Source organism: Vallitalea longa (assembly GCF_027923465.1).
Taxonomy (GTDB): Bacteria; Bacillota; Clostridia; order Lachnospirales; family Vallitaleaceae; genus Vallitalea; species Vallitalea longa.
Genome location: NZ_BRLB01000017.1, coordinates 57,672 through 105,509, shown reverse-complemented (window position 1 = coordinate 105,509; position 47,838 = coordinate 57,672). Strand labels below are relative to the sequence as shown.

The 47,838-nt window shown below is 31.5% G+C and carries 26 protein-coding genes and 1 pseudogene (1 of these 27 cut by a window edge); 25 read left to right on the top strand and 2 right to left on the bottom strand.

From position 1 onward, the window contains the following. The first annotated feature begins 248 nt into the window (after positions 1-248). Positions 249-2,498 (top strand): glycoside hydrolase family 3 N-terminal domain-containing protein, encoded by a 2,250-nt coding sequence (locus QMG30_RS20075; RefSeq protein ID WP_281818584.1) that lies wholly within the window; start codon positions 249-251, stop codon positions 2,496-2,498. Positions 2,499-2,682: 184 nt separating this feature from the next. Here the strand turns inward: QMG30_RS20075 and QMG30_RS20070 are convergent, their stop codons facing one another. After that, positions 2,683-4,011 (bottom strand): alpha-amylase family glycosyl hydrolase, encoded by a 1,329-nt coding sequence (locus QMG30_RS20070; protein ID WP_281818583.1) that lies wholly within the window; start codon positions 4,009-4,011, stop codon positions 2,683-2,685. Positions 4,012-4,257: 246 nt separating this feature from the next. Here QMG30_RS20070 and QMG30_RS20065 point away from each other — a divergent pair, with 246 nt between their 5' ends. From QMG30_RS20065 to QMG30_RS19955, 23 genes and pseudogenes are all read left to right on the top strand, one after another. Further along, positions 4,258-5,190 carry an extracellular solute-binding protein gene (locus QMG30_RS20065; protein WP_281818581.1) on the top strand — a complete coding sequence of 311 codons (933 nt, stop codon included), beginning with the start codon at positions 4,258-4,260 and terminating at the stop codon, positions 5,188-5,190. A 12-nt stretch (positions 5,191-5,202) separates the two neighbouring features. Then, positions 5,203-5,751 (top strand): annotated as a pseudogene (locus QMG30_RS20060) (sugar ABC transporter substrate-binding protein); the annotation flags it as partial. Between the two features lie 29 nt (positions 5,752-5,780). Continuing rightward, on the top strand, positions 5,781-7,151 hold the full coding sequence (locus QMG30_RS20055) for an ABC transporter permease subunit (RefSeq protein WP_281818580.1): 1,371 nt from the start codon (positions 5,781-5,783) through the stop codon (positions 7,149-7,151). A 4-nt stretch (positions 7,152-7,155) separates the two neighbouring features. After that, entirely contained in the window at positions 7,156-8,031 is an 876-nt protein-coding gene (locus tag QMG30_RS20050) for a sugar ABC transporter permease (RefSeq protein ID WP_281818579.1), read from the top strand. A gap of 173 nt (positions 8,032-8,204) precedes the next feature. After that, complete coding sequence (locus QMG30_RS20045; protein WP_281818578.1) at positions 8,205-9,239, top strand: LacI family DNA-binding transcriptional regulator; 1,035 nt, start codon at positions 8,205-8,207, stop codon at positions 9,237-9,239. 58 nt (positions 9,240-9,297) lie between these two features. Then, the gene (locus tag QMG30_RS20040; RefSeq protein ID WP_281818577.1) at positions 9,298-10,140 is read left to right on the top strand and encodes a P-loop NTPase family protein; all 843 of its coding nucleotides are present in this window, start codon (positions 9,298-9,300) and stop codon (positions 10,138-10,140) included. Between the two features lie 137 nt (positions 10,141-10,277). Next, positions 10,278-11,243 (top strand): helix-turn-helix transcriptional regulator, encoded by a 966-nt coding sequence (locus tag QMG30_RS25185; protein WP_281818576.1) that lies wholly within the window; start codon positions 10,278-10,280, stop codon positions 11,241-11,243. A 229-nt stretch (positions 11,244-11,472) separates the two neighbouring features. Next, on the top strand, positions 11,473-12,366 hold the full coding sequence (locus QMG30_RS20030; RefSeq protein WP_281818575.1) for an AraC family transcriptional regulator: 894 nt from the start codon (positions 11,473-11,475) through the stop codon (positions 12,364-12,366). Between the two features lie 232 nt (positions 12,367-12,598). Then, on the top strand, positions 12,599-15,208 hold the full coding sequence (locus QMG30_RS20025; protein ID WP_281818573.1) for an alpha-L-rhamnosidase: 2,610 nt from the start codon (positions 12,599-12,601) through the stop codon (positions 15,206-15,208). A gap of 9 nt (positions 15,209-15,217) precedes the next feature. Further along, complete coding sequence (locus QMG30_RS20020) at positions 15,218-17,791, top strand: glycosylhydrolase-like jelly roll fold domain-containing protein (RefSeq protein WP_281818571.1); 2,574 nt, start codon at positions 15,218-15,220, stop codon at positions 17,789-17,791. 83 nt (positions 17,792-17,874) lie between these two features. Beyond that, on the top strand, positions 17,875-20,049 hold the full coding sequence (locus tag QMG30_RS20015) for a family 78 glycoside hydrolase catalytic domain (RefSeq protein ID WP_281818570.1): 2,175 nt from the start codon (positions 17,875-17,877) through the stop codon (positions 20,047-20,049). Positions 20,050-20,173: 124 nt separating this feature from the next. Next, positions 20,174-22,795: a family 78 glycoside hydrolase catalytic domain gene (locus tag QMG30_RS20010; protein WP_281818568.1), complete on the top strand. Its 2,622-nt coding sequence runs from the start codon at positions 20,174-20,176 to the stop codon at positions 22,793-22,795. A gap of 125 nt (positions 22,796-22,920) precedes the next feature. Next, positions 22,921-25,218 (top strand): helix-turn-helix domain-containing protein, encoded by a 2,298-nt coding sequence (locus QMG30_RS20005; protein WP_281818567.1) that lies wholly within the window; start codon positions 22,921-22,923, stop codon positions 25,216-25,218. 110 nt (positions 25,219-25,328) lie between these two features. Next, positions 25,329-28,238 carry a glycoside hydrolase family 2 TIM barrel-domain containing protein gene (locus QMG30_RS20000; protein WP_281818565.1) on the top strand — a complete coding sequence of 970 codons (2,910 nt, stop codon included), beginning with the start codon at positions 25,329-25,331 and terminating at the stop codon, positions 28,236-28,238. A 219-nt stretch (positions 28,239-28,457) separates the two neighbouring features. Continuing rightward, complete coding sequence (locus QMG30_RS19995; RefSeq protein ID WP_281818562.1) at positions 28,458-29,735, top strand: alginate lyase family protein; 1,278 nt, start codon at positions 28,458-28,460, stop codon at positions 29,733-29,735. Positions 29,736-30,190: 455 nt separating this feature from the next. Then, the gene (locus QMG30_RS19990; RefSeq protein WP_281818560.1) at positions 30,191-34,525 is read left to right on the top strand and encodes a CBM96 family carbohydrate-binding protein; all 4,335 of its coding nucleotides are present in this window, start codon (positions 30,191-30,193) and stop codon (positions 34,523-34,525) included. A 396-nt stretch (positions 34,526-34,921) separates the two neighbouring features. Then, complete coding sequence (locus tag QMG30_RS19985; protein ID WP_281818557.1) at positions 34,922-36,547, top strand: extracellular solute-binding protein; 1,626 nt, start codon at positions 34,922-34,924, stop codon at positions 36,545-36,547. Positions 36,548-36,610: 63 nt separating this feature from the next. Then, positions 36,611-37,528 carry an ABC transporter permease gene (locus tag QMG30_RS19980; RefSeq protein ID WP_281818555.1) on the top strand — a complete coding sequence of 306 codons (918 nt, stop codon included), beginning with the start codon at positions 36,611-36,613 and terminating at the stop codon, positions 37,526-37,528. Further along, the gene (locus tag QMG30_RS19975) at positions 37,522-38,412 is read left to right on the top strand and encodes a carbohydrate ABC transporter permease (RefSeq protein ID WP_281818553.1); all 891 of its coding nucleotides are present in this window, start codon (positions 37,522-37,524) and stop codon (positions 38,410-38,412) included. The genes QMG30_RS19980 and QMG30_RS19975 overlap by 7 nt, the downstream gene beginning before the upstream one ends. 270 nt (positions 38,413-38,682) lie before the next feature. After that, on the top strand, positions 38,683-40,380 hold the full coding sequence (locus QMG30_RS19970; protein ID WP_281818551.1) for an extracellular solute-binding protein: 1,698 nt from the start codon (positions 38,683-38,685) through the stop codon (positions 40,378-40,380). A gap of 259 nt (positions 40,381-40,639) precedes the next feature. Beyond that, a complete protein-coding gene (locus QMG30_RS19965; protein WP_281818549.1) occupies positions 40,640-42,340 on the top strand; it encodes a glycoside hydrolase family 2 TIM barrel-domain containing protein in 1,701 nt (566 codons plus the stop codon). Positions 42,341-42,380: 40 nt separating this feature from the next. Beyond that, positions 42,381-43,889, top strand: a complete 1,509-nt coding sequence (locus tag QMG30_RS19960; protein ID WP_281818548.1) for a sulfatase family protein — start codon at positions 42,381-42,383, stop codon at positions 43,887-43,889. 86 nt (positions 43,890-43,975) lie between these two features. Further along, positions 43,976-45,457 (top strand): sulfatase-like hydrolase/transferase, encoded by a 1,482-nt coding sequence (locus tag QMG30_RS19955; RefSeq protein ID WP_281818547.1) that lies wholly within the window; start codon positions 43,976-43,978, stop codon positions 45,455-45,457. A gap of 94 nt (positions 45,458-45,551) precedes the next feature. On the opposite strand, the gene QMG30_RS19950 is transcribed toward QMG30_RS19955, so the two are convergent. Further along, positions 45,552-47,141, bottom strand: a complete 1,590-nt coding sequence (locus QMG30_RS19950) for a sulfatase family protein (RefSeq protein ID WP_281818546.1) — start codon at positions 47,139-47,141, stop codon at positions 45,552-45,554. 125 nt (positions 47,142-47,266) lie between these two features. Between QMG30_RS19950 and QMG30_RS19945 the strand changes: the two genes are divergently transcribed. Continuing rightward, positions 47,267-47,838 carry the 5' portion of an AraC family transcriptional regulator gene (locus tag QMG30_RS19945; RefSeq protein WP_281818544.1) on the top strand. 322 nt of this gene lie beyond the right edge of the window, so only the first 572 of its 894 coding nucleotides appear in the window; it begins with the start codon at positions 47,267-47,269; its stop codon lies off the right edge, out of view.

The window sequence follows — 47,838 nt, the reverse complement described above, 5'->3', positions numbered from 1 at the left end:
AGTGTGGCAATTCAATAGATAGAGACCTAAATGCAAGTATAAACATTAAAAATCAAGGTAAATTGTTGTTGCAATATTAAAATATTACAGGGTAGGGCTTACCCGTAGAGCTTGGTAATAATAGTAATCATTAGGTTACTACGTCCCAAGAAGCCCCCTCAAAACCGTTTTATAGGTTTAGTGGGGGAGCATGTCACATAATGTTGAAAACGTCAGAATTTATTGTTTATGAAAATGGAGGAATGATAATGGATTATATGAATAGAGAATTGCCAGTAGAAAAAAGAATTGTGGACTTATTATCACGTATGACATTAGAAGAAAAAGCAGCACAACTTGATATGATGCGTGGGGTGGAATTTGCTACAAAGCCTTCAACTATACATAATTGTAGTGTTGATAATGATACGGAATTTAATTTTGATAGAATTAGAAAAGAATTTGGTGACAGAGGTATTGGTTTTGTGCATGATACTTATTCAATACCCGCAGTGATGAATAAACTTCAACGATATTTCATTGAAGAAACAAGGTTGGGTATACCATGTATATTTACTGCAGAAGCGTTACATGGTGTGAGTGGAACAAGAGGAACAGTATTTCCAGTACCTCTTAATTTAGGAGCTACATTTGATGTGGATTTAGTTAAAAAAGTGGGAGAGGCAATAGGTAGAGAAACTCGTGCTTTAGGTATGCATGAAATATTAGCCCCAAACTTAGATATCGCAAGAGAACCACGTTGGGGAAGAGTTGAAGAAACTTTTGGGGAAGATACTTATCTTTCTTCAAGAATGGGAGTTGCTATGATTACAGGTGAGCAAAAAGGCGATGTAAGCCGAGATGATGCTGTAGTTTCGGAGCCAAAACATTATTGCGTACATGGTATCCCAGAAGGTGGTACTAACTGTTCACCAGCAAGAGTTGGACATAGAGAAGTACATAGTGTATATCTTCCAGTATTTGAAGCTGGTATTAAAGAAGGTGGAGCATATAATGTAATGGCAAGTTATAATTCCATTGATGGTGATGTAATGATGTGTTCAAAATATTATTTGAATGATATATTAAAAGAACAACTAGAAATAAAAGGATACTCTCGTTCGGATTGGGCAGGAATCGGTGAAATAAAAAATAGGCATCACTTAGTTAAAGATGACAAAGATGCTATAAAGATGGCAATAGCAAATGGGTTAGACGTTCAAGGTTGTGATTATCCAAATGAATTTTTTGAAACAACTTTAGTAGAATTAGTAAATGAAGGAAAACTGGATATTGAAAGAATTAATGATGCAGTGAAACGTGTTTTAAGAGTAAAATTTGATTTAGGTTTATTTGAGAATCCTTACACAAATGAGGAACGATACAAAGAAATAATACGTTGTGATGAGCATAGAGATATTTCTTTAAATGTAGCTCGTGAATCAATAACATTACTTAAAAATGATGGAGTATTACCTATTGGCAAAGAATGTAAATCAATTGCATTAATAGGTCCATCTTCTGCATCACAAAAAATAGGAGGTTATTCTTCTCTTCCTACTGGTTATAAGGTTTTATCAGTATATGATGAACTTAAAAAAGCAGTTGGAGAAGATGTTATAGTTCGTCAATGTGATGGGTGTGCTATAACTAAAGGAAAGAAAACTCAGCGAATTGTTGATGGTCAACCTCATTTATATTCTGAAGGAGAAGATGAAATAATTGATACAGTTGAAGAAGCAATAGAAATCGCTAGTAAATGTGATTTCATAATAATGGTAGGTGGAGATAATACAATAACCAGTGGTGAGGGCCGTGACCGTTGCGAGTTGACTTTACATGGTAGACAAAGAGAGTTAATTCAAAAGCTTTCAGAATTAGGTAAACCTCTAGTGTTAATATTAGAAAATGGTAAACCTGTTGATCTATCTATAGAAAAAGATATTTGTAACGCAATTATGGTAACATGGTTTGGTGGAGAGCTTGGTGCACAAGCAATTGTGGAAGCTGTATTGGGTAAAATAAATCCAGCAGGTAGATTGCCTATATCTTTTCCACAAAGCACAAGTCGTATACCTTGTTATTATTCTATGCTTCCAGGTGGAGCGACTGTATTTTTAGAAGGAGATAAATCAGCCTTATATCCTTTTGGTTTTGGATTGTCGTATACAACATTTAATTATTCAGATATGACTGTTAGTAATATTGATAAAAAAGAATGTACAGCAACTATTTCAGTTAAAGTTAAAAATACTGGTAATATGAAAGGTGATGAAGTTGTTCAGCTTTATATTGATGATGTTGAGAGTACTGTTGTAACGCCGCCAATGTTATTGAAAGGATTTAAACGAATTTCATTAGATGTTGGTGAATCAAAGAAAGTTTCATTTAAATTGAATTATGATTCATTTAAGTTGATGAACCTAAAATATGAATGGGTAGTTGAATCAGGTGATTTCCGTATTTTAATAGGTTCTGCATCAAATGATATTCTTTGTGAAACTACAATAACTTTATAAATTAATTTAAGAGGTAATATAAATTAAATTGATTGAAAATGATTAAAGGTTATGATGATAGTAAATAAAGGAATATAGTATAAAAAATAGTTTCCTAGATATTTTGTTTATTCTAGGGAACTATTTTTATATATTTTATAGAGCCTTTTTTACATTCTTTTTGCAAGATATAAGCTATACCAGTCTAACATTTAACTTTAAAAATAAAAGCTTCTTCCCTTAATAAAATCTTCTGATTTTCTATTCTTATATAATCATCAGTAACAAGGTTTTTATAATCTCCGTCCTTAATAGCAGGGATAGGCAAATAATTATTATCATTAATTGATAAGTCCAGTATACCTGTTTTACTTTCAACATTAAATATTCCATAAAGAACTTCAGTTGAAGTAGCATAAGTAGCAAAAATAACTCCTTCAACGTTTGGTTTATGAATCATATATCTGCCTGCAGCGAAGATAGCTTCTTTTTTTAGCTGTGATAGGCGTTGTATAAGAGATATAAAAGGCTTATCTACTTTAGACCAATTGATAGGGTCTTTATCAAATAATGAGGGTTGTTTAGTTGCTTTAACTTCTTGACCAGAATATAATAGAGCAGCACCTTTTTCAAAAAACATGAATGAAGTCCAAGTAGCTAGTAATGAATCATTTGGTATCAATTTCTTTGCTCTAGGAATATCATGATTTTCAAGATATCTTAGTTTCACATAATTATCAGGATAAATTGCTTCTTGTAATCTTTTTCGTGCCAAAAAGTAATCTAGAGTGCATTTGCCACGTAGATAGTTTGACATTTCTCCGTATGTGTCATAGTCATAACAGATATCAAAGACTTGATAGGTTTCAGAATCTGAAGCCATAGGAATACCCGCATTTCTAACACTTTCTAAAAAGTGAGGTTCAACAGTTTCTGCAAGGAGTATTATATCGGGATTAATCTCTTCTAATTGCATACGTGCTTCAGCCCAAAATTCCATAGGTACAATAGGTGCAACATCACATCTGAATCCATCGACACCTAATGAAGCCCATTTTTTTAAAGCATCAATTTGTGATTGCCAAAGATCATGATTATTATAATCCAAATCAATAATATCTGACCAATCAGCAATCTTGTTACCATAATTACCTTCTTTTGTTTTATAGTAATAATCTGGATGTTCCATTTTATAGACGTTATCATGAGATGTATGGTTATATACAACATCAATCATAACATCCATTTCCATAGTATGTATAGTTTCTATAAGGTTTTTGAAGTCTTCTTCTGTTCCATATTCAGAATTTATCTTGGTATAGTCACTGATTGAGTAAGGACAACCTAGAGTTCCTTTTTTATTTAATCGACCAATAGGATGTATTGGCATAAACCAGATTATATCTACTCCCAAATTTTTAATACGTAGTAAATCACTAATAATGCCTTTAAAAGTACCAGATTTAGTGTGATTTCTTACATATACTTCGTAAATAGTTTTATTTTTTAGAGTTGCAGGACTATTTTTAGCCATAATAAACCTCCTAACAAGTAATTGGATAAATTTTATTAAATATTTTGGTTAATCGATTAATTTGGATATTTATATTAAAACATAAAACATATAAAAAGTAAATATTTAATTAAAGTTAACCGATTATATTTTTTATTGACTTTTTTAATATTGTGGTGTTAAACTATAAATGATGTTATAACTGAAAGTTTTTTGCGATATATAATCAAACTTTCTGATTATAATAAATATCAAGGAGGGTTTTTGATGAGAAAATTATTTTGTATTATTATGGTTTTAACGTTGATGATGTCATTGGTAGGGTGTAAAAAGGTTGTTACTGCAAAGTTTGAAGATGACCTGAAGTGGGATGAGAAATCTCAATCATATGCTATGGAAAAAGATGCGAAGTTGATGTTGTGGACGGATAATGATGAATTTGCTGAACAAGTTATTAAATTATGGAATGAAAAATATCCAGACGTTACATTAGAATATGAGAATGTAGATTCAAATGATGGTGCAAAAAAAATGAAACTTGATGGTCCAGCAGGTCTTGGAGCTGATGTTTTTTATATGCCGCACAACAGTGTGGTTGATGCTAGAGAATCGGGTATATTATATAAATTCCCTGAGCGTGTAAAACAATGGGTTATGAATAATATACAGGAATCAGCATATGAAGTAACCATGTATGAAGATGATATGTATGCCATCCCATCATCAATAGAAAATATAGCATTAGTATATAATAAACAATTATTGAAAGCACTTCCTGCTTTGCCAACAACGATTGAAACCAGTGCTTCCAATTTATTGGAGCAGGTTGAGAATGAAGAGATTTATATTGAAGAACTATTGGAAGGTGTTGCTTCATGGGGAAACAATTATTCAGGAGCTGGAATAGAAGTTCCATTTAAGCAAGATCGTTTCTATAAAGGAGATGGTGAAGAAATAAGTGATTCAGAGGATATACATACTATTCTGGCATGGCAGCTCTATGATGCGTATCATAACTATCCATTTCTAACTCGTGATGGATATCGTGTATTCGGTAGTGATAATAATAATCCAGACATGTTTGACATAGATAAACCAGAGGTCAGATCTTCCATTGAAGCTGTAACTGGTGATTGGTATGGAAATAAGGATGAATCGAAACTATTTCCAGGACTGGCTACATTAGAAGATATGGGATGAGACCAAGCTCCTTCACGATTCCAGAAAGGTCAAGTGGCAATGACGATAACAGGTCCTTGGGTGATGCAAGATATTATAAAGAATTGGGACCTGTGGATACAAGAAGGGAAATTTGGTCTTACTGCTGATAGTAAACCTTCAGATATCTTTGGAGCAATAGCCCTACCAAAGTTCAGCAATGGCAATAACCCTATAACTTTTTCAGGTGTTCAAGTTACAGGTATGAATATATATACTGACTATCCTAATGCAGCAATTAACTTAATCAACTTTTTGGCAAGCGATGATGTCATGAAAGTAGTTTACGGGACATTAGGTAAAATCCCAGCTGTAAAAGACTCTTCTAAGATACCTGGACTCAGTGAAGATTCCATTTCTAATGGTTTCCTGGAACAAGCGGTTTATTCCCATGCTATGCCTGTCATCCAAGAAGGTAACTATATGTGGGATCCTCTTCGTGATGTTTGGACAAATATTTTTGTAGAAAAAATGTCAATTGAAGAAGCTCAGGCTAAGTCTTTGAGTGATTATCAACGTATACTTGAGGATGCTGGTAAATAGATGATCTTGCTTGTTGATAGGAGGTAAATATGAAAACAGATACAAATAACTTGGATAAAAAAAGTTACTCCATATGGCAAAAGTTATTTGGTAAAAGAATGACTAAATCGGGAATGCTGTCTATATTTATTATGGGTGCAGGGCAGCTTAGAAATAAACAAAAAGGGAAAGCTCTATGCTTCTTTCTGATACAGCTAGTCTATGTTTTAATTGAAATTTTAACAAGTTCTTTGGTTAGTGGTGGATTGCCTAATCAACCTAAAGCTTGGGGGTATGGATTTTTTAGAAAAGGTTTGTGGGGATTCTTTACACTAGGAGAGACAACTGGTGGCAGATTTAGAGATAACTCTCCTGTATTGATGATTGAAGGTTTGATTGTGATTTTACTATTAGGTATATTGATATTCTTTTGGATAATCAATATCAGAGATGCAAATCAAATAGCCATCGAATATGAAAAATCGGGACAAATAAAATCTTCGAAAGAATATTTTAAACATGTGTTCGAGACAAGTTTCGCATATGTAGTTAGTGCTCCATCATTAGTGCTGTTGCTTTTGATTTCTATCATGCCTATTTTATTTGCTTTCTTTACAGCATTCACTAACTATGATGCTTATCACAATCCGCCAGCGGATTTGATAGATTGGGTTGGATTTGGTAATTTCATGAAGGTAATACAGCTTCCAGGATGGAGGACTACCTTTATAGGAGTTGCCGTATGGACATTGGTATGGGCTGTAATCGCAACATTTACAACGTTTTTTGGAGGATTATTTCTTGCATTGGTTGTTAATAATCATAGGGTACGTTTTAAAAAGATATGGAGGACTATTTTAATATTGCCATGGGCGATTCCTGGTATGGTATCTTTACTTGTTTTTAAAAATTTCTTTAACCAGACTTATGGTCCTCTAAATAGAATGCTGGGCATGAATATTCCTTGGCTCAATAATCCAACTCTTGCAAAGTTTACACTTATAGCAGTTAACTTTTGGCTGGGGGTACCTTATTTTATGATGCTGATGACAGGGATACTAACAAGTTTTGATAAAACTATTTATGAGGCGGCTAGAGTTGATGGAGCCAATAAAAATCAAATATTCTGGCATGTCACATTTCCGATTCTCTTAAGTCAGGTTATGCCATTGCTTATTATGTCATTCGCTGGTAATTTCAATAATTTCGGAGCAGTGTTCTTCTTGACAAATGGCAGTCCAAGAAATATAGCTTATGAATATGCGGGGCATACAGATATATTGATTACATGGATATATAAAATGACAAAAGATTTCAAGATGTACAATATGGCATCCATCATGTCTATTCTTATATTTCTATTAATCGGGGGTATATCAACTTGGAACTTCATGCATACAGATGCTTTTAAGGAGGATTGAGTAGATGACTGTATTAACCAATAGAAAAAAGAATAATAAGACATTTGTTGATTATGTAAAAGAGGTTTTAGCATATATAGGCATATATTCTGTGTTGCTGATTTTTGCATTTGTTATACTTTATCCAGTTATCTGGATTGTAGGATCTTCATTTACTAAAGGTTCATCACTTGCAACTGCTAGTGCAATTCCAAGAAATCCTTCCTTAAGTAATTATATTAGATTATTTGAAGAAACAAAGTACAAACAATGGTATCTCAATACGCTAACAATTGCAGTAATAAATATGGCTGTATCAGTTGTGCTTACTGGGACAATGGGATATGTGTTCGCCAGATTGAAATTTGCAGGCAAGAAATTTGGGCTGTTATCAATACTTATTCTGCAGATGTTTCCATCTTTCATGGGGATGATAGCAATATATGTACTATTTTTGAATTTTGGATTGTTAGACCAACCATTGGCACTTGTTCTCATATATGCCACTGGTCAGATACCTTATAATACATGGCTTGTTAAAGGTTATTTGAAGAATGTACCTATATCTCTTGACGAAGCAGCATATATTGATGGGGCAACCAAATATCAGACATTCAAGAGAATCATACTGCCATTAATGTCTCCTATATTAACTTTCGTTGCGGTAACTCAATTCATGGCACCTTGGTTTGATTTTATTTTACCTAGCTTTTTGATATCTTCAGATGAAAAGAAAACCTTGGCAGTGGGATTATACGAACTTATTAATGGTCAGGCAAACAATAATTTTACCATGTTTGCTGCAGGTTCAGTTATTGTGGCAGCACCAGTAGCATTATTATATTTATTCTTACAGAAATATCTTGTTGAGGGACTATCAGCAGGAGCTAACAAGGGTTAAAAACAACAGCTGTTGTATGCAATTAACGATTGTATACAGCAACTTATTATATATAGAGATAGATTATCAAGTATTCATATATTAAGATGGCATAGGTATACCGATTAACTATTGCTATAGAGTATGTAAAACGTTATAATAAGAAATATCTAAGATAAAGGTGATGAATGGCAATGGCAAAGATAACAATGAGAGATGTGGCAAAGTATGCAGGTGTTTCTGTAGCAACAGTCTCCAATGTATTGAACCACAATGATCATAAAACAACAGAAGCAACGAGAAATAAAGTATTTTCAGCTGTCAATAAACTGAATTATAAAATGGATATGACAGCAAGAACTTTGTCAAAAGGGAAATCTAATCTTATTGGGATTTTTATGCCTCAAGTTTACGAGAATAATATGCCTGGCACTATATTAAAAGAGAATCCCTATTATAGTGAAATTATCAGTGGGATAGAATATAGTGCTCGAATGTTGGGTTATGATATTTTGATTGCATGTATTGGTTCTGCGGAACAAGCCATTGAATTAACCGATAAAAGAATGCTAGATGGTATTGCTATACTGGGTGGTTATGAAGAGGTTTTCTGGGATAAAGTCTATACTCTTGAAGTTCCTATTGTAACTATAGACTCTTATAATCATGAAAGGAAAGGGGTAATAAATGTAGGTATCGATGATGAATTTGGGGCATATCTTGCTACAAAACATTTATTATCTCTTGGTCATACTAATATTGCAATAGGTACAGCAATACTTGATTATTCTCCAGTTAATCAACAACGATATAAAGGGTTTATCAGTGCTATAACACAAGAAGGGATAGATATTAAAGACTGTCTTGTCATTGAAGAAGAGGTATCTATTAAAGGTGGAATCAATGTTGGATATCGTCTTATAAAAGACCATAAAGATGTTACAGCCATATTTATTGTAGCAGATATCATGGCTTATGGTTTAATGAAGACTTTACACCAATTCGGTAAGAATGTACCTGATGATATTTCTATTATTGGATTTGATGATTTAAGTTTTTCTAATTATACAATTCCCGCATTGACTACAGTTAGACAAGATATATATACTAAAGGGATAGAAATATCCAAGTTGCTGATAGGACGTATTGAGGGGAATATGGAATTGTCAGATTCAATAGTTATGCCGGTTTCTGTAGTAATTAGGGAAACTACTAAGCAAAAAAAGTAAAGAAATAGAATAATGATTTTATGAATCAACAACATTGGTGGAACAAGGGAGATAAAAAATGACAACTAAATTAATTATTATAGAGGGCTTACCAGGGGCGGGAAAATCGACTACAGCTCAAGTGGTATACGACATTCTTAAAGACAAAGGATTTAATGTAGAGATTTATTGTGAAGGGAATTATAATCATCCAGCAGATTTTGATGGAGTAGCTTATTTTGATAATGAGAACTTTAATATATTGCAACAAGTTCATTCAGGAAGCATAGATATATTGAATAAGATAAAAATCAAATATCATAATGGTTACCTGATTCCATATAGAAAGGCTATTGAAGAACAAAAAATAACATATGAAGACGAAATAATTAATGATATTATTAAGAATGATATATATGAATTGCCTATAGATGTTCATACAGAATTGATATTAAGTAAATGGAATGATTTTGTCAATAATTATGGTAAGAATGATAAGGTCGTTATATTTGAGTGTTGTTTCATTCAGAATCCAGTAACAGTTAGTATGATTAGAAATAATACTCCTAAAGATGTTACTATGAATTATATCAATAGTTTAGCTGAGAAAATTACTCCATTAAATCCTATGTTAATATATGTAGAACAGAAGGATATTAAAACATCTTTTAATAGAGTTGTAAATGAAAGGTCAAAAGAATGGTTTGAAGGATTTTTGAATTATTATACAAACCAAGGCTATGGTTTAGCTAACAATTTAAAGGAGTTAGATGGAGTTATACAAGTTCTTGAAGCAAGAAGTAGACTTGAAAGAGATGTTTATGATTCACTTGAACTGATTAAGTATAAAATTGATAATTCTGAATTTAACAATAATTTACTCAAAGAAAGAATTAATTCAATTATAGAATCTGAATTATAATTTATAACTTTCAATATAAAAATCATCAGTAATTTCTGCTATGACATGAGATAGATAAATAGCAAGTAGAATCAAGCAGTAATCTTTCTGTTTCTTTATAATAAATGTAGGGCGATTGAAATGAGGTGAATAGACGAATGTACGAGTGGCAGAAACAAATTCAAATAATCGTTGATGAAATTGACAGATGTATAAAAAATTATAATGGCCATGCCTTGACACTACAATTTCTTTCTCGCAGGCTGGGTTATTCAGAATTTTATACAACAAGAAAATTCAAAGAAATATCGGGTATGCAATTTAGGGATTATCTACGGAATAGAAAATTAGCCTTTGCTCTAAAAGAAGTTCGGGATAGTGAAAAAAGTCTTTTGGATATTGCTTTTGATTATGGTTATTCATCACATGAAGCTTTTACTAGAGCTTTTAAGGGAACATATGGTGTAACTCCAAGTGAATACCGAAAAAAACCTAGGCCTGTCGTTCTTCGTACAAAAATAAACCCTTTTGACCGCTACTTTTTAGGATTGGGAGAGATTGGGATGATGAAATCTACAGAAGATGTTAAAATTTATTTTGTAACTATACCCGCACACAAATTTTTGCACATTAAAAACTATGAGAGTAATGGGTATTGGGATTTTTGGCAAAAGCAAAGTCTTATACCAGGACAGGACTGCGAAACGATTTGCGGTTTACTCGATAGTATCAAGGGCAAATTGGATGACGATGGTGGAAGCGAATCTAACTGCGGCGGCGGTCAGATTATGGCGTATATTAATGATCCAGACGGTAGACTCTGCGATTGGGGTATTCCACGTATAGAGTGTTATGGTGTACGACTTCCTTTTGATTATAAAGGAGAAGTACCACCACAAATGCTTATGATTGATGTTCCCAAAGCTGAGTATATTGTTTTTGAACATGGACCATTCGATTATGAGCAGGAAAATCGTAGTGTGGAGGAAAAGATTGAAAAGGCAATGGCAACTTTTGATTTTACAGGCACTGATTACTGCTTTGATACTTCCCCAGGTAGAATAATTTATTTTTATTTTGATTCAGAACGATATTTTAAGTATATAAGACCAGTGAGGAAGTAGATGGGAATCTTATTGGTAAATAGATGAATAAAAACTGTAAAAAAGAACTGTTACATTAGTAAATCTAATTGCTAATGTAACAGTTTCTTTTAAATAATTTATATGGGTCGATTTAATTTATTTTAAGAAGTGATTATCTATATTATCAAAAATAACGAAATTGACAAAAAATGCTTTATAGACTAGGATAAAATGGATATAAAAGTGTTCTATATAGGAGGTTCCTGTTGTGAAAAATAATTATTCGGAACAAAAAATTAAAAAAGTTCATTTTAGAAAAGGACAAAATTTCTATATTAATCGCAATTTAGAATCAGTAAAATCCCATTATCATTTACATGATGGCATTGAAATTGCTTATGTAGTAGAAGGAACAGGTTTCCACAGAATAAATGATCAACTAATTGAAGTGACTAAAGGAGACTTGTTTATTATTAATAGTCATACACCTCATGAATTTTGTTATAACAAAAAGGTAAAATATAGTCCACTAATTATATATAACTGTCTCTTTAAAGATAACTTTATTGATGATAAATTAAATGGTAAAAACAATTTAAGTTATTTTAGGAATAATTATCTATTAAAAGAGCTTTTTCCAGATAATCACCCTAATGAAATTATTAGAGTGGCAGAAGATGGTAATTCAAATATTGAAGAAATATTTGATAAAATGTTAAGAGAATATTTAACAGGTGAACCGGGGTATGTACAAATGCTAAGGGTTTATATTGTTGAATTGTTAGTTATAATATTTCGTTTATATAAATATAAAGAGGAACCTAAAAATTATGTTGATGAGAAAAATAAAAATATAATTTCAAGAGTTATTAACTATATTGAAATTAATTATAGTTGCCATATTACATTAACCAATATGGCTAAAACCTATGGTTATACTCCTGATTATTTTTCAAAATTATTCAAGAAAACGGTTGGTATATCTTTGATAAACTATGTTCAAAAAATAAGAATAAAGGAGGCTTGTAAATTATTAAAAAGTCCAAATGATTATAAAGTAATTGAAATAGCCAATAAAGTAGGCTATAAAGATATTAAATTTTTTAATTATATATTTAAAAAAATAGTTGGTATGACGCCAAGTAAATATAGAAAAAAATAAAAAAACTGTAACAAACAAAAATATTTTATCTGGAAAATTTAAAACTTGATAAAATGTTTTTCTTTTTTTAAACAGTCTTTTAATAATATCGCATAAACTATACAAATTGTATTTGATATATAAATACCCCCCTAAAAATAGCTGAATCAACCTAGAAAAAAATTGGAAATAATACTAAAATAACTAAATATGCTAGTGGAACAAAATAAGAAGCACAAATAGGAGAAAAAATATGAAATGTATAGATCTTAAATGTGAATACCAAAGAAATCCAATTGGAATTGATGTGAAGAAGCCACGTTTTTCATGGGAGATAGTATCGAAAAAAAAGAATGTTATTCAAAGAGCTTATCAAATACAATGTTCTAATAATGAAAATTTTGAAGAAAGATATTTGATATGGGACACAGGTCTAGTTAGTTCAAATCAATCAAATCAAATTGTTTATAAAGGAGTAGAATTATCAGCTTTTGATCGAGTATATTGGCGTGTAATGGTTGAAACTAATGAGGGTGCATCAGCATTTAGTGATGTAGCATATTTTGAAATGGGATTTTTAGATACCCAGTGGTTGGGTAAATGGATAACATCAGATGTGAAATTTCATGCAAATGAACAATGCCCAATTTTAAAAAAGAATATTGTTCTAACTGATACACCAACGTCAGCAAGAATGTATATAACTTCTTTGGGAATGTATCAATCAGCAATTAATAATAATAAAGTTAACCAAGATCTTTTAGCGCCTGGTTGGACATCATATAACCATCACTTACAATATCAAACATATGATATTAAAGATATGCTTGTAAAAGGTGAAAATGAGATTGCCATTACTCTAGGTAGTGGGTGGTATATGGGAAGAATAGGATTTAAAAAAGATGGAAGACCGGAGAATCGATATGGTGACACAGTTGCTATGTTAGCACAGATTGAAGTAAAGTATGCAGATGGACAGTCACAGATTATTGCTACAGATGCATCATGGAAAAGTGATCAAAGCGCTATTCTTTTCTCAGGAATATACGATGGCGAGTATTATGATGCTAGAAAAGAGAGTACTAAAAACTATGATGAATTATCATGGGTAAGAGTATATAAACCTGAAAATCAATTTGATATAGTAGGGCAAGTAACTCCAGGGGTTCGAGTAATTGATGAAATTTCCCCAATAGAGCTTATTACAACACCTAATGGGGACAAAGTCCTTGATTTTGGTCAAAATATGGTAGGAGGGGTTAAAGTAAGTGCCCAAGGTAATAAAGGAGATAGAATTTACTTAAAGCATGGGGAAATAATGCTCAATAATGAGTTCTATAATATTAATATGCGTAGTGCGAAAACAGAAGTACTATATACATTAAAGGGTGAAGGTGTTGAAACATTTGAACCTCATTTTACTTTTTTTGGCTTTAGATATGTAAAAATAGAAGAATATCCTGGTGATATTGATATTAATCAATTTAAAGGTATAGTTATTAGTTCAGATATTGAATATAATGGCATGTTTTCCTGTTCTAATGACAAGGTAAATAAGTTATATGAAAATATTGTATGGGGACAAAAGGGTAACTTTGTTGATGTTCCAACTGACTGTCCTCAACGAGATGAAAGACTGGGATGGACAGCAGATACTCAGGTATTTGCAGCTACAGCTTGTTATAATGCTATGTCAGTCACATTCTATGATAAGTGGTTAAAAGATGTGATATTTGATCAATTACCCAATGGAGCTGTTCCTTTTGTTGTTCCGGATGTTATGAGAAATTCAGGAACTTGTAGTGCATGGGGAGATGCTGCAACTATAGTTCCTTATACTCTGTATCGTTTTTACAAAGATCAAACAATATTAGAACGACAGTACGATAGCATGAAAAAATGGGTTGAGTACATTAGGGCTCAGGGTGAAACAGAAACCTTATGGAATACAGGGTTCCAATTTAATGATTGGTTAGCAAAAGATGGTTATGGTTTGTCTACCAGACATGGTGCAACACCAAAAGATTTGATTGCGACTGCGATGTTTTATTATTCAACAACTATATTGGTAAAATCAGCTCAGATATTAGGATATTCTGATGATATTGAAGAATATACTGATTTAGCAGAGCGGATTAAACAAACATTTAATTATGAATTTGTCACAGAGTCAGGTAGAGTTTCGGGGGAAACACAAACAGCTTATACTTTGGCGTTACATTTTCATTTGTTAGATGAAAAAAATGTTAAAATAGCAGCAAAGCATTTAGTAGAGTTAGTTAGAAGAGAAGAACACCGTATAACAACAGGATTTGTAGGAACACCTTACATAGCTCATGTATTAAGTAAGAATGGTTATAATGAAGATGCCTATCGTATGTTACTTAATGAAGAATGTCCAGGGTGGCTGTATCAAATAAATATGGGAGCAACTACAATATGGGAAAGATGGGATAGTTTGTTGCCAGATGGATCTATTAATCCTGGTACAATGAACTCATTTAATCATTATGCATATGGTTCTATTGCTCAATGGCTATTTGAAGTTGTTCTAGGTATTACGCCAAACAGTGGATTTCAAACATTTAATATTGCACCAAAACCTAATAGATTATTAAGTTTTGCCAAAGGTGGCATTAATACATTATATGGTCGTATAGAATCAATGTGGGAAATTAATGAAGAAACTATAACTGTGTCATTAGCCATACCATGTAACACAACTGCAAAAGTTTATCTACCAGGAATTTGTGAGCAGGATTTGGATGAGACTGTTAAATATGAAATTGAAAATAATGAGTTAGTGATTACTTTAGGTTCGGGTAATTACGTTTTTACTTATTCAAGTAATGGACTAGAGTAGGAGAAAATTATGAATGATATTAATAATATAAGTAAGAATCATATATTTCCATTCTTATGGGTTCATGGTGAAGATGAACCTACTCTAAGAAATAGAATGGAGAAGATTATAGAATCAGGAATTAAAGGTGTTTGCGTGGAATCACGCATCCATCCTGATTTTATGGCAGAAAAATGGTGGAAAGATATGGATATTATCATGGAGATTGCTCGTGAAAATTCCATTAAGGTATGGGTTCTTGATGACATAAGATTTCCTACTGGAAGACTTGCAGGAAAATTATTAAGTGATTTTCCACAACATAGAAAGTGGTTTATAAGAAAAGAAATTATATCTGCTGTTGGAGAACAAAAGGGTGCATCATTTTTAGTAGGGGACTTACTAAAGGACGATGAAGATGAGATAGTAGCAGTGGTTGCAGCAAAAAGAGAGAACAAAGCATTTGAAGTGAGTGATTGTATTGAAGTTACCAGTAATATTGTAGATGGTATTCTATATTGGGATGTACCACAAGGTTATTGGTATGTGTTTGTATTTGTAATGACAAGAGAAAATGGTGAAGAACAAACACATATGAATATGATTTCAAAAGAAGCTACAAGAGCTCTTATAGATATTGTTTATGAACCACATTATAAGCACTATAAAGAAGATTTTGGAACGACATTTGCTGGCTTTTTTTCTGATGAACCTCAGTTTAGAAATGTTTTGGATGGTGATGGTAGTATTGGTAGATTTGATGTTGCATTGCCGTGGGATGTAGGACTTCTTGATGAATTATCAACGGAAGCAGGAGAATCTTTTGCAGTTTTACTTCCTGGTTTGTGGGTAGATGCTGGTAACAATACTGCGAAAGCACGTTATCACTATATGAATCACGTTTCATCATTATATGGCAATAACTTTGCAATGCAGATTGGTCAGTGGTGTAGAGAAAGAGGCATTGATTATGTTGGACATGTAATTGAGGATAACGATATACATACACAGCTTGGTCGTGGGACAGGACATTTTTTTCGAGCATTATGGGGACAGGATATGTCAGGTATTGATGTTGTTTTACAACAAATTATACCAGGATATCAAGAGTTTAATTACTATATCGGATTTAAAGGAAATCTTTCAGGAGAGAAAGATGGAACATTTTATCATTACGCACTAGGTAAACTAGGTGCTTCTCTTGCGCATATTGATGAAAAGAAAAAAGGACGTGCAATGTGTGAAGTCTATGGTGCATATGGTTGGAGTGAGGGTATAAAGCTCATGAAGTGGATTACAGATCATATGCTTGTTAGGGGAATTAATTATTTTGTTCCTCATGCATTTACAGCAAAAGGATTTCCAGATAGAGATTGTCCGCCTCATTTTTATGCAGAAGGTAAAAATCCACAATATCGTTACTTTCATATCTTAATGACATACATGAATCAGGTTTCAGAACTATTAAGTGATGGGACACATATTGCTTCTGCTGCCATTATTTATCATGCAGAATCCAGCTGGAGTGGAGATGCAATGAAGTTTACAGATCCTTTAAGAGCTTTAATGGAAAATCAGATTGATGCAGATATTGTTCCAATTGATTTGTTTGAAAAAGGAGAGTTTAAAGTCCAAGCTAATGAACTAATAATAAATAAAGAAGCTTATAAATGTCTTATTATTCCATATGCTAAGTTTATGCCCGAACAGATGGTTACAAGTATTTGTCAGTTAGCTTGTAAAGGACTTCCAATTATATTTATCTCAGATTTTCCAGAAGAAACTTGTCAAGGTGAAAAGATTAATGCAAATATGTTCGAGCAGTACGATAATATTATAGTGATACCATTAGAACAGTTAGTAGACTTTATGTATAATAATGATTATTATGATTTAAAGTTACAAAAACCATATAAGTTTTTACGTAGCTATCATTATAAAAAGAATAATAAAAACATCTATATGTTTTTTAATGAAAGTATTCATGAAACAGTTAAAACACAAGTGGATATTGGAATGGATGTTTACATGTATAATTATAGATATAGACCATTGGAATATCAAAACTATTATGAGGAAAATGGGCATATCTTGCAGGTGGAACTTAAGCCTTATGAATCCGCTATTTTCATTAATAGCAAAGAAAATACAGAGAGCCTTTTAGTACGTCATGAGCCCGGTGATTGTAAGCGAATAATCAGTGGGAATTGGAAGGTATCACTATCTAGTGTAGATAGATATCCTAAGTTTACCTATTTTAAAGAAATATCAAAATTAACAAGCTTAAGTGCTCCCGATTTATTACCACATTTTGTTGGTACAGTTAGATATATAATTGAGTTTGATTATAAACAAGAACAAAAAGTACATTTTATTGATTTGGGTGAGGTGTATGAAACAGCACAGGTTTGGTTAAATGATATTGACCTTGGGATTAGTATCTGCCCACCATATCAATTCCAGCTTAAAGGTGCTTTGAAGAAAGGGAAAAATATACTTTGTGTTGAAGTAACAAATACACTTGCAAAGCAAATACATGATAGGTTCTCAATATATGCAATGCAAGAACCAACAGGACTTTTGGGAGATGTAGTTTTAGAGTAAAAAAGGACTTAATGGGTGTAAAGATAGTAGAGTCCTAAATAATAGTAGTTATGAGAAATTATAATAAATTTAGGAGAAAATTCATGAATAACTTAAAAAATGCAAAGTGGATAATGGATAAAAATTTCTTCGGTATTAAACCAATAGACTATCCTGATAGAAATTATGAAATGAAAAATAAGAATATCCCAACTGGTGATGAAAATTTTTTAAATCATCACATGTTAGTAAGAAAGAAATTTATTATTAATGAAACTAATGTAAAAAATACAGTAATAAATATCACAGCTGATGATTACTATAAGTTATATATTAATGGTTTTTTTGTAACCCAAGGACCAGCACCAGCATATCATTTCCATTATAACTACAATACAATACCAATAGGCGATTATCTTGTAGATGGAGAAAATGTAATAGCTGTGCATGTTTATTATCAAGGTCTTTTTAATCGGGTATGGAATAGTGGGGATTATAGACAGGGACTAATAGCTAATATCGTATTGGATGATAAAATTATTCTAGAAACAGATAGTAGTTGGAAGATTAACATATGTAAAGCATGGGGTTATCATAATATTATTGGTTATAGAACCCAATTTATGGAGAATATTGATGCACGTTTATTACCTGCTCTTTGGAAGAATATAGACTATGATGATAATGATTGGGACAATGCTTTTGTAAACATTTATGATGATCATATATTATACCCACAGAAGACACCTAATCTTTCGGTATATACAATTAAACCTAAAACTATTGAAGAGATTGAACCAGGACATCTTTTTATTGATGTGGGGCAAGAAATAGTTGGACAAGTTAAATTAATGGCACAAGGTGAGAGCGGTGGCAGGATAGAAGTTCGCTGTGGAGAGGAATTGCTAGAGGAAAAAGTTGTGCGATACAAGATGAGATGTAATTGTGATTATCAGCAGTATTGGACTTTGTCAGGAAATATAGATAATGTAGAATTTTATGATTATATAGCTTTTAGATATTTTGAGATAATAGCACCTAATAATTCAGTAGATGTTAATAGTATAAAAGTTGAAATCAGGCATGCACCTATGGATGATGAAAATTATACAGTTAAGTCATCAAATGTTGTATTAGATGGGGTATTTGACATATGTAAAAATGGTGTAAAATATGGATCACAAGAGGGATATTTGGATTGTCCATCAAGAGAAAAAGGTCAATATCTAGGTGATGCAACCATAACAGCACATTCTCAAATGTTATTATCGGGTGATAGCAAAATGTATAAAAAGATGTTGTACAATTTTGCATATTCTACAAGAGGGTGCAAAGGGATGTTGTGTGTAGCACCTTCAAGTAGAATATGTGAGTGTGCTGATTATTCTTGTCAATATCCTGAACAAATCTTAACTTATTATCAATATACAGGGGATATTGAAACAGTAAAAGAATTATTCCCTATAGTTGTGGGTATAGAGAAATGGTTTGACAAACATGCAGGGGATGACGGTCTTGTTAATAATATTTATGAAAAATCTAATTTAGTGGATTGGCCTAAAAATCTACGTGATGATTATGATTTTGACGAAAATTCACCAATAGGTGACTGTGTACACTCTGTAATGAACGCATTTTATTATGGAATGAAAAGAGATATTAATAGAATTAGAGAAATACTAGCAATTCCAATAAAAAATAATTTGAAAAGTCTGAGAGAAAGTTTTATTAAGGCATTCTATAACCCTGAAACAAAGCTGTTTGTTGATTCTGTAAATTCATCTCATTCATCTCTACATGCTAATGTATTGCCTTTATATTATGGTATTACACCAGAAGAGAGCATTAGTGAAACAGTACAATTGATTAGAGAAAAAAGACTTTCTTGTGGAGTTTATATGGCATATTTTGTATTAAAAGCACTTTCGAGAGTTGGTGAATACAAATTAATGTATAATTTATTAGTATCTGAAGATGAGCACTCTTGGGGTAATATGATTAAAGAAGGGGCAACTACATGCTTTGAAGTATGGGGATTAGAACAAAAGTGGAATACCAGCTTGTGCCATGCATGGGCAAGTACTCCTATAATAGTGTTGCTAGAAGATTTGGCTGGTGTTAAACCAGCAGTTCCAGGCTGGAAAGATGTAAAATTTGAACCACATTTTCCAGAAGAGCTTAAGGATTTTGAGCTTAAAATAAAAGTGCCAACAGGTCATATAAAGGTTATATTAAATAATGGTAAAGGTATAATAAACATAGAATTAAATAATAAATAAAATGTATAAATAAAGTGCATAAATAAAAGGTATAGAGATGACTGGTAAAATTAACTTGGAAGCTTGGGATGTTGTAATAGGCAAATATATAGATGTAGAAAAATAATAATAGGAGTAAACGATTTTGAAAAATAATTTATTTGTTATTAATGAATTAAGATGCGAAAATTTACAAGAATTCATAGGTATTGATTGTATAAAACCAAGATTAAGCTGGAAAATACAATCGCAACTACATGAAGTTAAGCAAAAAGATTACAAAATAATGGTATCTTCAACTAAGAAAAAATTGATAGAAGAAGATTATGATCTCTGGGATAGTGGAAAGATAACTGATGATCGTTCGGTAAATGTTGAATATAAGGGAGAAACACTTAATTCTCGTGAAACATGTTATTGGAAGGTAAAGGTATGGATTTCGGACTATGTTTATAAAGAATCAGAAATAGCTTACTGGGAAATGGGACTTCTTAATAAAGAAGATTGGCAAGGTCAATGGATTGGTATGGGAAAGCGTTATAAACAATCTTGGTCTCCTCTTTTTAGAAAAGAATTTTTTGTCTCAAAAGAGGTAAAGAAAGCTAGAATTTATTTAACAGGTCTTGGATATTATGAAGCTAGTATGAATGGTACTAAAATAGGTGATCATGTACTTGAACCTGCACAAACAGATTATGATGTTAGAGTTTTTTATACTACATATGATATTGCATCATATTTGAAGAAGGGTAATAATGCTATTGGAATTATGCTCGGTGACGGGTGGTATAATCAAACCCGTATGTGGAAGCACAAAGTAATGTATGGAAATCCTAGATTATTATGTCAAATAGAGATTGAGTATGAAGATGGAGCAAAAGAGGTTATTTTTAGTAATACAAGTTGGAAGTGTAGTTTGGGTCCCATTGTGCTAAATCATGTATATAATGGAGAAACTTATGATTCTAGAATGGTTCAATCAGGATGGAATTTTCCAGGTTTCAATGATGAAGAATGGTTTATGACCCAAATAGAATCAAAACCTGGTGGTGCACTAGCATCTCAAATGATGCCACCTATAAAAACCATGGAATTTATTGACCCAGTTAATATTAGTGAACCACAAAATCATGTTTTTGTTTTTGATTTTGGGCATAACCTAGCTGGGTGGACTAAGCTTACAGTAGAAGGGGTAGCAGGTGCTGAAATTACTATAAGGTATGCTGAATCATTATCAGAAAATGGTATGATTAATACCAATTCATGTAGTTTGAAGAATTTATTTATACCACAGACACATCGTTATATTATCAAAGGTGAGGGTAAAGAAATATATGAAGCAAGATTTAATTATAGTGGTTTTCGTTATGCAGAAGTAACAGGTCTTACATGTAAACCTGATATTAGCGTTCTTAAGGCCATTGCAGTGTATACTGATTTAGAGGAATCGGGTGAATTTGAATCAAGTAATGGTGATATCAATAAAATACATCAAATGGCTAGACATACAATAACAAGCAATCTTCAAGGTAATATTACAGATTGTCCTATTAGGGAAAAATGCGGTTGGTTAGGAGATGCTATGATTGTTTCTGATTCTATTATGTATAATTGGAATTCTGTTCATTTTTGGGAGAAATTTGTAAAAGATATTGAATCCTCACGGAAAGTTAATGGACAATGGACAATGGTGGTGCCAGGTAAAAGAACCTGTGGTGAGGCTGCTCCAGCATGGGGAACAGCTCAGGTGACTATTCCGTTGCTTTTATATATCTTTTATGAGGATAAGTGGATATTAAAAGATCAATATCAAGCAATAAAGGATTGGACAGATCATCTTCGTAGCCGTTGTGAAGCATATCTTATTTCATTTGGTATTGGTGACTGGTGGTATCCTGGAGGAAGAGAAAATCTAGATGTACCCCATGACCTTATATCAACAGCATACTTTTTTCAAAGTGCAACTCAAACAGCAGAGATCGCTAAGATTCTTGGATTTGAAGAGGATTATCAAAAATATACTATATTATCTCATAAAATAAAAAAAGCTTTTAACAAAAGGTACTTTAATAAAGGGAAAAATAGTTATGGGTCTCAAACAGCAGATAGTTTTGCATTAAAGATAAAATTAGTTGAAGAATCATATGTACAAAAGGTTGTGAAAGCTTTAGTTAAAAGCATAAGAGATGAAGGATTCCACTTAACAACAGGACATATTGGAACAAAGTATGTTTTCGAAGTGTTAACTGATTTTGGGTATAAAGAAGAAGCATATAAAACTTTAGTACAAAGTGGTTATCCTGGTTTTGTTTACTTAATAAATAAGGGTTATACAACACTTCCTGAGAGATGGGAAGGGGATCAGGATTATGGTGTGCCCAGAAATACAGGTTCACTAAACCATCCTTTTAAATGTGGATTTGATGCATGGCTGTTTTCGCATTTAGCAGGGATTAGACCTTTAAAACCTGGTTTTAAAGAAATAATGATTAAGCCAACACCTATGGGGGATATAAAATGGATAAAAGGAAGTTTTGATTCTATTTATGGTAAAATTAGATCTCATTGGAGAATGGATAAAGGTATATTTGAAATAGATGCAACTATTCCAGCTAATACCACAGCTAAGATAGTGCTGCCATTTGATTCAGATGTAGCCATAATGTGTGGAGAAAACATTAGTTGTGTAAAAAAAGAAACATATACAAAAAATGGTGGTTACATAGATGTTGGCTCAGGGGTGTATAGCTTTAAGCAAAAATTATAATATAGTAACTAAAGTATAATAACAAAAGGGTTAGCCAAGTATTCAGATGTATTTACAGAAGTTATTGAAAACCGATTCTTGAGCCAGGAATTAATATTTTACTTTTTTTGAAGGGGATTCATATGATGAAAAATAAAAAAAAGTTTAGTAAAATAATTCGTATTTGGTTTATAACATATATCATCATGTTGGTTCTACCACTTCTTATTAATTTTTTCTTGTTTAGGTATTCAAGTGTTATTATTGAGGAGGAAATAAGCAAAACACGAAGCGCAGGACTAATGCAACTGCAGTCAAGTATTGATGAAAAATTAGTATCTTTAAGAAGAACTGCGGTTATGTTAGCAAACGATGCTAAGGTTCTTGGTTTACTCAAAGAAAATAGAAATAATGAACTTGAATCCCATCGATATGAAATATTAGAACTAATAAAGTATAAGGAAATACTAAAAGTAAGCAATTCAGATATTGATAACATTCTTATATATTTTAATTCAAACAAGCGGCTGATGTATGATGGTGCTTATTTGAGTGACCAATATGTTTATGATTATTATGTAGATAAGGAAACATATACTAGTCATGACCAGTGGATTGATTATATGAAACAACAATATAAAAGCGAATATATAACACAGTCGTTGCTTAAAGATAATATTGCTTTTGCAATGTCTTTACCTTTTAATTCAAATAAGATAGATAATGATAACCTGTTTGTTAGTATAGAAAGTGAGAAAATAGTCTCAAACTTGAAAGACTATGAGTTGTCAGATAAGGCGGTTATATATATTTTGGCTAATAATAATGAAGTAATAGCATCTTCTAATAATTTTACTCCGATAAAAGCATTCAATTATGATGTCTTAAGTGATAACGGAGATTATGTTTATAGTGAATATGAAAACAAACAAATGGTAGCCTTTTCAGTAAAATCAAATATCAATGATTGGAAATATGTTGTGTTAACAGATGTTACAGATTTTCAAGCAAAAAAAAATAATTATACACATATGGTTATTCTTGCTACCCTATTAAATTTGATTTTAGGGACAATACTTGCTTACAAATTTTCTAAAAGAAATTATAAGCCTGTAAAAAAAATAATTAACATGGTTTCAGAAAAGTATCAACAAACAGATGAAAACAATGGAGAAGAATATACATACTTACAGTCAGCTTTTGAAAAAACATTTTTCAAATTAGATTCACTTGAAGATAAAGTTAAAGAACAAAAAAATATACTTAGAAAAAACTTTATTAATAGATTACTTAATGGTGACTTGAATGATTTGAAAATAATTAAAGATAGAATTGGACAATTTGACATAAAGCTAGAATATGATTTGTTTACGGTAATAATTATACAGGTAAATACACTTGAACGGGAAAAGTCAAGACATGATCTAGTTCCATTTGTTAAAATAGGTGAGTATTTTCAGGAAATATTAAAAAAATGTTCTAATATCTTTTATAGTATTAGAAATAACAAGATTATTCTTGTGGCAAACAGCAATAAAAATACATGGAATAGAATGCATACACAAATTTATGATTGGGTTGATCAATTAAAACAGGAACTTGATAAAGTCATATTGATTCAGCTCAATGTTGCTGTCAGTAATTGCTATAAATCCCTTCTTGATGTTCCAGAAGCTTACCAAGAAAGTCTAAGTTGTTTAGACTATATTCAAAAATATGAATCGGATTCAGTTATGTTTTATGAGGAAATCCAAAACAATGAACCTTATTATTATCCATTAAGCGAAGAACAAATACTGACAAATTATATAAAAAATGGTGATGTTGATAAAGCAAAAGATTTGTTAAAAGTATTATATCGAAAGAATTTTGATGTCAATAACATAGGTATTAATGTTGGCAAAAATCTGATATTTGATATAACCGCTACAGTTCTTAAATCCATGGGAAAATTAAATCAAAAAAACATAATAGACCAGGACAAAGAGCTTATGAAAATAATTGGAGCAAAAAGTTTATTGGATATGAAAAAAAAATTGAATGTCCTGATGGAGAAAGTTTGTCAGCTGTATACTGAATATATAAAGGCTGAACAATCGGTGCTTCTTAGTGAAAAAATTAATGCTTATATTGAAAATAATTTTATGAATAGTGAAATTAATGTTTCAAAATTGGCAGATTATTTTCAGCTAACACCATCGTATTTAACAAAATTATATAAAGGTGAAAAAAATATTAGTATTCTAAAAAAAATAAATCAAGTCCGTATTAATCATGCAAAAGAATTACTTTTAAATACCAATCTGAGTATAAATGAAATAGCAAATAAGATAGGTATATTATATGATACAAGTTTTATCCGTATATTTAAAAGCATTGAGTATATTACTCCCGGTCAATATAGACGACAAAATATAGAAAATGCTAAGAATATGCATAAATGATAAGACTCAAATCTTTGTTTTAAAAGCTTTTTTCGTTTTTGTAAATAGACAATTAGTACAAATATATACATAATGATCTTGTCAGATAAATTAAAATACGAGGTGAAATCATGAAAAAAATAAATTTTAATGACAATTGGGAATATACAAATATAGATGTGGAAACAAATAAAGATTTAGTCCAAAGTATGACGGTTTTTAAACCAGTAGAGTTACCACATGATTATACCATTGAAAATGTTTTTGATAAATCTAATTTAAGCTCACACCAAGGTGGATATGTTAGAACAGGTACGCTTTGGTATAGAAAATATATGAAACTTGAAAAAGTTCCTGATAATCAAACTTTTTTATTATTTGAGGGTGTGTACAGCAATTCCACAATATACGTAAATGGTGAAAAGGTTTATAGCCGTGAATATGGATATAGCTCACTTTGTGTAAACATTAGTGATTATTTAAAACAAGGAGTAAATCTTATTGCAGTTTATCTAGATGGATCAAAAGAACCATCTACAAGATGGTTTAATGGACAAGGTATTACACGAAATGTTTGGATAATGTCTGGGGATAATATATATATTAAAAATGATGGCGTATTTATAAAACCAAAATATGTAGAAGATGGAAAATCGGTTATACCTGTATTAACAACAGTTGTGAGCTTGCAAGAAGAAAAAAATGTTAGTTTAGAAATTGATATACAAGATATAGATGGTAATCTAGTAGAGAGATTTGAAACAAAAGTTGATTTAAACATTGGCGAGAATAATTTTAATAATATTTTAGATATAAAGGATACTAAATTATGGTCATGCAATTCACCATATCTATATAAATGCATAGTTTCAGTAGAAACAGATAATCAATCACATAAGGATTCTGTTGAAATTAATTTTGGAGTTCGCTCTTTAGAATTTAAACCAAACCAAGGATTTTTCCTTAATGGTATTCATACATATTTTAAAGGTGTATGTTTACACCATGATGGAGGCTGTGTTGGTGCTGCAGTACCAAAATCATTATGGAAAAAAAGAATTTTAATGCTAAAAGAAATGGGCTGTAATTCAATTCGTACTTCACATAATCCATTTAACCCTGAATTTTATGATTTATGTGATGAACTAGGCATGATGGTTGTGGACGAAGCATTTGATGGTTGGGAAATTCCAAAAGTTAAATATGGTTATGGTACAATTTGGGATAAATGCCATGTTCAAGATTTATCAGATTTAATAATTAGAGATAGAAATCATCCTAGTGTGGTAATGTGGAGTATAGGAAACGAAGTTCTTCAAATGAGCACAGAAATCACAAAAGAGTTAATGGCTATAATTAGAAATTTAGATGATACTAGAAAAATCACTGCAGGAGTACAACAAACTAGTAAAGCGTCTGACGATAATCGTGCGTTGTTGGATGTTGCTGGATATAACGATGGTGGAGGAGCTTGCTTTATTTATGAACAAGACCACGAAAAAAGACCTGATCAACTTTTTGTAGCAACAGAAGCACCACATTCATTCCAAACAAGAGGATTTTATAGAACAAAAACATGGTGGAGAGATAAAAATCAACCAAGAATGGAAATAGAAAATCTTACAGAAGAAGAAATTTTCTTTGACCAAAATTTTCATTATAATTCATCATATGATAATGCTGGTGTTAGAACTTGTGCTAGAGATTCATGGGCATTGGTTGAAAAATTACCATATTTATGTGGTGAATTTAGATGGACAGGTTTTGATTATGTAGGAGAGGCATTCCCGCATGCTTGGCCATCAAAAAGTCATAATTTTGGTGTAATAGATACTGCAAATTTCCCTAAAGACCATTTTTATCTATATCAAAGTATGTGGAAAGAAGAAAAGATATTACATATACTTCCGCATTGGACACATAGATACTTGGAAAAAAGCACAAAAGTACCAGTTTGGGTATATACTAACCTTGAAGAAGTTGAGTTATTCTTAAATGATAATAGTTTAGGTAAAAAAACAAAAGGTACATTAAAAAATTTGGAGTGGCTAGTTCCATATGAAGAAGGGACTATTTTAGCAAAAGGTTACGAAAATGGAAATTTAGTTATTGAAGAAAAATTTAATACTGCATATACACCAAATAACATACAATTAACAGCAGAAATTTTACCTGAAGACACAAAAATTAACGTGGCGCAACTTACTTTTGAAGTTAAAGACAAATCTGGTAATTTTGTATCATATGCAAATAATATTACAGGATTATATTTATCCCCAAATATAAAATTACTTGGTTCGGATAATGGGGCAATAGATGATATGAGTCCATTTAAGTCAATGCACAGACGAGCTTTTAACGGGCTTGGCATGTATTTAATTAAGTTCAATGAAGACGAAGTAAATTTTGCAACAGTTGTATCTATTTTAGGTGATAATTATTTTGATGAAGTAACGTCAATTTCTATTGATGTAAAATCAGTATATTTAACAGGCAATGTTAAAAATGAATATGAAATTTTTTATACAACTGATTGTACTATACCTAACAGAAAAAGTAATAAATACACTTCACAATTTTCAATAAATGAAACTACAGAAGTGAAAATTGCAGTATATAAAGATAATGTTGAAATTATGACATTATCAGATATATTTATAAAGGGCAGACCAGAGCCTGTAGTAGATTTAATTCATTTAAATCATGAAGTTGAAATGGAAATACCAGCTGGTCCATTTTCTGATAAAATTATAGGTGAATGGGAAAATGTTGGTAGTAAATATATTTTCCACAAGGATGGAAAAGTTGTAAGAAAACTTGGAATTATAGATACCTGTATAGGTTATTGGTGGTATGATTTTCCTACTGATTTCCTAGAAACTCCTGATTATGCGGGCATAGGTGAGATTTGGCTTAGCTCAGGAAACAAGGTTAATATTAAATTAGAAGATCAAAAGGCTAAAAAGTTGATTATTGATAACTCACAAAATGCAATGGGTAACATAGTTGTTAATATTAAAGAAATAGTATTAACAAGATAATATAAATACATAGATTTGTTCATTGTATTTTTAATTAACGAATGTATTCTAATTTAGAAAATATACTTTCAAATGAGAATAACTATAAAATTAATAAACTACCAGTTTTTCTATAGATATAAGGTAGTTTTATTTTGAGCATGGGATATTGAAAATGCTAATACATCTGCTCCAAAGATGTTTAGTTTTTAATATATAATGGAGGGAGTTTTTTTATAAATGAATAGAGCTAATAATGATCTACATATTTTTGTTGACCAAATGCGTTTTGATACTATTGGAGCATTAAACAATCCCATAATTAAGATGCCTGTAGCACTAACAAATTCAAGCATAAAACTTATTTATTACAATGAGGACAATTTACTGAAGTCAAAAGGGGAGATATCAAAGGGAAACAATTATTTTATAGATGCATATAACAAGCTTATCTCCAAAGCAAATAAAGAACTCGATAAAAAAGCCGATCCAGTAACGAATAAAACAATAATGCCGCAAAGTGGAGATATACATGATTATTTAAGCATTGCACCATACTTTTGGCCGGACCCAAGCAAAAAAGATGGTATTCCATGGATTCCTAAAGATGGACAGGTAAATCCTAAGACAAGAGGGCCACATACAGATCAAGTGCGTTTAAGCAAGATGTTTGATTCATTAGAAATACTGTCAATGGCATACTATTTTTCTGGAGATAAAAAATATGCAGATAAAGCAAAAGAAATTATAAAGATTTGGTTTATTGATGAGGAGACTAAAGTTAATCCTAGTGTAAAGTATGGACAAGGCGTTCCCGGAGGAACTCCAGGCAGACAACTTGGAATAATCGAGTGGACTAGTATTAGTAATCTTATAATAGCTGTGCAATTGCTTGACCGAGACAAATTTTTATCTGAAAGTGATTCATTGAAAATTAAAACATGGTTAACCGACTATTTAACATGGCTTAGAACAAGCAATTTCGGAAAAAAGGAAGACGATATGGAACAAAACCATGGTACTAACTATGATACACAGGTTGTAGGTATAATGATTTATCTTGATAAAAAGGATGATGCAGAAAAAAAATTAGAAGAAGCAAAAATAAAGCGGATAGCAAGCCAGATTCTGTCCAATGGCAGTCAACCCTTGGAACTGAGACGAACAAAATCAGTAAACTACAGCACTATGAACCTATGGACCATGTCAAGAATAGCTGATATTGGACGTCGTTTCACAAGGGTTGATTTATGGCAATATGAATCCAGTGACGGCAGAAGTATGAGAAAGGCGTTTGAATTTTTAAAACAATATATATTTAAACAAAAACAATGGGAATGGAAGCAAATTACCGGTGGAGGTGCCGAAAGTCAATTGCAAAACATGACTAAACCAATGTTAAATAGAGCAGGCACTCTTTTTAATGAGACACTCATTCCATCTAATATAAATGCATATAGTGAATATTCATACATGGATATATTGCAATATCCACCTAAAGAGAAATTGGAGAATTAGAAGTATATAATATAATTTCAGTAGAGGATATAAGAAAGACACTTAATAGAACAGTAGTAGATATAAGAAATGTTTGCATAAGTATCAAAGCTGATAGAATTGATGAAAGCGTAAACTTTTGATACCTTCCTAAATCAGCATAGTATTTATTTGAAATAGATTCATGAATCAAGGCATTAATATTATAATTATTGCTAAGAAGATTGAGAAACCCTACGGGATGCTTTTTACAGAGATTATTAACTTCAGATACTTGCTCAAAAATATTAAATTATTTAAGTTTACTAATACAAAATAAGGTATTCTCCTCCTCTGTGGATAACATTTTGTTTGATAACAATTTATTTTTTCACAGTGGAGGAAAATATAAAAACCTAACGGCTTAAAAGTTAGGCTAATCAACGGTTGAGGAATTCTGCAACCGACTAATAAACTAATTTAACGGAGGGTATTTTATGAAAACATTTAAGAAAAAAGCAAAAAACATCATTTCTATTGTATTACTGCTTTGTTTTTTTACATCTTTTATCCCTAATAATGTAAAAGCAGTGGATTTTACTAGTGCAGAAAACATTAGCTTTAAAAAATTATCACCGAAAAATTGTTTTTATTATGGAGAGGAAGCGGAGGTAATAATTAAAGCTACCAACAAGTCTTTGAAAACTAAGAATGTTAATTTAATGTTAGGGTTATTTGATAAGAAAAATAACAGGATATTAAACATAGCAATAGACTCAAAAAAATTGGCAGCAGGTAATTCAGATGAATTAAGAACATCATTAACAATACCTATCACAGGAGAATACACTATGTATTATTTTTTATGGGACAATCTACAAAGGTCTATTAGTGCTGCAGTAGAAATACCGATACTTAAGGATGAACAAGAATCTGTAGAGAGAGATAAAAGTGCACTTAGTTTAAGAAATAGTGCAGATGTTGATTTGTTGCTTATAAGAACAGGGCCTTATGGAAGTGATATTAGTTGGAAAAGTAATAATACAGCTGTTATAACAGATAATGGAGAGGTAAAACCTGCTACTACTAATAGTGATGTAACATTAACAGCAACTATAACAGCTGGAAATATTTCAGATACAAAGGAATTTGTAGTTACGGTTCCAGCTTATAATGCAAAACCACTCCAAAGAGAAAGAAATATGACAGATGAAGAATTCTTAGGAATATGGCACGAAAAAACAGGAGAGTGGATACTAAAGCCAAGAATTAACTATGATTATAAGAACAATCCAATATTAAAAGCTGCAGAGGTAAGTGTTAAAGATGGTAATTATGAGGAAGCAAAAAAACTAGTACAACAGTATTATATTTCTAAAAATAGAATTATTGAGAATCCAGATGTTAGACGTAACAATTACAGTTGTATAGAAGATTTATTGGATGATGTTTATAATAAAGTAAGTGTAATTGCAAGAGGTACTGTTACTCCAGAACCAAGTTATAATAAATTTGATGTAACAAAGAATATTGCAAGCAAAATAGTAAAAAATCAAACTTCTTTTGATTGGGTTATAATAAATGATGATAAAAATGAAGAGGTTGTATTTGATAGTAGAGAAGGGGCTAAGCCACCTGTTCTTACCGTTGTAGCTGACGATGTTACCTATGAAATTAAACCTGATGCGGATTCGTATATAAGAGGCGGGAAAAATGGAGCGATAAATTATGGAACTCAAAAATATATTAAAACATTAGATAGTGGTATGCCTGTGGATGATAATTCAAAAAGAATTTATATTAGGTTTAATATGCCAAAAGGTATTACAAATGTTTCCAATATTCAAAGTGCAGAACTTTCACTTTATGGATTTGCAAGGAAACATGATCCTGAAAAACCAAATGAAAGTAATGTGTATGATTCATCAGTTAAGCTAGATAAAGAAGCTAAGATTTTTGTTGGTGTGTCAGAAGAGTTAGCTTTTAAAGAGACTAAAATAAATTGGAACGCTCCTGAAAGAATAAGATATTATTCCTTTGAAGGAAATACAGAAAAATATGGTGGAATGGATTTCTTACATAAAAATAAACCAGGTATAGACAGACAGTTTATAAATACATATGCAAGATTTTGGTATCAAGAAGGTTTGGTAGGTAAATATGAAGAAACACATGATGAAACATATGCAGCACGATATATTAGAGAACTACTTTGCTATTTTACAAAGGTTGGAGGAGGAGACGAACTTCTTGATGTTCCAACTAGACATAGTAATTTACCACTTAATGCGGGTTTTAGGGAGCAATTAGTTACAGATTCTTACTATGCTCTTGTGAAATCTAAGTCAATGACACCAAATAATAATTTACAAATACTAAAGTTTATATATGATGATGCAGAAGCTTTAGTAAGACCAACATATTGGCTTGGAGCAGCAAAGGATAATAACTGGGGTATGGAAATGGTTACAGCTTCTAAAGCTATTGTTGAATCTTTCCCTGAATTTACCACAACAGATAAAAACTTAGGCATTATCGCAAACAGAATTGAATATCAGTTAAGTAATTTAATTAGAACTGATGGATCATATATAGAAGCAACAAACGGATATCCAGTACATGTATTTGAAAATATATATGATTATAAAAGATTAATGATAGAATTAGGATATAAGGTTCCAGATAGTCTAGAAAGTCAAATAAAACGTTTTGCTACTTTTTTCATGAATTGTTTAGAGCCAAATGGATATGTTGCAGAGTATGGTGATGACCATTATGATAAAAAGCTTGAACTATACAAACAAATAGCGAAAATTGCAAAAAATGAAGGCGACGATGAAATGCTGTATGTTACCACATATAGAAATGAAGGCTCAGAACCATGTCATGAAAGTGCATTTTATCCTGATGGAAGATGGGCAACTATAAGAGATGGTTGGGATAAAAACAGTTTATTTGCCTTCACTAATTGGACACCAATAAATGTACATGCTCATAATGACGTTTTATCATTAACATTAACAGCGTACGGTAGAAGACTTTTAGCTGATACAAGCGATAAAAGCTATAATAATGAGCCTATTTCTAATTGGCAGAGAGTTAGTAGATTTTCACATAGCGTAGTTGCTATTGATGATACATCTGCTTATCAATTATACAATGCTAATTGGGGTAATCCTAATATGTCAACATCAGGCTACGCAAACTTTAGCGATACTCATGATATTTTAACAGCTCAGCTTGTTGAAAAAATGGTAAAAACAGATAAAAAACCTGATCTTATTGAAGGTAATTATATTAGTAACCGTAAAATAACCTTCTTCAAACCACTTAAATTTTTCATTGTATCTGATTATTTAGATGCAGTTGCAGGTGAGCGTAAATATACTCAAACTTGGATATTTGATGTTAATGCAGTGCCTTCTATTGATGCTGAAACAGGAGTAACAAAAACTAATTACACAGAGGGTGCAAATATTTTAGTTGTTCCTAGTTCTAAGGAAGATATGGTACAGTCTATTGAAGAGGGATATCAACAAATTACACCCATTAAGTATGCTACATTTGTTAAAAATTCTGGTTCAGTAGAAAATTTTGATACAGTGCTTTATCCAATAATGGAGGGATCTCAGACACAAGTTACAACAAAAAAAATAGCTATGGGTGATAATAAATTAGTTAGTGCTATGAATATTGAAGTTAAAAAAGAAGAAGGTAATATTGAAAAAGGTTCATACTATATAACTCATGAAAAAACACCTGTATATAGAGCATTTGGTGAAAATGGAACAGATGCTGTTATGGCATATGTAAATTATGATCGTGATTATATAGTAAATTATGTAGTTATTCAAAATGGTACTGTTTTAAAAGCAGGTGAAAAAGAGGTTATAAAAAGTAATTTACCATTAAGTGATGTTTCCGTTGAATATACAAAAGAAGAAATTAACATATCTTCATCTGAAAAAGTGTTAGCAAACTTAGGAAACTTACAAATTTTAGCCGCTACGGATGCGAAGATTGTTAAATTCAATGGTCAGTGCGTTGCATACATTAAGCAGTTAGATAAGATTTATTTAAATAAAGATGTAATTACAGAAACAGAGGGAGTTTTATCTCAATTTGCAAAATATATGCCAATTAATGTGAATGGTAAGGTAGAATATATTGAAGTTGGCAACACGCAAGATAAGCAAATGCCTTCATCAGTCGCTATGACCATAGCAAGAGATAAACAAAATCTTGCTCTTGGAAAAACTATTGCAGGTGCAGGAACAGAGATAGTTGACGGAAATCCAAGTACTGTATGGAAACAATCAGTTCTAGAATATCCTAGTACAATAACCATTGACTTAGGAAGAGAAGAGAATGTAAGTGATGTAGAAGTGCTTTGGGGTCTGAGTGAGACTAAAAATGGTCTTTATAAGTATAAATTTCAAACAAGTTTAGATGGAATAACTTTTGTAGATGTAAAGGAAGATAAAGGTTATGAAAGAAGCTTAATTGATGTGTATAATAAGGCACGTTACATTAGGATAGTGATTAAAAACAATACATTCTATGATCCTATTCAAATTAGGGAGATTTATGTTGGTAAAGCTAAGTCAATAGAAGGATCTCTAAAAAATGAGATTATAACAATAGGACAGACAGGAGAAATCTTTGCTTCTCCTATGCGAATAGAGTTTACTGCTATTTTAAATGCTAAAGTAGTAAAGCTTGACGAAAATGGAGGATTTACAACTGTTACTACTGAAGACGAAACAACATCAGCTAAAGACTTACTAATCAATGAAGGTGGCAGTTATGCAATATTGTATGGTGAAAAATAATAAAAATGCATAAGAATACCAATAAATTATTTAAATCAAATAAGCGCCTGATATATGATGGCGCTTATTTGAGTGTGAATATATAATACAGTCGTTGCTTAAAGATAAGTTAGTGTTATTCCAAGTGATGACCAAGTTTTATTATCAATAATAATTAAGAAATTATATGCATCATGTTAAAGGTTAAAGATTAATAAAGTTATTACTGTAGACGATAGAATATAGAAAATGCTAAGAATATGCATAAATGATAAGGCTCAAGTCTTTGTTTTAAAAGTTTTTTCCGTTTTTGTAAATAGACATTTGGCACAAATATATACATAATGATTTTGTCAAATGAATAAATTTCTTGACGGTAATCATTTTAATTAATGAAAAATTGGGAGGAATGAAAACATGAAAAAAGCAAATGTCAAATGTATATCATTATTACTAATTATGATAATGATGCTTAGCCTACTTGCAGGTTGTGGTAAAACAGAAAATAAAGTCTCAAATGAATCAGAAGTAATGAATCAAGTAGAAACGAAAAATAATGAGGAAGTAGAAACAGAAGTATCTGAAGTATATCCTTTAGAGGGTGACCACAAATTAACATATTGGGTTAACTTTTTTTCTCATCCAGAATATGCAACTCAAGGAGAAACTCCCTTGTATAAAGAAGTAACAAAAAGAACTGGTGTACAAACGGAATGGATTGTACAATCAGCACCGGAAGCATTTAGCTTGCTGGCGGCATCAGGAGAATTACCAGATCTAGTACTATATAACTTTATCACAAGTTATCCGGGAGGGCCTCAAGCCGCACTCGATCAAGGGCTAATATTACCTTTAAATGATTATATGCAATATGCGCCAAACCTTATGAAATATTTAGAAGAAAATCCGGAAGTTGACAAACAAATCAAAACAGATGATGGAATTTATTACTGTTTTCCTAGAATTCGAGGTGGAGAATTGTTACAAACATTTGCTGGTCCAATGGTTAGAAAGGACTTGCTTGAACAAAATGGTCTTGATACACCTGTAACGATTGATGATTGGCATAAAACCTTAACCGTATTTAAAGATTTAGGTATTCAATCTCCCTTAACATCAGAGATGGGTATTATTAAATCAACTAATGCATTTGTAGGTGCGTATAATACTTCTTTTGATATGCATCTTGAAAATGGAAAAATTGTCTATGGTCCAATACAACCAGGATTTAAAGAATTTCTAAAAACATTTTCAAAATGGTATCAAGAAGGATTGATTGACAAAGATATCGCTAGTCTTGATAAAGCACAAGTGGCGGCTAAAATGACTTCAGGACAGGCGGTAGCGGCTGTTGGACATACAGGTAGTCGTATGGGAGCATGGCTAACAGCTATGGCAGATGATTCTAATTATGGATTGATTCCTACACAATATCCTGTTCTTATTGCAGGCGATTATCCCGAATTTGGACAGAGTGATCTTACTTTTAGTGGAATTGGAACTAGTATTAGTACTAAATGTGAAGATATTGAAGCAGCCATGCGACTTTTAGATTATGGTTATAGCGAAGAGGGTCATATGCTTTATAATTTTGGTATCGAAGGTGAAAGTTATGAGATGATTGATGGTTATCCGACCTATACCGAATATATTATGAACAATCCAGATGGTAAAAATGTTGGAGAGATGTTGATGGCATATACACATTCTGCCTACTTTGGACCAATGATCCAAGATATACGTTACATGGAACAATATTCTCAGTATCAAGAACAAAAAGATGCAATTAATATTTGGAAAGATACAAACGTTAAAAATAGACAATTACCTCTAGTGACACTTTCAAAAGAAGAAGTAGATAATGTTGCTTCGATTCAAAGTGAAATTACAGCTTATGCGGACGAATTCTTCTATAAAGTATTATTCGGTACATTAGATGTTGAAGCAGAATGGGACAATTATGTCGAAACAATTAATAAAATGGGGCTCAATGAAATGCTGTCAGCATATGAAACAGCACTTGAAAGATATAATAATCGTTAATTAGTTCTGTTATATTTTGAATTTCCATGCAAATTGCTTGGGGATTCGTCATTGGAGGAAAAAATGAAGAAAAACTATATTCATATCATAAAATCAGATTTTAAAAGGAATAAAGTTCTCTATCTTATAATTTTACCTGTGCTCATTTACTTTATATTATTTAGATATTTGCCTATGTATGGTGCAACTATAGCATTTAAAGATTTCACACCCATGAAAGGAATTGCAGGTAGTGAATTTGTAGGATTTAAACACTTTTTAAAGTTTTTTAAAAGTTTCTATTTTTTTAGAGTATTGAAAAATACCTTTACATTAAGTTTTCTACAAATTCTTTTTGGATTTCCCATACCAATAATTTTTGCTATTTTACTTAATGAAGTTTCAAATAAATATTTTAAAAAAGTGGTTCAAACAGTCACCTATTTACCGCACTTTATTTCCTTAGTTGTTATTGCAGGAATGATTACCCAATTTAGCTCTCAAAATGGCATATTTAATGATTTACTTGTTTACTTTGGAGGAACAAGAGAATCTTTGCTGCAAAATCCTGACAATTTTAGATTTATTTATATTGCCTCGGATATTTGGCAAAAAGCAGGGTGGGAATCTATTATATATTTAGCTGCATTAATGGGAATTGATTCAAGTCTTTATGAAGCAGCAGGAATTGATGGAGCTAATCGCTTCAAAAAAATACTTCATGTTACTCTACCTGGATTGACGCCAACAATAATCATTATGCTAATAATACGTATTGGAAGAGTGATGGAAGTAGGGTTTGAAAAAATTATTCTTTTGTACAATCCCGCGACTTATGAAGTTGCAGATGTTATCTCCTCATATGTCTATAGAGTTGGACTCATTGACTTAAACTGGAGCTATAGTTCAGCTGTTGGAATATTTAATGCAATCATTAATCTTAGCTTTTTGTTTATGGCGAATAAGATTAGTAGAAGATATACAGGTGGTGGATTATGGTAGATTTGAAAAGAAAAAATAAAATTAAAGTTACACTATCAGGATTTATATTTGATCGTATAAATAATTTGGTTCTGTTTGTGATTGTACTTATAACACTTTATCCGATGATTTATATTCTAATGGCCTCAATCAGTAATGGAAATGAGCTTATCAAACATACAGGGATTTTATTATGGCCAAAGGGAAAGGCAACATTGGCTGCCTATGAAATGGTTTTGGGAAATCCGTCAATTATAAGAGGATTTGCTATTTCTGTATTTATCGTAGTTGCTGGTACAAGTATATCTCTGATATTGACAAGTATGGGAGCTTATTTTCTTTCGAGAAAAAATGTGCTTTTTGGAACACCGATAATGATGTTTATAGCATTTACAATGTTTTTTAGAGGTGGATTGGTTCCAGAATTTTTGATTTATAAAGAACTAGGCTTTGTTAATAATATATGGGCACCTATACTTCCATTTGCGATAAATACATTTAATCTTATCATTCTTAGAACTGCTTTTTTTGGTATTCCGGACAGTTTAGAAGAATCCGCAAGAATAGATGGAGCAGGTCATGTTACTATATTAACTAAAATTATGTTGCCCTTGCTGAAGCCTACATTGGCTGTTATAACATTGTATTATGCTGTTTATTATTGGAATTCATGGTTTTGGCCATCTTTGCTTATCAGAGATAAAAGCATGCATCCACTTCAGGTTATTATGCGGGACATACTCATCGCGTCAGATTCGGAGATGCTTCAAAACACTGAAGATATTGTATCAGAAACGGTCAAATTTGCAACAATTATGGTCTCAACAATACCAATCTTATTTGTGTATCCATACCTACAGAAATACTTTGTAAAAGGTGTTATGATTGGTGCAGTAAAAGGCTAACGATATGCTGAAGTTGATGTAACTATTGTACAGTTTTTGTATGAAAAAAATTAAAAAGCAGTTAGTAATTTTGAAAGAATATAAAATTATTTTTTTAGAATGGTAATATTCTACTAAAACATATGTCTGAAATTGATTTTTATAGCAAAAATTCCATATGTTTTAGTAATGAGTACTATTTTGACTATCTATACAGTATTTATGACATGGGATAAACTTATATTGATGTTGTCATAAAAACGACAATGAAAATAGTTAGGAGGAAAAGCTATGAAAAAAATGTTTAAGCAAAGCATTACAGTTTTATTAGTTGGGATACTAGTGATATCAATAATTGGTTGCGGTAAAACAGATACTGTTGAGGGTGGTTCAGATGACATCAACGCAACTAAGCAAATAAGTGAAAATATTAATTTGACAGGTTATCCCATTGCTAAAGAGCCTATAACACTTACAATGACAGGTAGACAAGGGGCTTCAAAGGATTGGCAAAACACAATTCAACTTGAACAGTTTAAAGAACAATTTGGACTTGATATTAAAGCAGAACCTTATTCTAACGATTCATGGAAAACACAATTTACATTAATGCTATCTACGAATGAACTAACAGATATTGTAGTAAATAGTGCAACATCATTAACTGAATTAAATCAATATGGCGAGCAAGGATATTTTCTACCATTGAATGAATACTTAGACTATATGCCTAATTTTAAAGCTAGATTAGAAGAGTATCCAGAATGGAAAGCAGCTATTACAGCACCTGATGGTAACATCTATGCAATAGCTAAATTAAATGTAACTCTGATTGGACAGATTCCTAGAATTTTCTTGAATAAAACTTGGCTTGATAATGTAGGGATGGAAGAACCTACTAATCTTGATGAACTTTATGAAGTGCTGAAAGCTTTTAAAGAAAAAGATGCTAATGGAAATGGGGATGCCAATGATGAGATTCCTTTATCGTATGATCGTGATGCGTATTGGTATACAGATATTCCTCTTTTATCAGCATTTGGCTTGTATGGATTTGCACGAGACTATTTGTTGATTGAAGACGGTGGGACTGTTTCGTCAGGAAATATTACGGACAACTATAAAGCATACTTAAAATATATGAGAAAACTTTATTCAGAAGGTTTAATAGATCAAGAGGCATATATTCAAACTAAACAAGAGCTGGAAGCTAAAGCAAATGAAGATCGTATTGGACTTTTGGGTTGCCCTTCGGCACCATTTGCAGTAGCTAAAAAAGATAACTCTTGGGATAGAAATTGGACATCTGTAGGCGGGTTGACTGAGGAAGCAGGACAACAAGGAGTAATTCCGTTGAAAAATAGGGTTATAGATAGTGGAGTGTTTATTGTAAATGCAAATACAAAGCATCCTATAGCAATTGCACGTTTAATTGATTACCTTTGTACAGATAAAGGGGATTTCACTGGATCTCATGGATTTGAAGGATATTCTTATGAATTTATAGAAATGGAAGGAGTTAATGTTGTCACTATGATGTTGCCAGAAGGTTATAAATCAAAAGAGGAATATAGACAGCAAAAGGCAATCATTCAAGGTGCATTTTCTTTATTACAGAATTCAATAAATGGTTATGCTGAGGAAGCCGCAATTAAAATGTCTGATGAACGTCTTGAAGAAGTTATGGCTGATCCAGACAGTAGCGAATTTAGCTATTGGATGTTATTAATGGAGCGATTAAGACGTAAAGAAAATATTGAACATAAAAAGACTGTACCAAAGCTTGTTTATACAGAAGAAGAAGGTAAAAGAGTAGCCATATTAAAAACAGATATTGTGACATTTATTGATACAGCTGTAGCTCAGTTTGTAACTGGTGAAGTTGATATTGATGAGGGTTGGGATAATTATGTTACAACGTTAAAGAAAATGGGACTTGAAGAATTAATTAAGATTGAACAAACAGCATATGATCGTATGTTTAAGTAATGATGGTTATAATATTAACAAAATGTGGTGATTGATAACTATAAGTTAAAATAATGAGGAGAAATCCTGATTTTCTTCTATAGAGATGGGAATCAGGATTATGGTGTGCCCAGAAATACAGGTTCACTAAACTATCCTATTAAATATGCCTTAAGCAGAAATTAAAATAAATATATATAAATCTTCGGTGAATAACATTTTATAAATATGCCAATAAAATAAGTATTCTAACAGCACATAAACATAAAAGGAGGATATTATGATTAGATTATTCAATCAACATAAAGTTCGCCAACAAAAAGAACTTGAAGGATTGTGGGAATTTCAACCATTAAAAGAAGGGCAAAAACTGCCTTCAAATTATACTGAAAAGATGATGGTACCGAGTTGTTGGCAATCAAATATTAAATATGCAAATTATCGTGGCAAAGCTGCGTATAAACTTCAAGTAGAGATTTATGAGGATGGAAATTATGATATAACATTTAAAGGGGTTGGACACCATGGAACAGTTTATTTTGATGGTGAAAAGAAATGTTATCATTATGGTGCTTATACTGAATTTCATGTTGTTTTAAAAAATGTTAAAAAAGGTAATCATACCTTAGAAGTTATGGTGAGTAATGAATTTGACAAAGAGTCAGCATTACATATTCCAAATGATTATTATTCCTATGGTGGAATTATTCGACCAGTGGTTATTGAAAAGTTACCTGATTTATATATTAAAAATGTTCAAGGGACACCAAAGTTTGAAAATAGCACATGGCAATTGAACATTAAAGCAGAGATAGTTAATCTTTCATCAACGTGTAAGAAAGTTAATTTTATGGCCAAGCTTGGCGATTCTAATAATAAAATAAGACTTGAGAACTTACAATTGGCAGCAAAAGAAAAAAAACAATGTAAAGTAGTAATGATATGTGATGATATAAAATTATGGAGTAATCAGGAACCTAATCTTTACTTATTAGAATCTTGTCTTATAACAGATAATGGAACAATTAAGGATGATTTTAACGAGCGTATTGGATTTAGAAAGCTGGAAGTGAGTAATAGGCAGTTATTACTAAATGGGAAAGCTGTTAAGCTTAAAGGGTTTAATAGACATGAAGATTTTAATATGTCAGGTGTATCTATTCCTGTTCAGTTAGCTTGTACTGATATAACATTATTGTTGGATATGAATTGTAATACGGTTCGTACTTGTCATTATCCTAATGATGAACGATTTTTGGACTTATGTGATGAGTATGGTATTTTGGTATGGGAAGAGTCCCATGCAAGAGGTTTGAGTATAGAAGATATGCAACATAAAAATTTTCGGTCACAAAGTTTGATGTGTATAGAAGAAATGATTCAAAGCCATTATAATCATCCATCAATCATCATATGGGGGCTTCTAAATGAATGTGCCAGTCATGTTGACAAAGGAAGATCTTTATATGAGGAACAAATAAAAAAAATTAAATCTATGGATAGTAGTCGACCAGTGACATTTGCATCAGATAAGCATTTCACAGATATTTGTATGGATCTTGTTGATATTATATCAATAAATATTTATCACGGTTGGTATGGTAATTCAACAATAAAAGAAGATATTTCTTTGCAATATTGTAAAGAGTTAGAATGGATTGAATCAAAATTTGGGAATGAAAAACCAATGATTATTAGTGAATTTGGTGCAGGTGCTATCTATGGTAATCATGATGCTAGAGAACTTAAGTGGTCTGAAGAAAGACAGTGTAAAGTTATAAGTGATTCACTAGAAGTGTATTTGAAAAGGACTGAGATTATAGGCACACTAATCTGGCAATTTGCAGACTGTCGTGTAACTGAAGGAAGGTGGGAGTTTATAAGACCACGAGGTCACAATAACAAGGGGGTTGTGGATGAATATAGAAGACCAAAGTTAGCATACAATACGGTGAAAGAAATATTTCACCAAGAATATTAAAATATAGAGAATTGATATGCTGGAAAGAGGAGATAAGAAGATGGAGAAGAAAATGAATATTTTGTTAGTATTTTCAGATCAATTGAGAGCTGATACTATAGAAGCTCTAGGAAATCCAGTTATTAAAACACCTATTCTAAATAAGTTGGTAGAATCAGGGGTATCCTTTACTAGAGCTTATACACCATGTCCAGTGTGTATACCAGCAAGGTTCTCAATGCATACAGGATTTATGCCACATAAAACAGGGGTTATTGAAAATCATAGAATGCCAAATGGTTATAGAAGTTTTATGGAAATCTTGTCTGAACAAGGTTACCAAACTTTTGGTACGGGTAAGATGCATTTTACATTTGATACTGGGCGTTGTACTAAATGGGGGTTTGATAAAAGAAAAGTCTGTGATGAAGAGAATGATTTTGAAAAAAATGATTTCTATCAAAACAATAAGAAAAATGGATTTGGTCATGTTTATGATTATAAAGGTGTAAAAGGTGAGATGTATTATATACCACAAGTGTCACAGTTAACAGAAGAACTACATCATAGTGCATGGACTGTTGATGAATCCATTAATTATTTGAAAGAACGTGATAAGGATAAACCATTTTTTATGATGACATCATTTGAAAAGCCTCATCCACCATTTGCACCACCAAGTCCTTGGAATAAATTATATCGTGGACCTGATATGCCCTTGCCTAAAAGACCAGATAATTCTGAAGGATTAAAAACTCTCTGGAATGATTTTCAAAATAGGTATAAATATCGTGATCAAGGTATTGATGACAATTTGGTTAAAATGATAAAAGCTTATTATTATGCAGAGGTATCTTTTATTGATTACAATTTAGGTAGATTATTAGATTATATGGAAAAAGAAAATCTTATGGAGAATACGATGATTGTATTTACAGCAGATCATGGTGAATTTTTAGGGGATTACAATTGTTTTGGTAAAAGGAGTTTTTTAGATTCATCGGCTAAAATTCCTATGCTTGTTAAATATCCAGGATGTAATGGAAACATTATTTGTAATCAACTCGTATCGTTAATTGATATAATGCCAACTTTTTTACAAGCAGCTGAGATTCCATTTGAGGAAGATTACCCAGGTGAGAGTTTATTTGATATTTTAGATAATAAGTGTGATAGAGATACAATATATGGTCAGTATCAAAAGGAGGGCTATGCTAATTATATGGCTTTAAGTGGAGATTATAAATATATTTATTCAGCACCAGATAATAGAGAATTCCTTTTTGATTTAAAAATGGATCCTGAAGAAACAAGGAATAAAGCTAATAGTCCGTTATATCATAAAAAGACAAAGGAAATGAGAGAAAAACTTATTAGCTATTTTAAAAAAGAGGGGTATCTTGACCCGATTAAAGACGATCAATGGAAAGTTTATCCTAAGAGAGAGATGCCAGATGATTCAGATGCTTATCTATTATTTCAAGATTTGCCGGGAAGTGTTCCTCATATAAAAGGATATGAAACAGATTCAAATTCCAAAAAATATTATAATTTTCACTGGTATAAGTAGATTAGTAGCTTAAGAATAAATCATACTTAATATAAAAAATATAGGTGTGCTTTGATAATCAAAATATAAGTAAGAGGTTAAATAAAATGAAAAAAAACCCCAATATAGTCTTAATAACAACAGATCAACATAGAGCAGATATAAGAAAAAGTGAAGGATTTGAGTATGATGTTATGCCATTTTTAGATTCTTTAGCAAAAAAAGGGGTAGATTTTAAAAAATCTTATACATCTATGCCACTATGTGCGCCAGCAAGAACAAGTTTAACAACAGGAAGATATCCCACAGCAGCACATGTAAAAGTAAATCCGAATCTTATGGATAATTATTGTAGTGAGGATATATATGATGTGTTGCATAGAAATGATTATAAAATAGGATTGGTAGGTAAAGATCATACATTTAGAGAAAAAGATCATGATATATTCAATCTTTATTATGGTATAAAGGAATTAGAAAATGATGAGAACAACACAGAAAAGCAGAAAGCATTTGATACCTATAGGAAAAATCTTAAACATCTAGCAGACCATAAACCAACAAAATTTGATGTTGAAGATATTGAACCTTATAGGCTTACATCAAAGGCAATAGAGTTCATAAAAAATAATCAGAAAGATTCATTTTTTTTACAGTTAGGTATGAGAGAGCCCCATAATCCTTTTTATGCGCCAGAACCATATTTTTCTATGTTTGATCCAACACCAAATGAAACAGGAAAAGAAGATTTGGTGAAAAAAGGTGATAAATACATATGGCAGAGAAAAATATGGGAAGAAAATATAACTGACTTCAATAAAGAAATAAAAAGAACAAAGAAAAATTATTGTGGTATGCTTAAAATTATTGATGAGCAAATTGAAAGAGTTTATAATTATTTGAAAGAGAATGAATTATTAGAAAACACCATTATAATTTATGTTAGTGACCATGGAGATTTCTTTGGTGAATATGGGCTTATTCGAAAAGGTCCAGGCTTGCCTGAAGTATTATGTAGAATACCTCTAATTATAGTTGGTCCTGAAATTAAAGCTAAAGAGAAAAAATGTATGGAGCATGTATCAATATGTGATATTATGCCAACTATAAGTGAAATAATAGGGGAAGATATATCGGATGGTGTTCAAGGCAAAAGTATATTACCTATACTTATGGACATGGATTATCCAAAATGTCAATATGAAAGTGTTTATATAGAGCAAGGTGCAGGTGGTCTTTATTTTAAAAATGAAGATATAGATAATTTAACACCTGAAAACAAAGGTATTGCTGAGGCAGTAACTATTGATGAACTTAATTCTGTTACACAGGCAGGAAAAATGAGAGCTGTTATAAAAAATGATTGGAAGCTTACATTTGACATGATGGGAAAAGGTGAAATGTATAATTTGATTGAAGATAAGTATGAACTTAATAATCTATATGACAATAAAGACTGTGGCATTAAAAAGGTTGAATTATTGGAAGAATTGTTAAAAAGTTCAATAAGAGCTTCCGATGATTTGCCTTATTCTGGAACAGAGAGACATATTATTAAAAGAGATAAAAAAAGAAATTATTATCAATAATTAGGGTATCTGAATATAATGTAAGTTTTCTAATAAATCAAAAGATAATAAAGAAACGACCTATAAATACAAAGGTCGTTTCTTTAAATATTGATTAAAACATTCTATCAAGATTATGTTCACTATAATTTTTTACTTCATTTTTTACCCATGGCATTTTAGTATCTTGTATAAGTAACCCGGTGTCAGGATCATCAGGTATTATTTTTTTACCAAATAATTTCCATTGATCACCTTCAACACCTGCGGTTTCATTACCATTTCTTAGAAAGTCCATTGTTTTATGTCTCATAGTAAGTAGGTTTTGTTTATTAAACACAAGACCAGCAGAATTTCTTGTTTCAAAAGGATCTGTTTTCTTGTTGAATAAATATTCTTGTTCATCAGGGGCACTATAGAAATATTTCCAATCTTTAGATACTGCCATATAAGTTGAAGCACTAGCGCGCCACAATTCTTCATTTTCACGAAGGATAGGGCTTACTTTATCGTTGTCTTCAACAATACTATTTCTTGGATTAAAATATGAAAGTTGACCAAAGACAGTATCTCTTTTTGATGCTCCCGTAAAAATATCATAAAGATCTTCACCATCTAGTTCGTGTGATTTTATGTTAGCATTACCAAGATTTAAGAAAGTAGGAGCTAAGTCAATTAAGCTGACTGGTGTATCACAAGTAACACCACCTTCAAATTTACCTGGCATTGAGACTAACATTGGTATTCTAGCAGCTGTATCATGAAAACTTCTTTTTCCAAAACAATTATAGTCACCTAGATGTTCACCATGATCACTTGTAAAGATAATTAAAGTATTATCTAGCTGACCAGTTGATTCCAAGGTATCTAAAATTAATCCTACTTGATAATCTATGAATGAAATACAAGCATAATAGTAAGCTTTCATTGTGCGTAGAAGATTATTATCAAGTCCTTGATCCTTATATTTGTATCTGTTTTGACATTTGTTAACATATGTTTGAAGAGAATCAACATTTGCAGGTACATTAGGTAGCGGCATTAAAGCACCCCTATATATTTTGTGCCAAGGATTTGGTGGCGCAAAAGGTGGATGAGGATGGATAAAACTTGAAAAAAGATACCATGGTTTATCTGAATCTTTTTTTCTTTCTAAAAAAGCTTGAGTACGTTCTCTAATCCAAGTAGTTGGATGTAGAGATTCAGGTAATTGAGAAGGTTGTGGTACATAATACATTTCACCTCTTATACCATGAGGTTCACAAACATAATCATATCCTTTATCTTTAAGTAATTGGAGGTATGGTTCTTTATCAAGGTCAAGTCTTGTTAATTCTTCTTGACGTTCTCTTTCTTCAAAGCCAAGTAATGCTTCTGAATTTGGAGAAAAGTGACATTTTCCAATACCATAGGTATGGTAACCGTTATCTTTAAGACCATCCATAAAAGTTTCTCTGCCATCTTGTGGCATTGCTCTATTTTCATAGGTGCCAGTATGCATTGGATATTGACCGTAAATCATAGAACATCTGGCTGCTATGCATACAGGAGAAGGCGTGTATGCATTTGTGAAAGAAATACCACTTTGTGCTAGTCTATCAAGATTTGGTGTTTTAATCACAGGATTGCCGAGCGCTGCAATAGTATCATGACGCATTTGATCAACAAAAATGTGTAAAATATTTGGCTTTTTGTTTTTTGGCATAATATAACTCCTTTCATAATATATTAATTAATACATTGATTATATCAAGTTTTAATGATATAGTATTTAGATGAAAGTAAGAAGGATTTGCACAAAATAAAGAAATTGAGTAGGGATATGACAATATGCAAAATAATTCTGATGCAATGCAAAAAAAAATTATAAAGATATCAATTAGTGATATTAACCCATATATTAGAAGGGCATCAAAACACATAATTGAAGCTGGATTTTATACAGGGATAAGAATAAATCCCCATTATCAATTGCATTATATTTGTAAAGGTAAAGGTATGTTTATAATAGGAAATCAAAGTTATAATGTTACGGAAGGTGATTTCTTGATTTGGGGTCCTGGACAGTTACATAGTATTAAATCGGATGTTTTAATGCCATTACTAGTAATCGGTGTGCAATTTGATATGACTAGAAATCATTGTCACCTTGATTATCCTTGTATACATTATAATGAAAAGTCGTTTTCGTGGAATAAAGTTAATGAAGTTGTAGAATTTAATGATCTAAATAAATTATCTTCTTATAGCCAAGTTAAGGATAGAGTAAGGATAAAATACTATTTGGAAGAAGTTCAAAGATTATATTGTTTAAGAAGTACGTATTGTCAAGGAGTAATAAGTGGTTTGTTAAAGGCTGCTTTGACTTTAGTGATAGAAAATAACCTATATAATTTGACATA

Bases quoted from the DNA above. Each gene is read 5' to 3' on its own strand.
- QMG30_RS20075 (WP_281818584.1), top strand. From the start codon at position 249: ATGGATTATATGAATAGAGAATTGCCAGTAGAAAAAAGAATTGTGGAC.
- QMG30_RS20070 (WP_281818583.1), bottom strand. From the start codon at position 4,011: ATGGCTAAAAATAGTCCTGCAACTCTAAAAAATAAAACTATTTACGAA.
- QMG30_RS20065 (WP_281818581.1), top strand. From the start codon at position 4,258: ATGAGAAAATTATTTTGTATTATTATGGTTTTAACGTTGATGATGTCA.
- QMG30_RS20055 (WP_281818580.1), top strand. From the start codon at position 5,781: ATGAAAACAGATACAAATAACTTGGATAAAAAAAGTTACTCCATATGG.
- QMG30_RS20050 (WP_281818579.1), top strand. From the start codon at position 7,156: ATGACTGTATTAACCAATAGAAAAAAGAATAATAAGACATTTGTTGAT.
- QMG30_RS20045 (WP_281818578.1), top strand. From the start codon at position 8,205: ATGGCAAAGATAACAATGAGAGATGTGGCAAAGTATGCAGGTGTTTCT.
- QMG30_RS20040 (WP_281818577.1), top strand. From the start codon at position 9,298: ATGACAACTAAATTAATTATTATAGAGGGCTTACCAGGGGCGGGAAAA.
- QMG30_RS25185 (WP_281818576.1), top strand. From the start codon at position 10,278: ATGTACGAGTGGCAGAAACAAATTCAAATAATCGTTGATGAAATTGAC.
- QMG30_RS20025 (WP_281818573.1), top strand. From the start codon at position 12,599: ATGAAATGTATAGATCTTAAATGTGAATACCAAAGAAATCCAATTGGA.
- QMG30_RS20020 (WP_281818571.1), top strand. From the start codon at position 15,218: ATGAATGATATTAATAATATAAGTAAGAATCATATATTTCCATTCTTA.
- QMG30_RS20015 (WP_281818570.1), top strand. From the start codon at position 17,875: ATGAATAACTTAAAAAATGCAAAGTGGATAATGGATAAAAATTTCTTC.
- QMG30_RS20005 (WP_281818567.1), top strand. From the start codon at position 22,921: ATGAAAAATAAAAAAAAGTTTAGTAAAATAATTCGTATTTGGTTTATA.
- QMG30_RS20000 (WP_281818565.1), top strand. From the start codon at position 25,329: ATGAAAAAAATAAATTTTAATGACAATTGGGAATATACAAATATAGAT.
- QMG30_RS19995 (WP_281818562.1), top strand. From the start codon at position 28,458: ATGAATAGAGCTAATAATGATCTACATATTTTTGTTGACCAAATGCGT.
- QMG30_RS19990 (WP_281818560.1), top strand. From the start codon at position 30,191: ATGAAAACATTTAAGAAAAAAGCAAAAAACATCATTTCTATTGTATTA.
- QMG30_RS19985 (WP_281818557.1), top strand. From the start codon at position 34,922: ATGAAAAAAGCAAATGTCAAATGTATATCATTATTACTAATTATGATA.
- QMG30_RS19980 (WP_281818555.1), top strand. From the start codon at position 36,611: ATGAAGAAAAACTATATTCATATCATAAAATCAGATTTTAAAAGGAAT.
- QMG30_RS19975 (WP_281818553.1), top strand. From the start codon at position 37,522: ATGGTAGATTTGAAAAGAAAAAATAAAATTAAAGTTACACTATCAGGA.
- QMG30_RS19970 (WP_281818551.1), top strand. From the start codon at position 38,683: ATGAAAAAAATGTTTAAGCAAAGCATTACAGTTTTATTAGTTGGGATA.
- QMG30_RS19965 (WP_281818549.1), top strand. From the start codon at position 40,640: ATGATTAGATTATTCAATCAACATAAAGTTCGCCAACAAAAAGAACTT.
- QMG30_RS19960 (WP_281818548.1), top strand. From the start codon at position 42,381: ATGGAGAAGAAAATGAATATTTTGTTAGTATTTTCAGATCAATTGAGA.
- QMG30_RS19955 (WP_281818547.1), top strand. From the start codon at position 43,976: ATGAAAAAAAACCCCAATATAGTCTTAATAACAACAGATCAACATAGA.
- QMG30_RS19950 (WP_281818546.1), bottom strand. From the start codon at position 47,141: ATGCCAAAAAACAAAAAGCCAAATATTTTACACATTTTTGTTGATCAA.